This is a genomic window from Micromonospora alfalfae (assembly GCF_022230925.1).
Lineage (GTDB): Bacteria > Actinomycetota > Actinomycetes > Mycobacteriales > Micromonosporaceae > Micromonospora > Micromonospora alfalfae.
Genome location: NZ_JAKKFH010000031.1, coordinates 1 through 56,791, shown reverse-complemented (window position 1 = coordinate 56,791; position 56,791 = coordinate 1). Strand labels below are relative to the sequence as shown.

Genomic DNA, 56,791 nt, shown 5'->3' with positions numbered 1-56,791 from the left:
ACGGCACCGAGAGCATCTGCTCGGCGGAGAACTCCTCGCCGCTGAGTGAGGCCGCCCGCACCTGGGGCAGTTCGGCCAGCGAGTCCGGTTCGGCGACCGCGCGGGCGAAGACGGCCCGACCCTGGGCCATCAGCCAGCCCCGGAAGTGTTCGAAGCCGTCGGCCGAGGCACCACCGTTGATCAGGTACGCCGCGCCCCACAGATCCGCCTTGTGCGAGGCGGCCAGCACCCGCGTCTGGTGTCGCGCGTACCCGATGATGTCCTCCGGGTCGCGCTCGGCGAGCAACGCCACGGCCCGCGCGGCGACCGGGCCGGGCTCACCACCGCCGCCGGCCCGCGCCTCGTCGATTAGCTGCCAGAAGTCCTCGGTCCTCATGGCTTGGCAGTCTGGCAGTGTCGCCGTGCGTCGCGCACGTACCCCGGGGCAGCATGGTGGGATGTCCCCTCCCCCGCTGTCGCCGGTGCCGTACCACGCGAGCGCCCTACGTCCGTCGTGGCCGGCGTTGCCGGCGGCGCTGCGGGCCGCGGTCGCCGAACGGCTCGGCGCGCCGGTGGTCACCGCCCGGGTCGCCGGCGCGGGCTTCACCCGCGGGTTCGCCGCGGTGCTCGACACCGCCGACGGTGGTCGGGCCTTCGTCAAGGCCGCACCCGCCGCCGAGCAACCGCATCTGGTCGACTGGTACGCCCGAGAGGCCGCGATCCTCGACCGGCTGCCGGCCGACCTGCCGGCGCCCCGCCCCCGGTGGACCCTCTCCGCGGCCGGCTGGTTCGTGTTGTGCACCGACGCGGTCGACGGGCAAACCCCGCACCTGCCCTGGGTGCCCGCCGAGTTGGACGCCACGCTCGCCGGGTATGCGCAGGTCGCCGCCGCCCTGGCCGACCCGCCGGCCGAGTTGACAGCGCTCGGCCTGCCGCGCCTGGCCGACCTGGCCCGGTCGGACATCCTCTGGTGGGAGGAGGTCGCCGCCGGTCGGGAGCCGACCCCACCACTGCCCGCGCCGCTGCTCGACCGGCTGCCCGAGCTGGTGGAGTTGGAATCCCTCCTCCCCCGGTACGCAGCCGGCGCGACCGGTCTGATCCACGGCGACCTGCGGGTCGACAACGTGCTGATCGGCCCGGACGGCCGAGCCTGGTTCTGCGACTGGACCTGGGTCTGCTCCGGGCCGGCCTGGTTCGACCTGGCCGGCCTGCTGCTCACCGCGTATGCCAGCGGGCTGGACGCGGACCGGCTCTTCGCCGCGCACCCGGCCACCGCCGGCGCGCCCCCGGACGCGCTGGACGCAACCCTGGCCGCGTTGGCCGGCTACTACCTCACCGGAGCTGCGGCGGCACCGCCGACGGCCTCGCCGCACCTGCCCGCCCATCAGCGGTGGAGCGGCGAGCAGTCGCTCGACTGGCTGGCCCGCCGCCAGGGCTGGCGGTGACGCGGGGTGGGCTGGGGTGACGCGGACCGGGTCTGGGGTGAGCTGACAGTGACGCGGGCTGGCCTGGGGTGAGCTCACGGTGACGCGGGCTGGGCTGGCGGTGCGCCGGACCGGCCTGCCGCCGGGCCGGCGGTGAGCCGCCGCAGTGTTCGAGGGCGTAACCTGGTCCCCGACGGGCCGGGTCCGTCCGCGCGAAGGCCGAGCCGTTTTGGCTCGTCCCCGGCGACCTGGTAACCTGGCTCTTCGCGCAGCGATGACGCACGTTCGTCATCACGCGCAATAAGCTGACCAACCCGAGCTATCAAGACGAGGCTGTCGCGTGGCGAACATCAAGTCCCAGATCAAGCGCAACCGGCAGAACGAGAAGGCCCGGCTGCGCAACAAGTCGGTCAAGTCGTCGCTGAAGACCGCCGTCCGGAAGTTCCACGAGGCTGCCGAGGCCGGTGACGTCGAGAAGGCGACCGCGCTCATGCTGGACGCCTCGCGCAAGCTGGACAAGGCCGTCAGCAAGGGCGTGATCCACTCCAACCAGGCCGCGAACCGCAAGTCCGCGATCGCGAAGCGCGTGGTGTCGCTCTCCGCCTGACGACTTCACCGTCAGACTGATTCGGAAAACCCCGGGCCCCCGGCCCGGGGTTTCCGTGTGTCCAGAGGCCGGCAGTGTTTGTCCGGGCCGGCCGTTCTGTGCGTGGCCCCGACGGGGTCGGTCCTCAGTCTGACGGGTTGGCCCGCCGGGGCGGTGGCACCGGGTCGGCGGTGATCACCACGCCGGGAACGCTGTGCGAGACCCACTCCACCCGGGCTCGGCCGACCACCGGTTCCATCTGCCGGCGAAACCGATCCCGTTCCTGCTCGGGCACGAGCGCGGCGGAGCGGACCACGATCGCGGCCACCATGTCGTTGAGCTTCACCATGGCGGCCACCACGACCGGCAGCACCAGCACCGCCCACCAGCTGACCAACTCGGCGAGGGCGAGCAGCACCGCCAGGGCGATGGCACCCTCGAAGAAGAGGAAGCACAGCACGCCACCGGGGTTGACGAACCGCAGGCCGAGGAGTCGGGCGTAGAGCGGTCGGTAACGCGCCTCGTCCACGGGAATGGTGGCCCACGCTGGGCGGTTCGCCCCCGTCACCTGGTGCTGCCCTGCCGGGCCGCCGCGACCGAGAAGACCGCACGCTCCAGGGCGTACGCCCTGTCGTCGGAGCCGCCCTTGACGGCCGCGTTGCACGCGGCGGCGACCTGCATGGCCCGGACCAGGCCCTCCGGCGTCCAGCCCCGACCCTGCCGCTGTGCCCGCTCGATCTTCCACGCGGGCATTCCGAGGCTGCTGGCGAGCTGGTACGGGCTACCCCGCCCGGCCGACGCCACCCGGGCCACCGTGCGCACCCCGTCGGCCAAGGCGTCGGCGATGGGCACCGGATCGACCCCGACGTGCAGGGCCCAGCGCAGCGCCTCGAGCGCCGCCGGCACGTCGCCGACCATCGTGGCGTCCGCCACCGTGAAACCGGTCACCTCGACCCGGCCCCGGTAGTAACGGGAGACCGTCTCGGCGCTGATCCGCCCATCGGTGTCGGCGACCAGTTGAGAGCAGGCGGCGGCCAGCTCACGCAGGTCGTTGCCGACCGCCGCGATGAGCGCCTCGGCGGCGTCGTCGGTGCACTTTCCGCCGGCCCGGCGGATCTCGTCGCGGACGAAGGCCACCCGGTCGCGGTGCCCCTTGAGCTTGGCGGCCGGGACCACAGTCGCGCCGGCCGCCCGCAGACCGTCGGCGAACGCCTTGCCCTTGGCGCCGCCCAGGTGCAGCACCAGCAGCTGCACCTCCGGGTCGGGATTCTTCGCGTACGCCAACAGCGCGGCGACCAGGTCCTTGCGGGCATCCTGGCCGGAACGCAGGATCAGCAGCCGCCGCCCGCCGAACAGCGAGGGGCTGAGCATCTCGGCGATCTCGCCGACGGTCAGCGCACTGGCCTGGTACTCGCGGACGTCCACCTCGGGGTCCACACTGCGAACCTTCGCGACAGCTTCGGTGACCGCGCGCGTGGCGAGCAGTTCCTCGTCACCGAGGACGAGCAGAATGGGGGCGAGGCTGGCGGGGGTCACGCCGCCCATATTCGCACGGCCTGCGGCGGGATCGTGCCTGCTCATTCGCTGCTTGATCGGCGCAGCCCGCACACAGCGCAAATCCAGACATCCAACTCAATTCCCCGCTTAATCCGCAAGTCGCCCGATTAATCAGAGGCCCGTTCTTGATCCACACGGGATCACGGAAACTGCGGTCTTGGACCGCCGCTGACACCCCGAGGTCAGCGATCCCGAGTCGATCAGCGGCCGGACGGTCAGCGCGGGTCCGGCCGCCGGCCCGCGGTCAGGGCTGCCGGCCCACGGTCAGGGCTGCCGGCCCGGGGGCAGAACCGCCGGCCTGCGGTCAGGGCTGCTGGCCTGCGGGCACACCTCGCCGGGCTACCGCCAGACCGCCGCTCGTTCGGACCGCCGCCACGTCGCCGTCCGTGTCGGTACGCAGCACCCGCACGCCGCCCCGGCCCAGGTGGGCGAGCAGCCCCGGACTCGGGTGCCCGTAGGTGTTGCCGGTGCCCACCGGCACGAGCGCCACCGTCGGCCGCACCGCGTCGAGGAAGCCCTGGTCCTGGTACGCCGACCCGTGGTGCGCGATTTTCAACACGTCAGCCCGTAACTGGCCGGGGGCCGCCCGCGCCACCATCGCGTGCTGCTCCTCGGTCTCCGCGTCGCCGGCCAGCAGGATCCGCACTCCGGCCACCGTGGCGCGCAGCACCAGCGAGTTGTTGTTCGGGTCGGACCTGGTCCCGGCCAGTGGGTACGGAGGGCCGAGCACCAGCAGGTCGACCCCGCCCACGGGGTGCCGAGCGCCGGCAACTGTGGTCAGCAGCGCGGCCCGCCCGCCGGTGGCCGCCGCCCGAACCAGGTCCCGTCCGCTCTCCGGGTCGGCGGATGACGGCGTCAGCACGGCACCCACCCGCCGCCCCCGGAACACCCCGGCCACTCCGCCCACGTGGTCCGCGTGGAAGTGGCTGATCACCAGCAGAGGCACCTCCCGTACGCCGAGCCGACGCAGGCAGCCGTCCACCGCACCCGGCTCCGGCCCGGCGTCCACCACCACGGCCCGGCCGGGGTCCACCGGGAGCACCAGGGCGTCGCCCTGCCCCACCGCGCAGGCCACCACCACCCACCCCGCGGGCGGCCAGCCGGCGGCCAGCAGCCGAACCGGCAGGGCACCCAGCACGGCGGCGACCCCAACCACCGCCACCAGGCGGCGTACGAGTGGCCGGCGCACCGCGATCAGCAGCGCGACGGTCAGCCCGGTCAGCAGCAGGGCACCGGGCACCCCGCCCGGCCACGGAAGGGTGCCACCTGGCAGTCGAGCACCCTGACGGGCGATGACCACCAGCCACCAGGCCGGCCAACTCGCCAGCCACGCGACGAACTCGGCGCCGGCCGGCCAGATCGGCGACACCATGGCGGCCAGCACGCCCAGCACTGTCGCTGGCGCGATGGCCGGCACCGCCAGCAGGTTCGCCGGCACCGCCACCAGGCTCACCGTGCCGGAGATCCCGGCGACGACCGGGCCGCAGGCAAGTTGGGCAGCCGCCGGCACGGCCAGCGCTTCGGCCAGCCCAGGCGGGACGCCTCGCCGGCGCAACCCGTCCCGCCAATGCGGCGCGAGCAGCAGCAGGCCACCGGTGGCCAGCACGGAGAGGGCGAACCCGGGGTCCCCGGCCAACTCGGGGTCGACGAGCACCAGCACGGTCACGGCGGCGGCCAGCGCGGGCAGCGCCGCCCGAGGTCGACCGGCGGCGAGCGCGGCGAGCCCGATCGCTCCCATCGTGGCTGCCCGTACGACGCTCGGCGACGGGCGGACCAGGATGACAAACCCCACCAGCGCCACCCCGCACAGCGCGGCGGCGAGCCACGGGCCAGCTCGCGACCATCGGGCCAGCAACAACACCGCACCCACCACGATCGCGACGTTGGAGCCGGAGACCGCATTGAGGTGGGTCATCCCGGTGGCCTGGAAATCCGCCTCGACGGCGGGTGGCAGCCGGCTGGTGTCGCCCACCACCAGCCCGGGCAGCAGCCCGCCGGGGTCGTCGGGCAGCGGCGCGCAGGCCCGTTGCAGGCCGGTACGCAGTGTCCCGGCGGCGCGCTGCGCCCAGGACGCCGCGCCGTGCCGTTCCGGTGGGTCGTTGGTGCTGAGCACCGCCGCGGTGAGATCGCCGCCGCGCGGAACGCCGAGTCGGCCGTCGACGGTGAGGCGCTGCCCGGGAAGCAGGCCCCGCCACGCCGGGTCGGTTGCCAGGACGAGCAGCCGCACCGACGCGTGGATCCGTCGACCATCCGGGCCGGTGAGCCGGACCATCTCGGACGACACCAGCAGCATCCCCGGCCGCCCGGCGCTCCGGATCGGGCGCGGATCGTCCCGGACGACCAGGTCGGCGGTGACCGGAGCGCGTTGTTCGGCGAGGGCACGGATCAGCGGCGCGTCGCTAACGGCGAGCCGGGCGGCGGTGGCCGCACCGCCGCAGACCACTCCGAGGCCGACCGCCACTGCCACCCAGCCGTAGCGCCGCACCACGGCTCGGGGACGGCCGAGGCGGCCGAGCAGGTGCACAGCACCTGTCGCCGTCAGACCGGCAGCCGTGCCGGCCACCAGCAGCGTGGCACGGCTGCCAAGGTGCAGGCCGGCGAGCGCGGTGAGCCAGGCCGCCACGGCGAGCCCAGCCAGTCGCAGATCCGGCGGCCCGGGCTGAGCCCCGTCGACCGGTGGGTCAGCGGGTACGGAGAACCCGCTCACACCGTCACCAGATCCTTGAGCTGCTCGTAGCGGGCATCGCCGATCCCGTCGACCTGGCGTAGGTCGCCAACGGACTTGAACCCGCCGTGCTGGTCTCGATGGGTGAGGATCCGTTGGGCGAGCACCGGCCCCACTCCGGGCAGCGTGTCGAGCTGCGCCAGCGTCGCGGTGTTGAGGTTCAGCGGCCCGGCGGCGGGAGCCGCACCGCCCGCCGCAGGCCCGGCCGCACCGCCCGGCACCGGCGGTGGCGTCACCCCGACCACGATCAGCTCGCCATCGGTGACCTTGCGGGCGGGGTTGAGCAGCGCCACGTCGACCCCCGGGAGCGCGCCGCCGGCCGCCTGCACCGCGTCCGCGAGACGGGACCCGGCCGGCAGGCGTACCAGACCGGGTTTTCGGACCTTGCCCGCGACCGCCACCACCAACTCGCCGGAGCCGGACACGCTGGGGTCGCCCACCGGCGCGGCCGACGCGGTCTCGCTGGCCAGCGGGGCGACCGGCTCCGACTGCGGCCGGGCCTGCCAGGCCCAACCTGCCGCACCCACGACCACCACCACGGCGACCACCGCCAACGCCCGCACACCCCGCCGCCCGGGGTCGAACGCCCCCGGCCCGGGCAACCGTGCCTCGGGTGGGAGCGCGAGGCCGTCCGATCCCGACTCCGCTACCAACGCGGCGGACCGGGGCAGCACATCCGCGGGCGGCGCGCCGACCAGGGACGACGGGGGTACGCCCACGAGCGGCGCCTCCGGCCAGGGCGGCGGTGCGGCAGCCGCCTCCGTCAGCCGGCGCAGGCGCTGGCGTACCTCTGTCTCCTCGTCGTGCGACACATCGCGACGCTATGGCGACGGCCGGGACGGTGGGAGGTGCCGGCGCCGCCCTGTGGACAACCACCGCCACTGTGGACAACGCCCTGATCATGCGCCGATCTGCTAGGCGCGGGTCGACCTACGACGTGCGGCCTGGGCGGCCGGTCTGGTCGCGGACGCCCCCACGGAGCGGGCAGTACGAAGTAGGGTACGTCTTGTCGATCTTGAAGGGTCCGACCACGGAGGTGGCTCAGATGCGGGCTCGACTACGGCAGATACACATCGACGGGCACACCTTCACGTGGCGCGCGGCGCTGCACAGCGTGCAGGTGAACGGTTTCTACCACCGGGCCGTCTACGTGCGCGCCTGGGGTTCCGGCGGCAGGAACGGCCAGAAACTCGAAGCGGATCTGTTGTCGGCCCCCGGGCCGTACGTTGTCGACAACGGCTACCCCACACCCGCCGACGTGCGGGCGGTGATCATCTGCGGCCTGAAGAGTGGTTGGCGGCCAGAGCAGCGGGGCGGAACGTTAGTGCTGTCCGACCGCGAGCACGGGGCCAACTTCGCGGCGTCGGGGTTCCGGCTGACTGATCCCGTACGCCCGGGCGAGAGCGCGGACCCGACGACCCGCGAGGCTCGACAGCAGGGCTGACGGCCGGTGGGGCAACCGCGCCCGACCGGCCGACGGGCCTGCTACAGGTACGGCCGGGTGATGATCTCGATGGCGTGGCCCGCCGGGTCGAAGAAGTAGAAGCCCCGCCCACCGTGCTCGGTGTTGGTCTCCCCCTCCCGCTTCAACTGCGGGTCGGCCCAGTACGTGATGCCGCGCCCCTCGACGAACGCCAGGCACCGCACGAACAGCTCGTCGTCGACGAGGAACGCGTAGTGCTGCATCTGGATGTCCACCGGTGGTTCGGCGAACTGGAGCAGCACACCCTCGTCCAGCTGCACGTTGGCGAACGGTCCCCACGAAGGCGCCTCCGGCAGCTCGAACAGCTCCCGGTAGAACGCGGCCGAGGCGCTCTTGTCCTTGCTGGCGATGATGGTGTGGTTGAACGTGACTGTCATCCGTACCGTCTTCTTCCCGGTCGATCCGAAGACCCGACCGGAGGCCCACAGCCTTCACCCAGCCACGCAGATGACAAAACCCCGAGGGCACCGACGCCCCGGATCCCGCACGAGAGACGCGTAGATCGCATCGATCTCGGCGTGGTGGCTGAAGTAGCCAGAACCTCCGGGGGGGTAGGCCCATCTGGGGCGCGCACGGAGGCTAACACAGCCGCGCGGGGCAGCGGCGCGACGAGAACGGTCAGCGGGCCTCTGGGTCGAGGCCGAGTACGGCCCGGCCGCCGTCCACCGGCAGCGTCACGCCGTTGACGAAGCTCGCCGCGGGTGACAGCAGGTACGCGACCGCCTCGGCCACCTCCTCGGCCCGCCCGATGCGACCCACCGGGTGCAGCCGGGTCAGCTCGGCGTCGATCCACTGGGCCTGGGTGGGCTCCTGCGTGGCGAGGAATTCGGCGTGCCGTTCGGTGGCGATCGAGCCGAGCGCCACCGCGTTGGCCCGGATGCCGTGCCGCCCGTACTCGACGGCCAATGCCCGGGTCAGCCCTTCCACGGCGGCCTTCGCGGTCGCGTACGGCAGGGCACCGGACACCGGCCGACGGGCCTGGTGCGACGAGACGTTGACGATCGCGCCGCCGGCGGCGCGGGCCAGGAAGCGGCGGACGGCGACCGCGGCACCGACCACGGCTGGGCGCAGGTTCAAGCCGATCAGGTCCAGCACCGTGTCAGCCGACGCGGAGTGCAGTGTGGCGTCGCGGAACACCGCCGCGTTGTTCACCCAGCCGGTCATCGGCGCGGCGCGGTCCGCCAGTTCGGCGGCGCGCTCGGCCACCTGTTCGTCGGCCGCGTCGCCGACCACCGCGACGAGCCGATCGGCGGCCGGATGGTCGGTCAACCAGTCGACCGCGTCGGCGTCGCGTTCCAGTACGACGATGGTGGCGCCGGTCGCCACCAGCCGTTCCACCACGGCCCGGCCGACACCGCGACCGCCTCCGGTCACCACGCACGACGTGTGCACGGGTCAGCCTTCCGGTCGGCGGTGGACGACGACGCAGGCCAGGCCCGGTCCGGCGTGCGCGGCGACGACGGCACCCGCCTCGGAGACGTACGTGTCGTGCAGCCGGTCACCGAACCGCTCGGTCAGCGCGGCGCGCAGCGCCTCGGCTCGTTGCGGCGCGGCAAGGTGGTGCACCCCGAGATCCACGTCGTCGCCGTCGGCCGACTCGACGGCCAGGTCCACGAGACGGGCCACGCCCCGGCTGGCGGTGCGGACCTTCTCTCGCAGCACTATCGCCCCGTCCGGCATATGCATGATCGGCTTGACGGACAGCGCGGTGCCGACCAACGCCTCGGCCGCGTTGATCCGGCCGCCCCGGCGAAGGAACTCCAGCGTGTCGACGTAGAACCAGACTGTGGTGCGGGCGATGGCGGCGAGCGCCGCGTCGCGTACCGCGGCAAGGTCGGCGCCACCCTCGGCGGCGGTGGCGGCGGCGATGGCCGGAAAGCCCAGCCCCATGCCCGCCGAGCGGCTGTCCACGACCTCGACCCGGCCATCCAGGTCGGCGGCGGCGAGCCGGGCGGCCTCCACGGTGCCGGACAGCGCGGCGGAGATGTGCACCGAGACGATCCCGTCGGCGCCGGCGTCGAGCAGTCGACGGTACGTCCGGGCGAACTGCTCGGGTGCCGGGCGGGAGGTGGTCGCGGTGACCCGGCGGGCGCTCAGCGCCACTGTCGCGTCGGCCGGCTGGGTCTCCACCCCCTCCAGCCCTTCCGCGCCGTTGAGCACGACGGTCAACGGCACGACGGTCAGCCGGTGCGCCTGCACCAGCTCGGGCGGAAGGTAGGCGGTGGAGTCGATGACAACCGCGACGGGCATGCCCGGCACGCTAGCCGATCGAGGGCGCGAACGCCGAGGCGCGAGTGCTCAGACCGCGTCGACGGCGACCGGGGCGGTGATCAGGCCGACGTTGTGCGCCCGCAACTGCCAGCCGCTGACGTCCTGGGGACGCCCGATGTCCGGTGCGCGGTCGTCGTGCCGTAGCTCACTCCAGTGGCAGTTGGCCAACGAGCCGATGGAGCGCAGGACACCGGCGTCCCAACCGAGCAGGTGACCGATGCCCTGCCGGGAGCCGCCGCCGTGCGTGGCGATCACCACGGTGCCGCCGGCTGCCGCCTCGGCCGCCTCCCGCAGCGCCGCGCCGACGCGCACGCCGAGGTCGTGCAGGGGCTCCAGATCCGCGCCCGGGTCCGGGTCGCCGGCCCGCCAGCGCGCGTACTCGTCGGGAAATCGCTCGGCGACCTCGGTGAGGTGCAGACCCTGCCACTTGCCGAAGTGTCGCTCGCGCAGCCGGGCGTCGGTGCGGACCGGCAGGCCCGTCAGCGCGGCGAGCGCGGCAGCGGTCTCCGCGGCGCGGCTCAGGTCGCTGGCCACGATGGCGTCGGGCCGCAGCGCCGCGAGCAAGGGCGCGGCGGCGCGGGCCTGGTCGCGCCCCAGCCCATTGAGGGGTACGTCGGTTTGCCCCTGGACACGGTTGGCGGCGTTCCAGTCGGTGTTGCCGTGCCGCCAGACGATCAGTCGGGTCATTCGGCGGCGGCGGACCCGCTGGCGTCGGCCTCGACCAGGTCGCGATCGACGAACGGGATGGTGGGGCAGTCCTTCCAGAGGCGGTCGAGCCCGTAGAACTCGCGCTCCTCGGTGTGCTGGACGTGCACCACGACGTCGACGTAGTCGAGCAGCACCCAACGGCCACCACGCTCGCCCTCGCGCCGCACCGGCTTCGCCTTCTCCGGCAGCTCCAGCAGGCTCTCCTCGATGGCGTCGACGATGGCCAGCACCTGACGCTCGTTGGGGGCGGCGGCGAGCACGAACGCGTCGGTGATGGCGAGCTGGTCGCCGACGTCGATGATCGTGATGTCCTGCGCCTTCTTGTCGGCGGCGGCCTGGGCGGCCGCGATAGCCAGCTCGTGAGCGCGTTCGGAAACTGTCACCGTTCTCCTTCGATCAAGCGTGCGATCCTCCAAGCGTCTCATACCCGCCGGCACTCCGATCGTCCAGTTCTGGTCGGTTAACGCCACGAACCTGGGCATAACGGGTGCACTCAGCGCTGATAGAGGCTCCGCTTGGCGATGTACTGCACCACACCGTCCGGCACCAGGTACCAGACCGGCTCGCCTCGGGCGACCCGAGCGCGACAATCGGTCGACGAGATGGACATCGCGGGCACCTGAATCAGGCTGACGGTGTCCGCCGGGAGGTGCTTGTCGCTCAGCGGGAAACCGGGCCGGGTCACGCCGATGAAATGGGCCAACTCGAAGATCTCGTCCAGGTCCTTCCAGGACAGGATGCGCTGCAGGGCGTCCGCGCCGGTGATGAAGAACAACTGCACCTTCGGGCCGTACTCGGCCTGAAGGTCACGCAGCGTGTCGACGGTGTAGGTCGGCCCACTACGGTCGATGTCGACCCGGCTGACCTGGAAGCGGGGGTTGGAGGCGGTGGCGATCACGGTCATCAGGTACCGGTCCTCGGCCGGGCTGACCGGCTCGTCAGCCTTCTGCCACGGCTGACCGGTGGGGACGAAGACCACCTCGTCCAGGCCGAACCGGTCCGCCACCTCGCTGGCCGCGACGAGGTGCCCGTGGTGGATCGGGTCGAAGGTGCCACCCATGATCCCGATCCGCCGGATATCTTCCTCCACCCAGTGATCGTAGGCCGAGCGTCGTGGCCGACCGTCCCGGCCCGGCACCGCCGTCCGTCACCCCACTCCAGCCCGACTGTCCAGCGAGCCGCGACCACCCCAACGCCCCACCGTGGTCGGCTCGCAGCGGCACGGCGATCAACTCGGCTGCCAGGCCGCGATCAACTCGACTTCCTGAAAGTCGGCCCATCCGGGACACCCGGACACCGCGAGTTCATGAAACCCGAGTCGATCAAGCGAGGGGCACCGCACGCAGGGCACCGCACGGAGGGGTCGCCACGTTCCGCACGTCGGCGTATATTCGTCGACGAGTAACCGTTGACGAGCGAGGGGGTCATCGTGCCGAAGCGGCGCAAGGTCGGCAACCTGCTGGCGCTGGCTGTGCTGTCCGCCCTGGTCCAGCGGCCGATGCACCCCTACGAGATCGCCACCGCACTGCGCGCCTGGGGCAAGGACCAGGACATGGAGTTCAAGTGGGGGTCCTTCTACACGGTGATCGGCAACCTGGACAAACACCACCTCATCGAGGCCGTGGAGAACGTGCGCGAGGGCCGGCGCCCGGAACGCACCGTCTACCGGATCACCGACGCGGGGCGGGCGGAGCTGGTCGACTGGGCCCGCGAGCTGGTCTCCACCCCGATGGCGGAGCATCCCCGTTTCCGGGCCGGGTTGTCGGTGCTCGCCGCGCTGCACCCCGACGAGGCCACCGGCCTGCTGCGGCAACGACTCGACCTGCTGGAGACAGCGATCCGCCAGGACCGCGAGACGCTCGACGCGCACCTGCGGGAGATTCCGCGGCTGTTCCTGGTGGAGTCGGAGTACGACCTCGCCATCCGGGACGCGGAGGCCGCCTGGCTGCGGGCACTGCTCGCGGAGCTGACCTCGGGGAGCTACCCCGGGCTGGACACCTGGCGGGCCTTCCACGAGACCGGCGAGATGCCTGCCGAACTGACCGAGTTGGCCGCGAGAGGCAGCACCCCGAACGCCAGCTCCGACACCCCGACCACCGACAGCCCGGAGGCCCACCCCGACAGCGCCGAACGCCCCGACAGCTTCAGCCGGAGAGCCGACACCACCGGCTGACGAGCGGCCCCGGCGAGGTGCGCCAACACCTCACCGGGGCCCTGACCCCGAACCGACGCCTGGGAAGGCACCCGGCCCGAAGCGGCAACCACGAGGATAACCGGGCTCCCTCCCAGGTCCGCGCGCCCGCGCACGGACGACCACACCAGGGAGAGAGCATGACCACGGTACGAACGGCCATCGTCATCGGCGGTGGCATCGCCGGGCCGGTGACAGCGCTCGCGCTGCGCCGCGCCGGCATCACCGCAACCGTCTACGAGGCGTACCCGACCACGGCCAGCGGCATCGGCGGAACCCTCGCCCTCGCGCCAAACGGCGTCGCGGCTCTGCGTACGGTCGGCGCGCACGAGGCGGTGACGGCGATCGCCACACCGATCGGCAGCAGCGCTCTGGCCGTCGGCCGGCGCCGCATCGCCATGCCCACGCTGACCGGGGTGCCGCCGCTGCACGTGGTGCACCGGGCCGAGCTGTACCAGGTGCTGCACGACCAGGCATTCGCCGAGGGCGTGCCGTTCGCGTACGGCAAGCGGCTGGTCGACGCCGAGCAGACCGGCGACGGCGTGATCGCACGCTTCGAGGACGGCAGCACCGCGACCGCCGACATCCTCGTCGGCGCGGACGGGATCCGCTCCACGGTCCGGGGTCTCATCGACCCGGCCGCGCCCGGTCCCCGGTTCACCGGGCTGCTCGGCTTCGAGGCGGTCGCCCGGCACGAGGTGGACGCCGAACCGGGCACCATGACGTTCGCGTTCGGCCGGCGCGGCTACTACCTGTACTGGCCGGAGCCCGGCGGCGGCACCCGGTGGGGGGCCAACCTGCCGCAGCAGCGGCCGATGAGCCTCGTCGAGGCCCGGGCGGTGCCGTCGGAGCAGTGGCTGGACACGCTGCGCGCCACCTACGGCGACGACGACCCGGGCCGGGAGTTGGTGGCGACCAGCAACGCCGACGACCTCCAGGTCGTCGGGTCGTTGCAGATCATGCCGCCGGTGCCGCACTGGCATCGGGGCCGGATGGTGCTGGTCGGCGACGCGGCGCACGCGCCGTCGAACAGTTCGGGGCAGGGCGCGTCGTTGGCCATCGAGAGCGGGGTGCAACTCGCCCGCTGCCTGCGCGACCTGCCGGACGTCCAGGCGGCGTTCGCCGCGTACGTGCGGCTGCGTCGTAGCCGGGTGGAGAAGGTCGCCGCCCGCGCAGCCCGGATCAACCACGCGAAGGCCCCCGGTGCTGTCGCGCGGACGCTGATGCCGTTGCTGATGCCGCTGATGGTGCGCACGGTGCTGGACCCGGAGAAGACCGTCGCCGACGAGCAGCGCTACGTCATCGACTGGGACGCGCCGGTCACGGCGGAGCCCGCCCTGCGCTGAGCGGTGGCTGCGGGGTGGCCGGCCAGCCACCCCGCAGCGGCCAGCCCGCAGCGGCCACCCCGCGCCGTGAGGCCGCGCTGCTCAGCGCTCAGGCCGAGGCGGCTGCCACCGCCGTCCGGGCGACCAACGCGCGACGCAGGTCGTCGTCGGCGTCGGTCACCACCCGGCGCAGGCCGGGGGTCAGGTCGTCGCGGGCCAGCAACGCCGCGGCCGCCTCCCGGGTGGGCTGCGCCACGGCGTAGCGGGGGAACGCCAGGGCGGCCACCCGGTCGGCCGTCCAGGGGGTACGCCGGTGCGCCGCGGCCGGCATCTCCGCGAAGTACCGATCGACGTACGCGGCGGTCAGGTCGGCCTGCTCGGGTTGCCAGAACCCCTCGGTGATCGCCTCCAGCAGCCGACCGGACAGCTCGGTGCCCCGCACGATGATCTCCCAGGTCGCCTGCTTCGTCGTCGGGTCGGGCACTGCCGCCCGGCAGTAGGCGGCCTGTTCAGCGCCCGTGGAGCTGTTGTCGGCGGCGGCCTCGATGGCGATCTCCGCCTCGCCGGCGGCGCCCAGCACCACCAGGCGACGCAGCACCGCCCAGCGCAGCTCCGCGTCGACAGTCAGACCGGCCGGCACGTCCCGGCCCGCGAGCCAACCGACGAGCAGATCCGCGTCGGTGGTCGCGTCGATCCAACCCCGTGCGGCGGCGAGCTGCAACGACTCCCCGGCCGGTGCGCCGTCGAGCAGCCGCTGGCACGTCCCCGCGACCCTGGCCAGCGCCGTGGAGCGGGTCAGGGGGTCGAGGTAGCGGTCGACCAGGGACCGGCTGAGCGTCAGCACATCCTCCGCGATGATCACCTCTGTCTCGGCGGGCAGCGCGGCGGCCATCAGGTCGACAAGGCCGGTGACCGGCCGCTCGCCGTCGGTCGTCGCGTCCAGTGCCTCGCGCCAGAGCACCGCCCGGGCCAGCGGGTCGGTCAGAGCGGGCAGCACCTGCGGGACGGCGTCCGCCGACGCCGGGTCGAGGCGCACCTTCGCGAAGGTGAGGTCACCGTCGTTGAGCAGCAACAACCGGGCCGCCGGCTCGCCGGTCAACGCACCGAGAACGGTGCGACCTCCGTCGGCGTTCGGGTCGATGTCCGCCTCGTCGCGCCGCCCGGTGCCGTCCAGCGAGTAGCGGCCCACGCCGATCCGGTGTGGGCGCAGCACCGGGTGCGACTCGGGCGCGGTCTGCACCACTGCGACCTCGCTGTAGCGACCGTCCGCGTCCACTGCGACCTCGGCACGCAGCGTGTTGACCTGCGGGCGGCGCAACCACAGCTCGGCCCAGTCGGACAGGTCCCTCCCACTGCTGGCGGAGAGGCTGCCCAGCAGGTCGGCGAGGGTGGCGTTGCCGAAGCGGTGTGCGGCGAAGTGCGCGTTCAGGCCGGCGAGGAATGCCTCGTCGCCGAGCCACGCGACAAGCTGCCGCAGCACACTGGCGCCCTTGGCGTACGAGATGCCGTCGAAGTTGAGCAGGCCCGCCTCGGCGTCGACGACCTCCTGCGGGGCGATCGGGTGGGTGGAGGGCCGCTGATCGGCGGCGTAGCCCCATGCCTTGCGCCGCATGGCGAAGGTGGTCCAGGCCTGATCGAAGCGGGTCGCCTCGGCGGTGACCCGGGTGCCGAGGTACTCGGCGAAGGACTCGTTCAACCACAGGTCATCCCACCAGCGCATGGTGACCAGGTCACCGAACCACATGTGGGCCATCTCGTGGGCGATGGTGCCGGCCCGCTGCCCGCGCTGGGTGTCGGTGACCGCCGAACGGAACACGTAGTCGTCGCGGAAGGTGACGAGACCCGGGTTCTCCATCGCGCCGCTGTTGAACTCGGGCACGAACGCCTGGTCGTACTTGCCGAACGGGTAGCGTTCGGTGAAGAGCTGGTGGAACCGGTCCAGGCACTGCCGGGTGATGGTGAAGATCTCGTCGGCATCGGCGTCCAGGTGCTCGGCGAGCGACCGGCGGCAGTAGATGCCCAGCGGTATGCCGTCGTGCTCGGCCCGCCGGACGTGGTACGGCCCGGCGATCAGCGAGAAGAAGTACGTGGCCAGGGGCTCGCTCGGGGCGAACTCCCAGCGCCCGGGGGCCGGGTTGGCGGCCAGCTCGGCGTTGCCGGCGACGATCCACTGCGGCGGCGCGGTGACCGAGAGGGTGATCGGGGCCTTGAGGTCGGGCTGGTCGAAGGCGGCGAAGATGCGCGGCGCGTTGTCGAGGAAGGACTCGGCGTAGAGGTACGTCTCGCCGTCGGCCGGGTCGACGAAGCGGTGCATCCCCTCCCCCGTCTTGGAGTACGCCATCTCGGCCTCGACGATGAGCGTGTTCTGCTCGGCCAGGTCGTCGAGCGGCAGCCGGTTGTCGGTGAGCAGACCGGGGTCCAGGTCGCTGTCGTTGAGGCGTACACCGCGCAGTTTGGCGGGCTTGACCTCGGCGAAGGTGGCGGTGCCGGCGGTGGCCCGGAACCGGATCTCGACGCGGGAGCGGAACACGTCGCCGTCACCGGTCAGGTCGAGGTCCACCTGATAGGACTCGACAGTAATCGCCGCGCCACGCGCGGTCGCCTCTACACGGGTCAGGCTCGGCATCCGCTTATCCTGCCCGATGGGGATCGGCACCCGGTCACCACACGACCCTCGGCACTGGAGGAAAGAACCATGGCGCAGCACCCCAAGGGCGACTTCGACCTCTCTCGGGCGGTCTGGCAGCGGGCCGAGGGGGACACCTCCGACAGCGCCGTCGAGGTCGCCTTCGTCGACGACCTGATCGGGATGCGCAACTCGGCCGAGCCGAACGGGCCGGTGCTGGTCTTCACCCAGGCCGAGTGGGACGCCTTCGTGGCCGGCGCGCAGGACGGCGAATTCGACCTGGACTGACAGTGCCCGCCGACCCGTCGGTGGTGGATCGCCGTGCCGGTGCCCGAGGTCGGGACACCGGCACCGCCACGCCGGCGGGTTGGCCTGCGCACTCCCGGATCGGCCAACCGGGGCCGGTCGTCAACCATCGCCATCGCCCCAGCCGAGGCCACCCGGACCCGGGGCGTGGTGGAAACCCGGATGGTCGGTCACGTCGACGCAGCGTTCGCCGTCCGGGCCGACCGCGCCGCAGAACAGTCGCTCGGCCCGCTGCCAGGCGTCCGCCGGTGACAGGGCCGCCGCACCGAGTGCCACCTCCGAGCGGAGCAGGCTCAGCGCCTCCGCGTACGCCACGGCCAGCTCGCGCGCCTCGGCCGGGCCGGGCGCGGTGAAGCCCAGGTGCACTGTGAAGAACCGGTGCGGACGAGTGGGCCGCCGCGGCGGCCCGATCAGTGACCGCCCGTCGCGGCCTGCGCCCAGTGCCCCGGCCGCTCGCCGCTGCCGCCAGTGCGGCGATCTGTTGTCGCGCATTCGCCCTCCCCGTGCTCGTCCCACTCGGGCGTGTTTCGGAAGTGTCGGTCGAGCCGAGCCGGAGTCCAGGCCGGCCAGCACTTCCGAAACACGCCCTAGCAGCAAACCAGGTTCCGCCGCCCGTGGGAGGGGCCAGCCGGGCGGGGTTCAGCGGCGAGGACGGGGGTAAGCGCAGCGGCAAACAGCCACCAGCCGCACCTGCGCGTGAGGAGACCCGATGGCGACAATGCCGGCGGACCGCAGCCCGGACAGCACCTTCGCGCTGCTCCGCGCGGGTTACCGGTTCATCGGCGAGCGCTGCGAGCGGTACGGCAGCGACGTCTTCAAGACCCGGATCCTGCTCGCCCCGACCATCTGCCTGCGCGGCCGGCCGGCGGCGGAGCTGTTCTACGACAACGACCGCTTCCAACGCGCCACCGCGATGCCGCTGCGTGTGCAGCGAACACTGACCGGGCGGGGCGGGGTGCAGGGGCTGGACGGGCCCGAGCACTCCGACCGCAAGGCCATGTTCATGTCGATCATGACACCGTCGGCGATCCAGCGACTGGGTCAGCTCTTCGACGACGAGTGGCGGACCCGGGTTGCCGCCTGGGAGAGCGCCGGCCCGGTGTCGCTCTACGACGAGCTGGGCCGAATGCTGACCCGGGTGGTCTTCGCCTGGGCCGGGGTGCCGCTGCCCGCGTCGCAGGTAGAGCGCCGCGCCGTCGAGCTGCACGCCATGATCGAGGCACCGGCCGTGCTGGGCCCCCGGCACTGGCGGGGACGGCTGGCCCGGTACCGCGCCGAACGCTGGCTCGCCGACCTCATCGAGCGGACCCGGGTCGGTTTCGCCCCGGCGCCGACCGGTAGCGCCCTGGCGGTGATCGCCGAACACCGGGACGGGCGCGGCAAGCTCCTCCCCCGGCGGATCGCGGCGGTGGAACTGCTCAACGTGCTACGCCCGGTCGTCGCCGTCGACCAGTACATGACCTTCGCCGCGGTCGCCCTGCACGACCATCCGGCCTGGCGGGACCGGGTCCGTGACGACGACGAGGCCACCGAGCAGTTCGTCCAGGAAGTACGCCGCTACTACCCGTTCTTTCCGATCGCGGCGGCCCGGGTCCGGCGGTCCTTCGACTGGCAGGGCCACCACTTTCCGCGCGGCCGGCGGGTGCTGCTCGACCTCTACGGCACCAACCACCACCCGAGGCTCTGGCCGCAACCGGAGCTGTTTCGCCCGGAGCGGTTCGCCAGCCGCCGGGTCGACCCGTTCGCGCTGATCCCGCAGGGCGGCGGCGACCACTGGGCCGGGCACCGCTGCGCCGGTGAGTGGATCACCATCGACCTGATGAAACGGGCGGTCACCAACCTCGTCACCAGCATGCGCTACGACGTTCCCGTCCAGAACCTGGCCCTGGATCTGCACCGGATGCCCGCGCTGCCGCCCCTCGGGCTGACAATCACCAACGTCCGCCGCACCGGCTGACCCGCCCCGCCGATCGCAGCGACCGGCGAGGCGGGTACGCCCAGCCGTCAGGGATGCAGAACGCTGCGCAGACAGCCGTCCTCCTTCTTCTCGAACAGCTCGTACCCCTGGGCGCCCTGCTCCAGGGAGAGCGGGTGGGTGGCCAGATAACCGGGGTCGATCTCGCCGGCGGCGAGCCGGTCGAGCAACATCGGGATGTAACGCTGCGCGTGCATCTGCCCCATCCGCAGCACCAGGGCCTTGTTCATGGCCGCGCCGAGCGGAAACTTGTCGACCAGGCCGGCGTACACACCGACGATGCTCACCGTGCCGCCCTTGCGGCACGCCATGATCGCCTGGCGGACCGAGGTCGGGCGGTCGGTCTGCAACCGCGCCGCCTGCTTCACCCGGTCGTACGCGTAGGTCGGTCCGACGTCGTGCGACTCCATGCCGACCGCCTCGATGCAGGCGTCCGGCCCGCGCCCGGCGGTCAGTTCACGCAGCGCCTCCAGCACGTCGGTTTCCGCGTAGTTGATCGTCTCGACCCCGATCCGTTCGGTGGCGGTTTTGAGCCGATCCGGGAATCGGTCGATCATGATGACCCGTTCGGCGCCCAGGAGTTGCGCCGAACGGGCCGCCATCTGACCGACGCCACCGGCACCCCAGACGGCCACCACCTCGCCACCGCTGAGCCCGCAGAAGTCCGCCGCCATCCACCCGGTGGGCATCGCGTCGGAGGCGAACACCACCGAGTCGTCCGGCACTCCGTCGGGTACGGCGAAGGCGCCGATGTCGCCGAACGGCACCCGGATGTACTCGGCGTGTGATCCCGAGTAGCCGCCGGCGGCGTGCGAGTAGCCCAGAATGCCGGCCGGTGAGTGCCCCCACAGCTTCTCGGTGAACACCGGTTGCGGATTGGAGTTGTCGCAGAGCGAGTACTGCTCGGTCCGGCAGTACCAACAGCCACCGCAGGCGACCACCGACCCCACCACCACCCGGTCGCCGACCCGGTGCCGCCGTACGCCGGGCCCGGTCTCCATCACCTCGCCCATGAACTCGTGGCCGAGGATGTCCCCCTTTCGCATCGCCGGCAGGTATCCGTTGATCAGGTGCAGGTCGGAGCCGCAGACGCTGCTGGCCCGGACCCGGACGATGATGTCTCCCTCGGCGCGGATCTGGGGCTCCGGCACGTCCCGGACGGTCAGCTTGCCGACGCCTTCCCAGCAGAGCGCCCTCACGCCCGTCCTCCCGTCATCAGCTTCTCCCGCATGTTGTCGGTCGCCTTCTCCTGGGCGGGGCTCCGGCCGGACGGGTCTTCCCGGGTGTCCACCACCTGGCCACACTCGATCAGCGCCTTCACCCGCCGCAACGCGTCCCGCAGCGCCAGGTCCGGCTCGTCACCGCCGACCAGGCCGGCCAACCGACGCACCGGACCGGAGCGGTAGCGCAGCTCGGCCCGGATCTCGGTGCCCCGACCCTGGGGTGCTTCGGCCAGCTCGATCCGCCCCAGCTGCGGCATCGGCCCGTCCTCGACCCGCCACGTCAGGGTGCCCGCCCCCTCGACGGTGATCTCGGCCCGCCACTGCGTCTCACCGCCGGCCCGGTCGCGGGCCACGCACCGCCAACGCCGCTCGTCGAGTTGCTGCAACGTGGCCCACCCCGCCAGCGCGCGGTCCAGCCGTTCGCGGTCGGTCCAGAAGCCGATCACCTCGTCCCGGGACCGGTCCACGGTCACCCCGCGACGCACCACGTACCAACCGTCCTGTCGCTCCGGCTGATGCCGATGCCGACGGCGGGCCACCGCCCGCCCCACGCCGACCGCCGTCGCCGCGGTGACGCCGAGCAGCGCCCACCTGGTTCCGTTGTTGGTCATCACGTCTATCTCCTCCACCCGGACAACCGGGCATGGACAGCTCTTGAGGGCAGCGCTACCCGGGGTCCGCCAGTCGAAACGACCAGCTGTTTGATCGACGGAAATGCGGGCAGATGCTGCTCAACACCGACCACGACCTGTCCGCCACGGAGTTGTCATGTCCTTGTTCAGCCCTACCGGAGACGCCCGGCCCGCCACCCGCCGGTGCGAGGTCGCACCGGCCGGCACCGGCACGTCGCCGGTGCGCCTACCGATGACGTACGTGCTGCCGCTGCGCTGGCACACCGACACCGGCCTGGCCGAGCTGACCGACTACCTGCGCTGGCTCGGTCACCGGGTAGAGGTGCTCGTGGTCGACGGCTCCCCTCCGCCCCTGTTCGCCCGGCACGCCGAGGCGTGGCGAGGGCTGGTCCGGCACCTTTCACCGGATCCGGGCGAGCGTGGGCTCAACGGCAAGGTGCTGGGCGTACACACCGGCGTCCGCGCGGCCGGCCACGAGGACGTGGTGATCGCCGACGACGACGTCCGGTACGACGAGTCCGCGCTGCGCGCGGTACACAGGCTGCTGGACCGGGCCGACCTGGTACGACCGCAGAACTACTTCGACCCGCTGCCCTGGCACGCCTGGTGGGACACCGGCCGCACGCTGCTCAACCGGGCGCTCGGGGCGGACTACCCGGGCACACTCGCCGTGCGGCGCAGCACCTTCCTCGCGATGGGCGGGTACGACCCGGACGTGCTCTTCGAAAACCTGGAGCTGATCCGCACGGTGCGCGGGTACGGCGGCACCGAGGCCGCCCCGGCCTGGCTGTACGTCCGCCGGCTGCCTCCGGACGCCGCGCACTTCCGCGGTCAACGGGTCCGTCAGGCGTACGACGATCTGGCTCAACCGGCCCGCCTGCTGGCCGTGCTCGCGGTGTTGCCGGCACTGGCGGCGGCCGTCGCGTCGCGCCGGCCCAGGCTGGTGCTCGGCGCGGTGGCCGGGGTCGTCGCCCTGGCCGAGGCGGGTCGCCGCCGCGCCGGTGGCACCCGGGTCTTCCCGCCGGCCACGGCGTTGGCGGCCCCACTCTGGCTGCTGGAACGCGGTGTGTGCGGCTGGCTGGCGGTCAGCCAGCGTCTCCTGCTGGGCGGCGTCCGCTACGGCGACACCCGAATCCGCCGAGCCGCCAACCCCGCCCCGCGCAACCCACGGCTCCCCGCGATCTTGCACTTCCGGTTGGGACAAAACCGTCGGTAGACCCACGAAACTCCGGCCGAAACCGCAAGATCGGCGCTGACCTCAACGCGACAGCTCGCGGGCACCGGAGGGTGACCGCGAGCTGTCGTGCTGTTGGGGTGGGTCAGGGGGTTGCGTGGTCCTTGACGTGGTGGGCGGCGGACTTCGTGTCGTCCTTGACCGCGTGCACCGCGTCCTGAGCGGTGGACTTCACCGACTCGGCGGCCTGCTGGGCCGGCTCGCGCAGCTCGCTGGCCACCTCGCCCAGCTTCTCCTTCACGGCCCCGCTGTGCTCGCTGACCTTGGCCTTCACCTGGGTTGCGGCCTGCTGCTCGCGGCGGGAGGCCGGGATCAGCGACGAGGCCAGCCAGCCGACCCCGAAGGCGATCAGGCCGGCGGCGAGAGGGTTGCCCTGGGACTTCTGCCGGATCACCCGCGGCGCGCTGTGCGCGGCGTCGCTGACGGTGCTCGCCGCCGAGTGCGCGGCGTCGCTGACGCTGGAGGCCGCCGACGAGGCGCGGTCACCCACCGAGTGGGCGGCCTGGCCGGTGCCGTGGCCGAGGTCAGACGCGGTTCCCATGACCTTGTCCCTCACATTCTGCAGAGCGGAACGGGCCCGCTGCTTACGGTCGTCGACGATGCGACTCGGGCTGACCTTGTACGCCAGCGCATCCACATCGGAGCTGAGGCTGTTACGGGTGGCTTCGATCTCCCGGCGGATCTGATCGGGATCGGTGCTCATCGGGTGACTCCCTCCGGGTGCGGCTTGAGCGCGTCGGGGATCCGCTGCACGCTGTCGTTGGTCTGCCTGAGCCCGCGTACGTGCTGGGCGTTCTTCTTGGCCATCGAGTAGAGGACCGCGGCGACCACGGCCCAGATCACGGCCACGATCAGCGCGGCCAGGCCGGAGTCCATGACGTTGTCCAGGAACTGCCAGATGGCGATGGACACGAAGAGGGCCACCATGTAGCCGCCGAAGCCGGCACCGCCGAAGAGGCCCGCGGCCTTGCCGGCCTTCTTGCCCTCCTGCCGGATCTCGGCCTTGGCCAGCTCGACCTCCTGACGCATCAGCGTCGACAGGTCGGTGGTGACCTGACGCATCAGGTCACCCAGCGAGCTGCTCTTCACCTCCGACGCGGTGTGCGGGGCACCCGCGTCGGGGTGGTAACCGGAGTCCAGTCCGGACCCCTGCGTCGGCATGCTCATGCCGTCGCCTCCCTTCGGATGACTCGGCGGCTCACGGGCGAGGGCTGCCGCTGGACGGCACGCCCGGCAGCGGGTCGGTCTGGGTCACCGGTGGCAGCGGCTGGCCGGTGCCGGAGTGCTCCGGGTAGTCGCCCCGGCCGGGCTCGACAGAGCCGCCGGGCGCCGGGTCGGCGTAGCCACCGGGCGTCTGGTCGGCGTAGCCACCGGACGTCGGCGGGGTGTGCGTACCGGGGGTCGGGTCGAGGTAGCCGCCCGGCGGAACGGCGTCCGGCACCGCGCGGGGCGCCGGCGGCGGCGTCGGGATCACGGCGGTCTGCTCCGGGTCGTACGCCCCGGCGCCCCGGAAGGTTGAGGAACCGTTGCCGGAGTCGTCGCCCGCGGCCGAGATGCCACGGGTCAGCCGGCCGGCCAGCACACCGAGCACCGCAGCGCCGACCAGGAAGGTGCCCGGGTTACGCCGCGCATAGTCGCGTGCCTCGGTGATCAGGTCGCCGGGCTCACGCTGCTCAAGCCAGCCGGCGACACCCTGCACCCGGTCGGCTGCCTGGCGGGCCAGCTCGGTCACCGGGCCGGCCTGGCCACCCTGCTCGGCCATCGAGCGCATCTCGTCGGCCAGCGAACGCAGCCCACCGGCGGCTCGGCGCTGCTGCTCACCGGTCTGGCTGGCGAGCTGGCTGCGGGCCTCGCCGTACAGGTTGCGGGCCTGCCGGGCCGTCTCACGGCCGACCTCGGTGCCCTGCTCCTTGGCGGTCTGGGCGACCGCGCCACCGGCCTGCGCGGCCTCCGACCCGACCTGGCGCGCCTGGTCGCGGACGCCACCGCCGTTGGTCGACTGCTGCCCGTACGTGGAAGACGTAGGTGAAAGATCGTAAGTCATGATTTCCCTTCCGCTCAGAAAGTCGTAGCGGTTGTGCTGGGGGGATGCGGCGCGTTGCCGCCGCCGCTGACCATTCACCTACCCTGCGTTTCGGCTTCCATACCTCTTCGTGCATTTATCTGCGCGGCCCACCGGTTGGTCTTCAAAATGGAGGATCGTCGGGCTGCGTCACGTCGCCGCTGCGGACAGTGAGGTTCGCGAGGCCGGCAGATCCACGGAGGGGGCAGCGATGGCACAAGGCGCACGAGGCGGCCGAGCGGCCGGTCCCCGACCCCGGGTCCAGCTGGCCGCGCTGGTAGTGGCCGGCGTCTTCCTGCTGATCGGCGTCCTCGGCTTCATCCCCGGCATCACCACCGACTACGGCGAGCTGCGGTTCGCCGGGCACCACTCGGACGCCCGCCTGCTCGGGCTGTTCCAGGTGTCGATCCTGCACAACGCGGTGCACCTGCTCTTCGGGCTGGCCGGCCTGGTGCTGGCCCGCAGCGTCGCCGGCGCCCGCGTCTTCCTGGCCGCCGGTGGCGCGGTCTACCTCGCTCTGTGGCTGTACGGCCTGGGGATCGAGGCGGTCAACCCGGAGGGCGGGGCGAACATCCTGCCGGTCAACGACGCCGACAACTGGCTGCACCTCGCGCTCGGCTTCGGGATGCTCGCGCTCGGGCTGCTGCTGTCGAACCAGGCCGGCACCGGCGGACGCCTGGACAGTCCCGCCGACCGGCACTGAACTGGACTTTTGTGGTTTCGCGGTCACACCCGCAGGGGTAACTGACCGGCGAAGGAGGTGCGACCATGCCTCGTTGGCTGCGTGACAACGCCCTGGCCGTCGCCATGCTGGGGGCGTTCCTGGTCTTTCTGGTGTTGCAGAGCGTCTTCGGCTGGCAGACCCACAATGAGGAGCTGACCGAGTTCGGGGCCGCGCCGCTGAGCTGGCCGGCGTACCTGACCAGTGGGCACTTCGCGGAGTCGGTCTTCGAGAACTGGGAGTCCGAGTTCCTCCAGATGGGCGGGTACGTGCTGCTCACGGCGTACCTGGTGCAGCGGGGCTCGGCCGAGTCGAAGCCGATGGACCAGACCGACCGACCGGAGGACGACGAGCGCCGGGCGACCCCGCAGTCACCCTGGCCGGTACGCGTCGGCGGCCTGCCGCTGGTGATCTACCGCAACAGCCTCTCCCTCGCGCTGCTGCTGATCTTCGCCGGCTCGTTCGTCGGTCACCTGCTCGGCGGCACCGCCGCGTACAACCAGGAGCAGGCGCTCCAGAGCGGGGCGCCGCCGATCGGGGTGTGGGACTTCCTCGGCACCAGCGACTTCTGGTTCCAGTCCATGCAGAACTGGCAGAGCGAGTTCCTCGCGGTCGGCGCGCTGATCCTGCTGAGCATCGTGCTGCGCCAGCACGCCTCGCCGGAGTCGAAGCCGGTGACCGTCGAGCACGCCAGCACCGGCGCCTGAGACGGGGGCGCGACGCCGCCGACCGTCAGGCCGCGACCGGCAACCGCTTGGCGAAACAGACGCTGTACGGGTTGCCCACGTACTCGCCGTAGACCGGGACCTGCTGGTAGCCGCACGAGGTGTACAGCGCGATCGCGGCCGGCAGGTAGGTGCCCGTCTCCAGGCACACCACCGAGTGCCCCTGCCGGAACGCGCACTCCTCCAGCGCGGCGAGCAACTGACGAGCGATCCCCCGCCCCCGGTACGCGGGCCGGACGTACATCCGCTTGACCTCGCCGGTCTCGACATCGAGCGCCTGGAGCCCACCGCAGGCGACCGCCCGACCGTTCACCACCACCGCCAGGTAGCGGACGTCGTCATGGGGGACGAAGACCTGCCCGTCCAACCCACCATCGGCCTCGCGCAGCTCACGCTGCTGCGCGATGATCATGGCGGCGATCTCCGGGTCGGTGCCGGGCCGGGACTCGATCAGCATCACCCCACGCTAGGACGCGTGGATTTCGGGGAGGTTTCCGGAAATCAACCCCACCACGGAGCGCAACGAACTACTCGGCGTCGTCCTCGTCGTCGATGTCGTCGTCGGACGCGTCCGCGCCCAGATCGTCGGCCGAACGCACCCGGCGAGCCTTCCGGGCGGCGAGCCGATCCGCGGCGGAGGCCCGGTTCGACTTCTCCTCCAGGCGGACATCGGTGCCCCGGTTGCCGGGTACGAAGTCCACACCGGCGAAGAGGGTCGGCTGCCAGTCGAACTCGCGCACGCCGATCCGGACCAGGTCACCGGGCTGCGCGCCGGCCTTGGCCAGCTTGTCCTCCACCCCGAGCCGGGCCAGCCGGTCAGCCAGGTAGCCGACCGCCTCGTCGTTGTCGAAGTTGGTCTGCTTGACCCAGCGCTCCGGCCGCACACCGCGCACCGTGAACGAGCCGTCCGCCTCGGCAGTGATGGTGAAACCGTCGTCGTCCACGGCGATCGGGCGGATGACGATCCGGGTCGGCTCGGCGGGCGGGGCGGCCTTACGCTCCGCGTCGACAAGCTCGGCCATCGCGTAGGTCAGCTCCTTGAGCCCTTCCCGGGTGGCCGCAGAGACCTCGAACACCTGGTAACCGCGCTCCTCCAGGTCGGGGCGCACGATCTCGGCGAGGTCCCGGCCGTCCGGCACGTCTACCTTGTTGACGGCGACCAGCCGTGGGCGGTCGGCCAGACCGCCGTACTGGCTCAGCTCGGCCTCGATGGCGTCGATGTCGGCCACCGGGTCACGGCCGGGCTCCAGGGTCGCCGAGTCGATGACGTGCACCAGCACCGCGCAGCGCTCGATGTGCCGCAGGAACTCCAGGCCCAGGCCCTTGCCGGTGGCCGCGCCGGGGATCAGGCCCGGCACGTCCGCCACGGTGAAGGTGTGGTTGTCCATCCGGACCACGCCGAGGTTGGGCACCAGGGTGGTGAACGGGTAGTCGGCGATCTTCGGCTTCGCGGCGGAGATCACCGAGATCAGCGACGACTTGCCGGCGGACGGGAAGCCCACCAGGCCCACATCGGCGACGCTCTTCAGCTCCAGCACGATGTCCAGTTGGTCGCCGGGCTCCCCCAGCTCGGCGAAGCCGGGCGCCTTGCGCTTGGCGTTGGCCAGCGAGGCGTTGCCCCGCCCGCCGCGCCCACCGCGGGCGACCTCGAAGGTGGTGCCGGCGCCGACCATGTCGGCCAGCACTGTGCCATCGGAGGTCTGCACCACTGTGCCGTTGGGCACCTTGAGCACCAGGTTGTGGCCGTTGGCCCCGTCCCGGTTCGAGCCGGCGCCGCCCTTGCCGTTGTCGGCCTTGACGTGCGGGTGGAAGTGGAAGTCGAGCAGCGTGGTCACCTGCGGGTCGACCACCAGGGACACGCTGCCCCCGTGCCCACCGTTGCCGCCGTCCGGTCCACCGAAGGGCTTGAACTTCTCGCGGTGGATCGAGGCACAACCGTGCCCGCCATCGCCGGCCTGCAGATGCAGAACGACCCGGTCAACGAACGTTGCCACGGCGTCAATCCTTCCAGCGAGGTCCAACCTCGCACTTCGCGAAAAAGGCTAAGCGGGCCGGGACCCGGAGGTCCGCGGCCCGCTTAGCCCGAGAACTACTGCTGCGGAACGATGCTGACGGTCTTGCGACCGCGCTTGGTGCCGAACAGGACCGCACCGGCGGACAGCGCGAACAGCGTGTCGTCGCCGCCACGGCCGACCAGGTCACCGGGGTGGAACTTGGTGCCACGCTGCCGGATGATGATCTCACCGGCGCTGACGACCTGACCACCGAAGCGCTTCACGCCGAGTCGCTGGGCCGCGGAGTCACGACCGTTACGCGAGCTGGACGCACCCTTTTTGTGAGCCATTGGAGGACGACCTACTTCCCGCTGGAGATGCCGGTCACCTTGACCTGGGTCAACGGCTGGCGGTGACCCTGGCGCTTGTGGTAGCCAGTCTTGTTCTTGAACTTGTGGATCCGGATCTTCGGGCCCTTGGTGTGCGCGGCGATTTCGCCGGACACCGCGACCTCGGCAAGCTTCGCCGCGTCGGTCACCAGGTCGTCACCGTCGACGAGGAGCACCGCGGTGAGCTTCACCGCGTCACCGGGGGCACCGGTGAGCTTCTCGACCTCGATCACGTCGCCCTCGGCGACCTTGTACTGCTTGCCGCCGGTCTTGACGATCGCGTACATCGGAGGCGGACTCCCTGTCGTTGAGGCTGCTGGCGGTCGTTCCCGCAGCGGCTCGCCGGGTAGCAGTGCACGGCGGCGCGGGCACACGGGAACTCGGCACACCAAAGGTGGGCCGCAGGCAAGAGTACGCCATCGCTGGCCCGGACCCCAAACCGGCCCGCCCTGGTCAGCGCGCGCAGAGCTGGTCGAGGCGCTGCTGGAGCCGGTCGAGTTCGGTCTCGTCGATCGACTCGACGTCGGCACCGAGCGCGGAAATCTCGGTGCCGAGGTCGGTGAGCAGCGTCTTGAGCTGCGGATCGTCGGTCCGCTCCGACTGCTCCCGCAGTACGGTCCGCCAGCCCGCCAGCGCCGCCTCGGCCCGTCCCCGGGCGGCCTCGGCCGTGCGGCTGTCCCCGGCGCCCACCGCCGCGAGCATCTGACCCAGCTCAGCCACGTACGTCCGAACGGCTGTGGTGCTGGCCTCCTGCGCGGCGGCGCAGACCTGGGTGGCGTCGCCGCCCGCCACATGACCGCTGGCCGGCGTTGCGGTCGGGCCGGCAGGGGTGCCGGCTGCCGCCGAGCCAGCGCCCTCGGCGGTCCCACCGGTGGAGCAGCCGGCCGCGACGGAGAGCATGGCGAGCAGCGCGGTGACCGCGAGCAGACGGCGCATCTTCTTCTCCTGACCTGGGACAGCCGATCGAGGACCGGGTGGCCACAACGGCGAGGTCCCTCCCCCGTCACTTTGCCGGGAGAGGGACCTCGTCAAACACGTGGCCGGTCAGGCGCTCAGGGGCGGGTCCGCCGACGGGTGCCACCGCGACGCGACCGGCGACGGCCGCCACCGCCCTCGGTGGTTTCCTCGTCGCCCTCACCGTCAGCGAGCGCGTCCGGGTCGTCCGCCGCGGCCAGCCGAGCCGACTCACCCTGCTGAGCATCGGAGATCGCCGGCGCGGCGGCGGTGTCCGACTCGTAGCGGGACAGGTCGTAGCCCATGGTGTCCTGGTAGTCGGCGTCCGGCTCGGCCGTGGTGTCGGTGTCGACGACCTCGACCGCGGTCCGCTCGGCCGCGGCCGGGGCGTTCTTGCGCGCCCGGCGGCGGGACGAGGTGGCACCCTGCTCGGCTGCCGGAGCGGGAGCCACCGCTGAGGCGACCGCCTTGACCTTCTCCCCCGCACCGGCGGGACGCGGCTTCTCCGGCACCGGCTCGGTGTGGATGATGACGCCCCGGCCCTTGCAGCACTCGCAGGTCTCGCTGAACGCCTCCAGCAGGCCCGCGCCGATCCGCTTACGGGTCATCTGCACCAGGCCGAGCGACGTGATCTCGGTGACCTGGTGCTTGGTGCGGTCCCGGCCCAGGCACTCAGTGAGTCGGCGCAGCACCAGCTCACGGTTCGACTCCAGCACCATGTCGATGAAGTCGATCACCACGATGCCGCCGATGTCCCGCAGCCGGAGCTGACGGACGATCTCCTCCGCCGCCTCCAGGTTGTTGCGGGTGACGGTCTCCTCCAGGTTGCCCCCGGAACCGGTGTACTTGCCGGTGTTGACGTCGACGACAGTCATCGCCTCGGTGCGGTCGATCACCAGCGAGCCGCCGGAGGGCAGGAAGACCTTGCGGTCCAGGCCCTTGATGATCTGCTCGTCGATCCGGTACTCGGCGAAGACGTCGCTCGTGCCGACGTGCCGGCGCATCCGGTCGACCAGGTCCGGGGAGACGTGCGACAGGTACGACTCGACCATGTCGTACGACTGCTCGCCCTCGATCACCAGCTCGCGGAAGTCCTCGTTGAACAGGTCCCGGACCACCCGGATGACCAGGTCGGGCTCCCCGTAGAGCAGCACCGGAGCGCCACCCTCGGCGGCCTTGGCCTGGATGTCCTCCCACTGCGCCTGGAGCCGCTTGACGTCGCGGGCCAACTCGTCCTCGGTGGCGCCCTCGGCGGCCGTCCGGACGATCACGCCCGCGCCGTCCGGGACCAGCTTCTTGAGCACGTCGCGCAGCCGCTTGCGCTCGTTGTCCGGCAGCTTGCGGCTGATCCCGGAGGCGTTGCCGTTGGGCACGTAGACCAGGTGCCGACCCGAGAGCGCGATGTGGCTGGTCAGCCGTGCGCCCTTGTGCCCGATCGGGTCCTTGGTGACCTGGACCAGCACCGAGTCGCCGGAGCGCAGCGCCTGCTCGATCGAGCGGGCCCGCCCCTCCAGCCCGGAGGTGTCCCAGTTGACCTCACCGGCGTACAGCACGGCGTTGCGGCCCCGACCGACGTCGACGAACGCGGCCTCCATGCTCGGCAGCACGTTCTGCACCTTGCCGAGGTACACGTTGCCGGCCATCGTCCCGGAGGAGTTGCGGGTGACGTAGTGCTCGACCAGCACGCCGTCCTCCAGGACGGCGATCTGGGTGCGGTCACCGCGCTGGCGGACCGCCATCACCCGGTCGACGGCCTCCCGGCGCGCCAGGAACTCCGACTCGCTGAGGATCGGCGGGCGGGTACGGCGCTGCTCCCGACCGTCCCGGCGACGCTGGCGCTTGGCCTCCAGCCGGGTCGAGCCGGACACACCCTGCACCTCGTCGACGGTCCGGCGCGGCTCGCGGATCTTCACCACTGTCGGCACGCCGTCGTCCGCCGCGCCCTCCGTGTCACCGGCGCCACGACGGCGACGGCGACGACGGCGACGGGTCAGGCCGTCCCCGCCCTCGGACTCCTCGTCCTCGTCGCCCTCGGCTTCGGCCTCGGCGGTCTCTTCCTCATCGGCCTGCGCCGCCTCCTCGGACTCCTCGTCCTCGGCGTCGTCGGCCCCGCCCTTGCCCCGGCCCCGTCCCCGGCGACCACGTCGGCGGCGGCGGCGCGCGGCGGCGCTGTCCTCGTCGTCCTCATCCGCCTCGGCGGCCTCGTCGGCCTCCTCGGTCGGTTCCTCTTCGGCCTCGATGGCCTCGATCGGCTCCACCGGCTCGACCTCGCGGCGACCACGCCGACGGCGGCGGGACGGCTCGGCGGCTTCCTCGACGGCCGGCTCCTCGGTCGCCGCGGCGGGCTCCACCGGTCGGGTCACCGGCACGGCGTCCGGCTGGGGTGCCATGAACAGCACTGTGGGCGCGGAGAGCGCAGCGCGCCGACGACGGGTACGCGGCTGCTCCGGCTCGATCTCGGCCGGCTCGTTCGGCTCATCCGTCACACCGGAGACGGCCACACCAGGTGGCACCTCGCCGGAGCGCTCCTGCGCACCGCTACTCCAGGCCAGCTCGGCGGCGGACGTGCTCGGGAGGGCCGGGGAGTCGTTCAGCTCGGCCTCGGCCTCGCGCAGGTCGGACTCCGCCGGCGCCTCGGCGACGTCCGGCTCCTCGACGACCGGCTCCTCGACCGCTGGCGGCTCGTCGACGGCGGTCGGCTGTTCGGTGGCGGGCGGCTCCTCGACGGCAGCCGGTGTGGCCTTCTTGCGCCGGGTACGGGTCACCTTGACCGGCGGCACCACCTCGGCCGAGGCCGCCTCCGCAGAGGCGGCGACCAGCGGCTCCTCGGCGGTCGTCTCGACGGGGGTGGCCTTGCGGCGGCGCCGGGGAGTCTTCGGTGCGACGTCCAGGTCGCCGGAGACCGGGGCGAAGACCTCCGCCTGCGGCGACTCGACGTTGCCGGCGCCACCGGTGGGCGCCTCGATCGGGGCGTCGGTCTGCTCCGGCTGGTTGAGCGGGGCGGCCCGACGACGGGTCGCCCGGGTGCGCCGCGCTGGCGCGGCCGGTTCGGCGGCCTCAGCGGGAGCGCTCTCCGCGCCGGCCGGTTCCACCGAGGCCGAACCGACGGCCGTGGTGGAGGTCTCGACGGCGGCACCGTCGGCCGTGGTGCTCTGGTCGGCGGTTGCACCGGCCGGCTGTGAACCGGTCCGTTCGCCGCCCTCGGGCTCGTTCTCGAGCATGGACGTTCTCCAGTTCTGGCTAGCCCGGGCGCGGGTGAGCGCTGCCACGCAGGGTCGCCGCAAAAGTGTTTCCGCCGGGCGCGCGTGGTGCGCGACCGCCGAAGTCTGCCTGCCAGAACACCGACCGTCGGTCAGTGCCCAACGATGGCTGCCCCGTCGCGGTCCGCATCCAACGGATCCACGATCGCACCCTGCGCGGTCAACGTGCCCTGAGCCAGCCGTGTCACCCTCGGCGAAACCGGCGGCTCCAGGTCGGCCACCACGCGGAGGCCGGAAAGGACGTCATCGGGCCGTACGGACGGGGTGACCTGCCGCACGACCAGTTCGAGTATCGCACACGGTACGGCCGGCGCCCCGGAAGGCGTCGGCGTAGGCAGTTGGACATCGATCGATATCACGGCGGCTCGGGCGTCGAAAGTGCGTCGACCCTGCTTGGTCATCCGCTCGACCAGCACCTCCTCGGCCGCCACGAAGGCGTCCACCGCAGCGCGCAGCACCGCCGTGTCGACCTCAGGCAACTCGATGTGCCAGTGCGACGCCTCGATCCGGTCGGGCAGGTTGCCCCCTTCGGCGATCACGGCGTCCAGGACGTCCAGCCCCGGCGAGAGCGCGGCGTCCAACGCGGCGCGCAAGGCCGCCGGGTCGACGGCCGCCTGAAGGGCGATTTCCAGGTACTCCGCCTCGCTCGCCACCCCGGTGGGCGCGGCGCTGGCGTAGGAGATCTTCGGGTGCGGATGGAAACCCTGGGAGAAGGCGACCGGCACGGCGGCCCGGCGTAGCGCGCGCTCGAACGCCCGGGCGAAGTCCCGGTGCGAGGTGAATCGCAGCGGTCCACGCTTGGCGTACCGGATGCGGACGCGCTGGACGACCGGTGCCTGGCCGCCCTCGGGTTGAGGCTTTCTGGCGATCGTGGGCTCCTCGGGTGTACCTGCGTGTCCGCCCATCCTGGCGCAGGGCTCGTGACGGTACGCAGCCGGGGCGGCCGATTGGCCCGACAGACGGGTGCAAAATGGTCGTACGAGTCGTGACCACCGGCCGGAAAAGCCCGATGGCCGGCTGGTGACCCGCAAGAGTCACCAGCCGGCTACCACGATCAGGACCGGTTACCGCTCCTGCGGCGGGGCGGGCGGCGGTCCGCCCGGGGGGCCGTAACCGGGAGGCGGCGCATAACCGGGAGGCGGGCCGTAGCCGGAGGGCGGGCCCTGGCCGGGGGGCGGAGCGGCATACCCGGCGGATGGGGCGTACCCGGGGGCTGGCGGGTAGCCGGACGGCGGGGCGTAACCCGCGCCCGGCGACGGGTAGGCACCAGAGAGCGCCTGGTCCAACGCCTCGTCCGGGATGTCGGCGGCCCGAGCCGCCTCCCGCCGGTACCGCCGGCGGTTCCAGATGAGGAACACCGCCAGCCCCAACAGCAACACCAGCACCACGGCGATGCCGATGCCCACCACCATGACCTGCTGGTCGGTCGGGCCACCGCGATCGCCGTGCTGGGTGACGTCGAACTCCTCGTCCGGACCCGCGGCACGGGCAGTCGAGCCCGGGTCGACCGGCGCCGCGGCCGGGTCGAGCAGCGGGTTGGCGCTGACCGCCGGCACGTTCGCGGTCAGCGCCTTCATCGGGTCGATCACTCCGAAGCCGTACTGCGGATCGCGGCCGGACGGGCCCGCGTCCCGCACGGTCCGGATGATCCGGTTGATCACGCTCGGAGCGTTGAGATCCGGATACTTCGACCGGATCAGCGCGGCCAGACCGGAGACGATCGCACCGGAGTCGGAGGTGCCGTCACCCCAGCCGTAGCCACCCTCGTTCGTGACGTTGTAGACGCTGTCGCCGGGAGCGGCGACCACCGCCTCCGGCCCCTGGACGGAGCCGGACCAGAACGCTCCGCCCTTTGTCGTCCCGGTCACCGCGACCACACCGGGGGTGTTGGCCGGGGTTCCGACCGCGACGTGGCCCTTGGCGGTGTTACCGGCGGAGGCGACCACCACGACGTCACGGTCCAACGCGTACTTGATCGCGTCCCGCTCCACCGGGTTGGCGAGGCCCGGGCCACTAATGGAAATGTTGATCACCTTTGCGCCGCCGTCGACGGCCATCCGGATGCCCCGGGCGATCCCCGCGCCCTTGTAGACCCCGTCGTCCTTGCGCATCTTGATGGGCAGGATCTTCACACCGGGGGCGATGCCGACCACCCCGTCGCCGCTGGATTTCGCCGCGATGATGCCGGCTATGTGCGTGCCGTGTCCGTCGTCGTCGGACCGGCCGTCGCCGGAGGTGCCGTAGCTGCGACCACCGGCAAGCACCTGACCGCGCAGGTCCGGATGGCTGGCATCGACGCCACTGTCGATCACGGCCACGACCACGCCCCGCCCGGTCGAGATCTTGTGCACCTGGTCGATCCGGAACTCGTCCAGATACCACTGCTCGGCCCGCCGGGGCGCGGCTGCCGCCGGCTGAGCGGCCCCCACCACCAGGAGCCCCGCCAGCAGGCAGGCGGTCACAGACCGGAGGCTTCCGACGTTCACCCTCATCCGTCCATCCTCATCGAAGGACACCCGGGGACGCCCCGTCACCAGGACCCCACGGATCGTCATCCTCAGTCAACCACGACGAGTGCTCGGAGCCGGTGCCACCGCCGTGCCCGGCGCCGCCCGCGCCGCCCATCATGCCGCCGCCCATCATTCCGGCGCCGCCGACGCCCGCACCACGCGCGCCGCCCGCCATCCCGGCGCCGCCTGCGGCCTGGGCGGTGCGCAAGGCGTTCGCCGCGCTCGTCATCGGCGGCAGCTTTCCGTTGCCGCCACCCACCATGCCGGGGATGCCGCCCACGCCGATCCCGGCACCGCCGCCCAGGCCACCGCCGGCACCGATCCCGCCGGCCGAGCCGACGCCGGCACCGCCTCCGAACCCACCGCCAGCGCCACCGAGACCGGCGCTGCCGACCCCGCCGCCGCCGATGCCACCACCCAGGCCACCGACGCCGCTCGGGCTGGCGCCAGCCAGACCGCTGCTGTAGCCGGCGTCGCCGTCCGGGTAACCCGGGTAGCTGGAGCCCGTTGACGGGGGTGTGAGCTGACCGGTGCCGCCGGTGGGCGAGCCATCGCCGATCCCACCGGGCTTGGTCGGGGAGAACGCGTCCACTGTGGACGTCGGACCGCCAGTGTCGCCGATGCTCGGCGGCCTGCTGCCGATCGAGGGGCCGCCACCACCGATGTCGGGCTTCCCGCCGAAGTCGCCACCACCGATGTCGGGTCGCCCCGTTGGCGGAACCCGGGTGTCACGAGTGATGTCGTTGACCTCGGCTCCGGCATCCGGGCCGTTGACGGTGAGCTTGGGGCGCTCCGTGTAGACCGCCTGGGGCAGCGGGGCCATCGCGGTGTTCGCCGCGTTCTGATTGTCCCGGTACCAGTTGTCCAGGTGGGCTCCGGTGTCCCACCAGCCGCCCCGCTTCTGGTCACCGGCCTGGCCGTCGACCTTCATCGTCGCTTCCAGGTCGTCGGCCTTGTCACGGAACGCGCCGTCGGCGTACGAGCCGGGGTTGCTCTGGTAGTCCTTGCGCAGCGCGGCGAGGAACCCCGACGAACTCTCGCCGTCGCGGGCATCGTCGAGCTCGGTGCCGTTGGGCAGGCTCCACTCGTTGAACCCGAAGTCGTCCATCAGTGGGATCGGGATCGTGGAGACCGACTTGCGGATGTCGCCCTCGATCCGCGTCAACGCGCCACTGACGTTCGTCGCGTCGGTGATCAGATCCTCGATCTGCTTGCCGATCTTGCCCAGGTGCTCGCGGTACGCGTCACCACCGCTGCCCTTCCAACCGGCGAGCATCCCGGGCAGACCGCCGACGTGCGGGCGTTCCTGGCCCGTCGCGATCGGGCCGACGAACGAGCGCCCGACGAGCGCGTCGCGCAGTTGTTGCAGGCCGCTGGAGAGGTTGCTCCAGCCCGCTCCGACCGATCCGACCGTTTCCGGGTCCGCGGAGAGCGTCACCTCGCGGACGCACCGCTCCCAGGTTCCTCCAGCCATGACGTCCCCCTCAGGCCGTGTACGGGTAGGTGGGTGCGCCGCTGGCGGTGGGCGGCGGCGCCGCCGACTCCAGCAGCCGCTCGATCTCCTTGCCGTTGGCGCCGTTGCGCGCCTCGGTGTCGCGGAACGCCTTGGCGATATCCTCGGTGCCCTCCTTCAGCGCGGCGAGCTTCTGGGAGAGCGTCGTGAGGTGCGCTTCCATGTTCGCCGTGGAGGTTTCCAGGGCCCGCCACTGCATGCGGGCGTCCTCGTACGCGCCGAACGGGGTGCCGTTAGGGACGGTCTGGGCGTTGTTGCTGTCGCCCTTCATCCGCTCCTTGATGCGTTCCATCTCGTACTTGATGGTGTCGTCGATGTACTGCCTGAGCCGCTCGACGTACGTGGCGGCGGCGTCCAGGTCCTCGACGCTGACTTGCAGATCGCCGATACTCGGCGGCGGGATGCTCCCCATGCGATTCCTCCCCCGTCCCCGACCCGCCGGGTCGGTCCATGTCAGACGCAGCGTATCGAGTCTGACCTAGTCGGGGCAGCCCCAGCCACCAGCACGTGGTACAGATGACGGCCGATATCACGGAAGGTCCGGTGTCCGGCCGCAGCGCGGCCGGGCCCCGGACAACGCCAACGGGCCCGCGAGACGCGGACCCGTTGGGTGACATGTCGGATGTGGAGGGTGGTGGGTCACCGCCAGCCGGCGCTGCCCGCAGGCAGCCCGGTCAGGGGTGCGAGTGCGAGTGCGAGTGGCCCGACGGGACCTTCATGCCGTTGCCGCCCAGCGGGGTGAGCGGCAGCAGCTTCTTGCCGGTGGGGCCGATCTGGATCTCGGTGTCCATCGATGGGCAGACGCCGCAGTCGAAGCAGGGCGTCCACCGGCAGTCGTCCTGCTCGAACTCGCTGAACGAGTCCTGCCAGTCCTGCCAGAGCCAGTCCTTGTCCAGGCCCGAGTCGAGGTGGTCCCAGGGCAGGACCTCCAGCTCGTCGCGCTGACGGGTGGTGTACCAGTCGAGGTCCACCCCGAAGGCGGGCAGCGTCTCGGCCGCCGCGTCCACCCAGCGCTGGTACGAGAAGTGCTCGCTCCACCCGTCGAACCGGCCGCCGTTCTCCCAGACCTTGCGGATGACCGAACCGACACGGCGGTCACCCCTGGAGAGCAGCCCTTCGATGAGCGACGGCTCGCCGTCGTGGTACCGGTAGCCGATGGCCCGACCCAGCGAGCGGTCCGCGTTGATGGCCTGCTTGAGGATCTTGAGCCGGTGGTCGATGACCTCCGGACGGTCCATCGCGGCCCACTGGAACGGGGTGTGCGGCTTCGGCACGAACCCGCCGATGGAGACCGTGCAGCGGATGTCCTTGGAGCCGGTCGCGGCCCGGCCGGCCCGGATCACCTCGTGGGCCATCTCGGCGATCTCGAGGACGTCCTCGTCGGTCTCGGTGGGCAGGCCACACATGAAGTAGAGCTTCACCTGCCGCCAACCGTTGGTGTACGCGGTGACGACAGTGCGGATCAGGTCTTCCTTCGACACCATCTTGTTGATGACCTTGCGGATCCGCTCCGACCCGCCCTCCGGGGCGAAGGTCAGACCGGTGCGCCGCCCGTTACGGGACAGCTCCTGCGCGAGGTCGATGTTGAAGGCGTCCACCCGGGTCGAGGGCAACGACAGCGAGACGTTGGTGCCCTCGTACTGCTGGGCGAGGCCCGAGCACATGTCGCCGATCTCGGAGTGGTCCGCCGAGGAGAGCGACAGCAGGCCGACCTCGGAGAAGCCGGAGAACTCCAGGCCCTCACGGACCATCTGCGCGACAGTGGTGATCGACCGTTCCCGCACCGGGCGGGTGATCATCCCGGCCTGGCAGAACCGGCAACCCCGGGTGCAGCCCCGGAAGATCTCCACCGCGTACCGCTCGTGCACCGTCTCGGCCAGCGGAACGAGGGGCTTCTTCGGGTACGGCCAGGCGTCCAGGTCCATCGTCGTGCGCTTGTGCACCCGGAACGGCACGTCCGCCCGGTTCGGTACGACCCGCTGGATCCGGCCGTCCGGCAGGTAGTCGACGTCGTAGAAGCGCGGCACGTAGACGCTCTCGGTGCGGGCCAGCCGCAGCAGCAGCTCGTCGCGGCCGCCCGGGGAGCCCTCGGCCTTCCACTCCCGGACGATCGCGGTGATCTCCAGGACCGCCTCCTCGCCGTCGCCGAGCACAGCGGCGTCGATGAAGTCGGCGATCGGCTCCGGGTTGAACGCGGCGTGCCCACCGGCCACGATCACCGGGTCGGCGTCGGTGCGGTCGGCGGCCAGCATCGGAATGCCGGCCAGGTCGATCGCGGTGAGCATGTTCGTGTAACCCAGCTCGGTGGAGAAGGAGATGCCGAACACGTCGAACCCGCGCACCGCCCGGTGCGCGTCGACGGTGAACTGCGGCACGCCGTGCGTGCGCATCAGCGTCTCCAGGTCCGGCCAGACCGCGTACGTCCGCTCGGCGAGGGTGTCGGGCAGCTCGTTGAGCACCTCGTAGAGGATCTGCACGCCCTGGTTGGGCAGGCCCACCTCGTAGGCGTCGGGGTACATCAGCGCCCAGCGCACGGTCGCCGCGTCCCAGTCCTTCGTGACCGCACCCAACTCGCCGCCGACGTACTGGATGGGCTTGGAGATCTGGGGTAGCAGCGGCTCGAGCTGGGACCACACGGAGTTGGTCGCGGCCGCACGCGGCGTCGTGGACGGGGCACTCATGATGCCCAAGGGTACGCGTTCGTCCGGCGGGCATCGCGCGCACGCCCGATCGGCGATGGTGGCGGCGCGGTATTAACCTCGGTTCGGCGCGAGAGGAGATTGCCGCGATGCCGGAGCCCCAGCCGGGAGCACGGCCGGCCGACGGGAGCACCCCGGGCGCGGAGCCGGAGCGGGACCCGGCGGTCGCCGACGAGCCGACCTCCCCACCCGTACCCTCGGACCAGCCGGAACCCCCGGACCAGCCGGAACCCCCGGACCAGCCGGAGCCTGCCGCGACCGCGGAGGTCCCGGCGCCCAGGTGGAGCGGTTCGGCCCCGGTGCCACCGCCGCTGCCTCGCCGACCCGCCTGGGGCGAGTCGGCCGAGCCAACCCCTCCCCCGCCGGTGGCCGTCGGGCCGCCGGAGCACCAGACTCCGGTCGACCCGTGGGCCGGCGTGGACACCGGCGGCTGGGATCTGCCCTCCGCCGAACTGCCCCCGCTGCCGCCCACGATGTCGTATCCGTCGCCACCGGACACCAGGCAGTGGTCCGGGCCGCCCGCTCCTCCGGCCCCATCGCGGGACACCAGGCAGTGGTCCGGGCCGCCCGCTTCCCCGGCCGGGCCGCACCCGGTGCCGCCGCCGGCCGCCTCGAGCGCACCCCGGGCCATCGGACCCGTGGTGCCGGCCCGGCCGATGTCGCCACCCGCACCACCCGCGCCGCCGAAGGTGCCGAAGCAGCGCCGGGGTCGGCGATCCACCGCGCCACCGCCATCGCCGCCGCCCGGGTGGCAGGCCCCCAAGGGGTACGTGCCGGTACCGGTCCGCCGACGACGCCGCTGGCCGTGGCTGCTGCTGCTCAGCCTGGCCTGCTGTTGTGGCTGCCCCGCCTACTACGGGTTCCCGATCTCGGCCCAGTACCCGGCACGCGCGGCCCTGCCCGTCCAGGTGGACGACCTCAGCCTGCGGCAGGACAGCCGCAGCACCGAGGCCGCGCAGAAGTTGGAGAACGAGGTACGCAAGGAGCACTGGCTGGCCGAGGACACGTTCGCGGGCGTCTACGCCACGACGAGCGGCAAACGGGTGACCGTCTTCGGCGGCACCGGCTTCCGGCTGAGCCCGGAGTCGGACGCGGAGGCCGAGATCAGCCGGCTCACCAAGCGGTACGCGTTGGATGCCCCGGAGAGCGTGGACACCGGTGTGCGGGGCCGGCACGAACGGTGCGCGGTGGGTAGCGCCGACGGCAGTGCCGTTGTCGTCTGCACGTCGGTCGACCACGGCAGCATCGCCACCGGCGTGTTCACCCGACTCTCCGTCGCCGACAGTGCCGACCTGCTGGGCACCCTGCGCGCCCAGATCGTCCAGCCCGAGCGGGGCTGAAGCCGCACCCCGGCCAGGCCGGGGTGCGGTGATCCGCATTCGGGCGTTCGGGCCGCGCGGCCGGGCAGGGTGCGCCCGGCGGGGTCAGGCGTCGCGGGTCGGGTCCGGGTGGGCGCGCGGCGGGGCGTAGCGGGGCACGTACTCCTGGCCGGTGAGCTTCTGGATCTCACTCATCATCTCGTCGGTCATCTGCCGCAGCGAGGTGCGATCGTCCGGTCGGCCGGTGAAGTCCAGCGGCTTGCCGAATCGAACCGTGATCTTGGCAGTGCCCGGCCGGGGCACCCGGGCGCCGATCGGCTGCGCCTTGTCCGTGCCGATCATGCCGACCGGGATGATCGGCACACCGGCCGAGATCGCCAGCCGAGCCGCGCCGGTCCGCCCCCGGTAGAGCTTGCCGTCCGGCGAGCGGGTGCCCTCCGGGTAGACCACCACCAGGTCACCGCCCTTGAGCGCCGGGATCGCCGCGTCGAACGCGGACAGCGCCGCCCGGCCACCGGCCCGCTCGACCGGGATCGCGCCCAGGCCGGTGAGGACGAACTTGGAGATCGCACCCTTCACGCCGGCGCCCTTGAAATATTCCGACTTGGCCCAGAACGCCAGGTGCCGGGGCACGACAGTGCCGAGGAACAACTCGTCGGCCACCGAGAGGTGGTTGCCGGCGAAGACCGCACCACCGGTCTCCGGCACGTGTTCCAGCCCCTCCACGGTCGGGCGGAACGCCAACCGCAGCGTGGGCGCCACGGTGAGCTTGCCGATGGTGTAGAGCAGGGGCACTGGTCCTCCGGCAGATCAGGTGCGAACAGGCGGTGTCACGGTAGCGGACGCCTCCACACCTCCCGGACGGAGGTGGTGAGGCGCCCGCACCCTGGCGATGGTCCGTTATACCCGGCGGACGACCACCGTTACCCGCTCACCATCGCCGACCTCGCCAGCGAAGCCCTCCAGGCCCTCGACGGCAGAGCCGTCCGGACCCTCGACGGCGGAGCCGTCCGGACCCTCGACGAAGTCGACCGAGTCGGCCAGCACCTCTGCGGCGACGAAGTCGACGTACGCGGACACCGCCGCGCGTACCTCGTCGGACGCCGACACCGACACCACGATCCGGTCCGAGACGTCCAGGTCGGCGTCCCGGCGGGCCTGCTGCACCACCCGCACGACGTCGCGGGCCAGCCCCTCGGCGGCCAGCTCCGCTGTGACGTCGGTGTCGAGCACCACCACGCCCTCGCCGCCGGGCAGTGGCGCGGAGTGCTCGGCGTCGGCGGCGACCAGGCGCAACTCGTACTCACCCTCGGCGAGGGTGACGCCGGCGGCCACCGGGGCGCCGTCGACCAGCTCCCACTCGCCGGCCTTGACCGCCTTGATCACCTGCTGCACCTGCTTGCCGACCCGCGGGCCGAGCGCCCGGGGCACCACTGTCAACACCTGCTCGCAGTACGCGGACAGCTCCGCGCTGAACTCCACGGTCTTCACGTTGACCTCGTCGGCGACCAGGTCGGCGAACGGCCGCAGCTGCTCCGCGGCCGGCGAGGCCACCGTCAGCTTCGACAGCGGCAGTCGCACCCGCAACCCCTTGGCCTTGCGCAGCGACAGCGCCGCCGAGGCGACCGCTCGCACGTTGTCCATCGCGGCGACCAGGTCGTGGTCGGCCGGGAACTCGCTCGCCTCCGGCCAGTCGGTCAGGTGCACCGAACGCTCCCCGGTCAGGCCACGCCAGATCTCCTCCGCGGTCAGCGGCGCGAGCGGCGCCACCACCCGGCAGAGGGTCTCCAGCACCGTCGACAGGGTGTCGAAGGCGTTGGCGTCACCCGACCAGAACCGGTCCCGGGACCGGCGCACGTACCAGTTGGTCAACGCGTCCAGGTACGACCGGACAGTGGCGCAGGCACCGGAGATGTCGTACGCGTCCATCTGCGCGCCGACGGTGGACACCAGCTCGTTCGTCTTCGCCAGCACGTACCGGTCGAGCAGGTGGGTGGAGTCGGTACGCCGCCGGGCCTGGTGCCCGTCGGCGTTGGCGTAGAGCGTGAAGAAGTACCACACGTTCCACAGCGGCAGCAGCACCTGCCGGACGGCGTCGCGGATGCCCGCTTCGGTGACCGCCATGTCCCCACCGCGCAGCACCGGCGAGGACATCAGCATCCAGCGCATCGCGTCCGAGCCGTACGCGTCGAAGACGTGGTAGACGTCCGGGTAGTTGCGCAGGCTCTTGGACATCTTGCGCCCGTCCGAGCCGAGCAGGATGCCGTGGCTCAGGCAGTTGCGGAACGCCGGCCTGTCGAACAGCGCGGTGGCCAGCACGTGCATGGTGTAGAACCAGCCGCGGGTCTGCCCGATGTACTCGACGATGAAGTCACCCGGGTAGTGGTGCTCGAACCAGTCGGCGTTCTCGAACGGGTAGTGCACCTGGGCGAACGGCATCGATCCGGACTCGAACCAGCAGTCCAGCACCTCCGGCACCCGACGCATCATCGACTGCCCGGTCGGGTCGTCCGGGTTGGGGCGGACCAGGTCGTCCACCGCCGGCCGGTGCAGGTCGGTCAGGCGTACGCCGAAGTCCCGCTCGATGTCGGCGAGCGAACCGTAGACGTCCAGGCGCGGGTAGTTCGGGTCGTCGGACTTCCACGCCGGGATCGGCGAGCCCCAGAACCGGTTCCGGCTGATCGACCAGTCCCGGGCGTTGGCCAGCCACTTGCCGAACGAGCCGTCCTTGATGTGGCCGGGCGTCCAGTTGATCTCCTGGTTCAGCTCGACCATCCGGTCCCGGAACTGCGTCACCGCGACGAACCAGGACGACACCGCCTTGTAGACCAGCGGGGTGTCGCAACGCCAGCAGTGCGGGTACGAGTGGGTGTAGGTGTCCTGCTTGAGCACCACCCCCCGGTCCTTCAGCTCCCGGATCACCGGCTTGTTGACGTCGAAGACCTGCTCACCCTGGTACGGCGGGACCAGCGCGGTGAACCGGGTGTGGTCGTCCACAGTGACGATGGTGGGGATGCCGGCGGCGTTGCAGACGTTCTGGTCGTCCTCACCGAAGGCCGGGGCCAGGTGCACGATCCCGGTGCCGTCCTCAGTGGTGACGAACTCCGCGCCGAGCACCTGGTAGGCGTTCTCCCCGGCCTGCTCGACGAGGAAGTCGAACAGCGGCGTGTAGCGGCGTCCGACCAGGTCCCGGCCATACACCGTGCCGACCTGCTCGTAGGACTCCAGTTCCTTGGCGTACGCGGCCAGCCGCGCCGCCCCCACCAGGTAGCGGTCGCCGTCGCGTTCGAGCACCGCGTACTCGATGTCGGGCCCGACGGCGAGCGCCAGGTTCGACGGCAGGGTCCACGGCGTGGTGGTCCAGACGCCCAGCTTGACCGGCCCGCGCACCAGCTCCGGCGCGGACTCGTCGGCGGTCAGCTCGAACCACACCGACAGGGTGGGGTCGTGCCGGTCCCGGTAGACGTCGTCCATCCGGGTCTCGGTGTTCGACAGCGGCGTCTCACAGCGCCAGCAGTACGCCAGCACCCGGAAGCCCTCGTAGATCAGACCCTTGTCGTGCAGGGTCTTGAAGGCCCACATGACGCTTTCCATGTAGTCCAGGTCGAGGGTCTTGTAGTCGTTCGTGAAGTCGACCCAGCGGGCCTGCCGGTTGATGTACCGCTCCCAGTCCTGGGTGAACTCCAGCACCGAGGTACGGCAGGCCTCGTTGAACCGGTCCACGCCCAGGTCGATGATCTCCGCCTTGCTGGTGATGCCGAGCTGCTTCTCGGCCACCACCTCGGCGGGCAGGCCGTGGCAGTCCCAGCCGAAGCGCCGCTCCACGTGCCGGCCGCGCATGGTCTGGTAGCGCGGCACCACGTCCTTGACGTAGCCGGTGAAGAGGTGACCGTAGTGCGGCAGGCCGTTGGCGAACGGCGGGCCGTCGTAGAAGACGTACTCGTTCTTGCCGTCCGTGCCGGCCGGGCGGGCCTCGATGCTGGCCTCGAAGGTCTTGTCGGCCGTCCAGTGCTCCAGCACCCGGCGCTCGACCGCGGGCAGGTCCGGGCTCGCCGGTACACCGGCGGCGGTCGGGTCGTGCAATGGATAGGCCATCGGGGGTCGCTCTCCTCGTGCAGCTCACTCAACGTGGGACTGCGAGGACGAACCTTCCGGGGTACGCCAGGAACGGCGCTCCCGGGTGGCCCGCGGTACCACCCCGCTTGGCGGTCAGGATCGACCGCCCGCTCATTGTCGGCTGTGACGGGCCGCACCCGTCCGGTTCTACTGGGCCGGTTGCCCGGCTGTTCTTCCGGAGGCTCACCGGTGATGGCCGGGTCATCGCCTTACGGGGTCCAACGATACTCGACGCGCCGACCGCCGCGCCTTCGAGTGATGACCCACGCCGGCACACCCTAGGCTGGCCGGGTGATCCGGATCGAGTTGGACGAACCGACGCTGTCCCGCACCCGGATCGCCACCAGCCCCCTGTGGGAGGTGCTGACCAGCCTGTTCGTGCTGCACCGCCATCCGGTGGAGGCACCCTGGCCGTACACGGCCTGGGCGCGGCACGCACGGCGGGTGCTCGACGAGGTGCCGGCGGCCGCGCCGGCCCGGCTGCTGACCATCGGCCTACCCGCACCGGACTTCCTCAGCCCGATCCCCACGTCGGCCGCGCCGACCCTTGCCGAACAGCTCGCCGAACTGCGCGCGACGCCGGCTGAGGTGATCGCCGAGCAGATCCCTCACTACTACCACCCGGACGACCTGCCGGAGTGGCTCGGCCCATTCGTCACGGACCGGCGGGCCGCCCTGGACCGGCTCGCCGACGGCATCGAGGCGTACTGGGACGCGGCCATCGCGCCGTGGTGGTCGGCGATGCAGGCGGCGCTGGACGAGGAGGTGCTGCACCGGGCGCGGGCTCTCGCCGCGTACGGTCCGGACGCGCTGCTGACCGACCTGCACGAACGGGTGCGCTGGAAGAAGCCGGTGCTGACGCTGGTGAAGCCGTCGGAGCAGCAGTTCACCGCGGTGAACCAGCGGCTGTTGCTGCTTCCCCTGATCTTCTCGCAGGGAGCGCTCATCTGCGCCACCGACCATCCGGAGATCATCGCCGTCTCCTACCAGGCGCGCGGGGCGGTGGTGCTGGCCGAGGGTGGGCCCGCCTCGGCGCCCCGGACGACACCGGCCACGGATCGCCTGGCGGTGCTTGTCGGCCGTGGTCGTGCCCAGGTGCTGCGGGCGCTGGCGAGGCCGGCCACCACCGCTGGCCTCGCGGCGACCTTGGGGCTCGCCCCGAGCACCGTGTCGGAGCAGCTCTCCGCGCTGCTGGCCGCCGGCGTGGTGCACCGCCGCCGGGTGGGCCGGCGGGTGTTGTACGGCCTGGAACCGGCCGGCCTGGCTCTGGTACAGCTCGTTGGTGACGAGCCGACGAGCGCCTCGGCGTGAGCATTCGGCTCGATCCGAATCCGTTTCCCACCAGTTCCCGGCACTCCTAGCCTGCGGATATCGATCGAACACGCGATCGAGGCGGTCGGGGTGAGCCGCAGGTGCCGCAGCCGCCCCGGGATGGTCACGACCCCAGCGCCGTGAGGTCCGGGCAGTCCGCGGCGTCGACCTGACGGTCGGCAACGGGGAGCTGTTCGGCCTGCCCGGCCCAACCGGCGCTGGCAACACCAACCCCCACCCCCTCGGTTGACCGTGAAGTTCTCGCCTCGCTCGACGGCGTGGCGTGGCCACAACTCCATGATCAACCGAGAGGGAGTCGAGGTGGGATCAGGGAGCGGGGAGGGTGGTGCTCCAGAGGGAGGCGCCGTCGCGGTCACGGAGGTGCACAGTCAGGGCCTCCGACTCGCCATCGATGGACACCTGACCGAAGTGCTGGAAACCCTCCGCCGGCGAGGTGTTGGCCACCGGAGGGGCGTGCACGAAGGCGGCCCGCGGTCCGAACGTGCCGTCCAGCGCGTTCGGGCCGAACGCCCCGGCGTGCGCCGGGCCGGAGACGAACTCCCAGAACGGGGTGAAGTCGCCGACCGCAGCCCGGGACGGGTCGTAATGGTGCGCGGCCGAGTAGTGCACGTCGGCGGTGAGGAAGACCATGCCGGTCACCCCGGCGCGGTGGGTGGCCCGCAGCACCTCGGCGAACTCCAGCTCACGCCCGGCCGGTGCGCCCGGGTCACCCTGCGCGACACCCTCCTGCGCGGTCGGGCCGTCCGGCACCACCACCCCGATCGGCAGGTCGTTGGCGATCACCTTCCAGGTCGCCGTGGACCGCTTCAGCTCCCGGATCAGCCACTCGCGCTGCTCACGGCCGAGTAGACCGCGCTTCGGGTCGGCGTACGTGTTGCCGTCGTTCGGGTCCTTGTGGGTCCGCATGTCCAGCACGAACACGTCCAGCAGCGGCCCGTGCGAGATCCGCCGGTACAGCGGCCCGTTGTCCGGCACCGGCAGCCACTCGCCGAACGCCTGGCGGGCCCTGGCGGCGAGCACGTCCACCCGCCGCTCGGTGTAGCGCGGGTCGTCCAGGACCTCGCCGGGGTACCAGTTGTTGAGGACCTCGTGGTCGTCCCACTGGTTGATCTGCGGGACCGCCGCGTTGAACGCCCGCAGATGCTCGTCGATCAGGTTGTACGCGTACTGCCCCCGGTACTCGGTGAGCGTCTCGGCGACCTTGCTCTTCTCCGGCGTCACCACGTTGCGCCAGATCCGCCCGTCGGGCAGGGTCACCGACTCGACAAGCGGGCCGTCGGCGTACACCGTGTCACCGCTGCACAGATAGAAGTCGGGACGGGCCTCCCGCATCGCCCGGAAGATCGACATCCCACCGAAGTTCGGGTCGATCCCCCAGCCCTGCCCGACGATGTCGCCGGTCCAGACGAACGTCACGTCGCTGCGCCGGTGCCGGCCCGGCGCCGTGGTCAACGTCCCGGTCAGCGGCTCGCTGACCACTCCGTGCCGCTCCAGGCTCTCCACCCGGACCCGGTAGTGCAGACGCTCGGCGTCCGGCAACCCCCGCAGCCGGACCTTGCCGGTGAAGTCGCCGTTCGGGGTGAGCACCGGGCCGCGCAGCTCGCGCGCCCCCCGGAAGTCCGGCCGGCGGCTCACCTCGACCAGCATCCGGCCCGGCCGGTCGGCCCGGGTCCAGACCAGCGCGGAGTCCGCTGTCACGTCACCGCTCTGCACGCCGTGGGTGAGCACCGGGCGGGCGGCCGGGCGCCAGGCCGGGGCTGCGTTCGCGCCAGCGCCGCCCAGCAGGGTGCCGCCGGCGACTCCGGCGCCGACCACCAGGCCGGCCCGCAGCAGGGTACGTCGATCAAGCTCGGTCATTCTTCCTCCCGGTCATGGGTTGACCCCGTCGGTCTACCGGGCGGAGATGACCGCGATCGGCGGCCCGGGTGACCGGCGCCCGAACGCCTGTTGTCCGGCCGGAACGCCGGCGGCCGGCCCACCACGCGTGACCGGGGTCACCACGACGGTTGTCACGGCCGGCCCCGGTCGGACCGTCGTAGCGGTGTCGGATCGAACAGGGAGTTGGTCATGCAACGAATGAGGCTCTTCGAGGTCGCGCCGCAGGGATACCAGGCCGTGTCGGGCCTGGAGAAGTACGTCCAGGCGAACGTCGACCACACAGTGCTGGAGCTGGTCAAGCTGCGGGCGTCGATGCTGAACGGCTGCGCGTACTGCGTCGACATGCACAGCCGCGACGCCCTCGCCGCCGGCGAGTCGAGCCGGCGGCTGTTCGCGGTGGCCGCCTGGCGGGAGGCGCTGTCGTTCTTCGACGAGCGGGAACAAACCGCGCTGGCGCTCACCGACGCGGTCACCCGGCTCGGCGAGCACGGAGTGTCGGACGAGGTGTGGGACGCCGCCGCGAAGGTCTGGTCGGAGAAGGAACTGGCCGATCTGGTCCTCGCGATCGCCACAATCAACGTGTGGAATCGTATCGCCGTGACGACGCACACGGAGCCCCCGGCGCAGGTGTGACGACCGAGGCAGCAGAGGCGGCCGATGCGCTCCAGGCGCATCGGCCGATGCTGCTTGGGCTCGCCTACCGCCTGCTCGGCAGCCGACACGACGCGGAGGACGTGCTCCAGGAGGCGTACCTGCGCTGGCTCGGCGTGGACCGGTCGGCGGTGGAGGAACCACGCCGGTACCTGTCCCGGGTGGTCACCCGGCTGGCGATGGACCGGCTGCGAGCCCGGCAGGCGGCCCGCGAGACGTACGTCGGGACGTGGCTGCCCGAGCCGGTGCCAACCGCGCCCTCGCCGTTCGGACCGTTGGACCGCGCGGAGTTGCGCGACTCGCTCTCCACCGCGTTGCTGCACGTCCTGGAGCGGCTCACCCCGCCGGAACGGGCGGTGTACGTCCTGCACACGGCCTTCGACCTGCCGTACGCGGAAATCGCCGAGATCCTGGACCGGTCCGTCGCCGACTGTCGGCAGCTGTACCACCGGGCGACCGCGCGGGTACGGCAGGAGCAGCGTCGGTTCACCGCCAGCCGCCCGGAGCGGGAGCGGCTGCTGGACGCGTTCCTCGCCGCCGCCCGCGACGGTGACCTGGCGAGGCTCACCGACCTGGTGGCCGCCGACGTCACAGCGTGGAACGACGGCGGCGGTCGGGTGCGGGCCGCCCTCAACCCGGTCACCGGCGCGGACCGGATCGCCCGGTTCTACGCCGGGGTCTACGGCCCGCGTCACCGGGTCGCGATGGATCCGGTCGAGCTCAACGGGGAACCGGCGATGCTGATCACCCGCGCGGACGGCAGTCGGTACACGCTGACCATCTCCGCGGCCGACGGACGGATCACCGGGATCTACGTGGTCGGCAACCCGGCGAAGGTGCCGGCGGTCGGCTGAACCCGGGCGACGTCGGTCGACCCCGGGCCGGTGGACGTCAGCCCAGCTCGGGGAACCAGAGCGCGATCTCGCGCTTGGCGCTGTCCGTCGAGTCGGAGGCGTGCACCAGGTTCTCCCGGTTGGACAGCGACAGGTCACCCCGGATGGTGCCGGCGGCGGCCTTGCGTCCGTCGGTGGCGCCGACCAGCCCGCGGACCACGTCGATGACCTGGTCGCCGGAGAGCACCAGAGCGACCAGCGGACCGCCGGTCATGAAGTCCTTCAGCGGCGGGTAGAACGCCTTGTCGACGTGCTCGGCGTAGTGCTCGTCGGCGAGCGCGGCATCCATCGTCCGGTGCGCCATCGCGTCGATCCGCAGCCCCTTGCGCTCGAAGCGGGAGAGGACCTCGCCGACCAGGCCGCGGCGGACCGCGTCAGGCTTGATCAGAACGAGGCTGCGCTCATCCGGGCTGTTGCTGGACACGCTGGGTTCCTCCTGTACGCGCTGAACGCTCGGGATCGGTACGGTCAGCCTAGCGACCCGGTCCCGGCGCCGGCGCGGCGGCCGGTCTTTCCCCCGGTGGCCGATTCGGCCTAGCCTGGTCCTGACCCCGGGAGGTCCACTGTGGCGAATGGCGGGAACCGACCCATCGCGCCGGTACGCAAGCTGATCGGCGCGGTGCTGGGCACCGTGGCCACGTTCGTCGTCCTGTTCGGCCTCGGCATGACGAGTTGGGCCATCGTGGCTCTCGGGGTCGCCCTGCTGGTGCTGGCGATCGCGCTGGCGACCGTACGCGGCGGCGGTCGCACGTGGGTCGTCGGCGTGGGGCACGTGCACAGCGCCTCCGAACCACCCACCCAGTACGCGTTCGGCCGCTGCGAACTGCAACTGGTGATTGACGCCCCTGGTCTGCCGCCGCGGTCCAAGAAGATCATTGAGCCGAGGGTGCCGGTCTCCAAGTGGCCGTCGCTGGGCCAGACCCTGCCGATCCGGGTCGCACTGGACGACCAGCGGCACGTCAAGGTCCTCTGGGACGAGGTGCTCACCCATGCCGAGACCGCCGCTGCCGTCGCCGATATTCCGCCGGAGTTCGCCGACGCGGAGGCGATGGACGAGCTGTTGATCCAGCAGGACGCGCCGCCGTGGGCCGACCGCGCACCCGACGACGACCTCCGCGACGACTTCCGCGACCCGGTTGGTGACCCCTTCCGGGACCCGGTCGGTGACCCGTTCCGCGACCCGGCCGGTGACCCGCTGCGCACCGACCCTTCGCGCATCGACGTCCGGCGCGACGACCCGAGCGTCGCGCCCGAGGAGCGCGAGCCCGTGGTGATGCACCAGAGCCCGGGCGGCCCGGTGGTGTTGGAGGGTGTCGTCGTCGAGCCGCAGGCCGGTGGGCTGCCCCGACGGGCGACCACTCCGGCACCCCGCCCGCCTGCCGAGGAGCGCTTCGACGAGCCCGCCGCCGACCGGTTCGACGCTTCGGAGGAGGGCGGCAGCACCGCCCCACCCGCCGAGGACCCCGTCGACCCTCCCAGCGCCCAGCGCTTCGAGCAGCCCGACGCGCAGCGCTTCGACCCACCGCCCGCGCAGCGGTCCGGCCCGGGCGCGACCGACCCGCTGGACCCACTCGATCTTCCGCTGGACGATCCCGCCCCGGCCGGGGCGGCACGCACGACAGTGACCGACGAGGAACTGGACCAGGCGATCTTCGGGTTGGACGCCGGCTCGGCCGCGGATCCGGCCGCGCCGATCAGCGGGGTGGGCCTCACCCTGCTGGTCACCGACCTGCCCCGGTCGCTCGGTTTCTACCGCGACGTGCTCGGCTTCAGCGAGGTCGACCAGGGTGCCCACAACGCCGTCCTGGCCTCCGGGTCGACCCGGATCGTCCTGCGCGAGGTGACCGGGGCCGCCCCCATCAGCCGCCGACTCGTGCACGTCAACCTTGAGGTGAGCGACATCGAGGCGGCGTACGAGCGGTTGCGCGAGTCGGGCGTCCGTTTCACGTACGCGCCCCGGGTGGTCAACAGGGGCACCAAGCTGGAGGGGTGGGCGGCTGCCTTCCGCGACCCGGATGGCCACGGCGTCGCGCTCACCCAGTGGCGCGAACGCGCCGACGCCTGACCCGGCCCACCTTCGGACGGCGCCGGCCGGGTCCGGCGTCAGCCGAGAATGACGCGGCGAACGTGCAGCGCGTACGCCCAGACCAGGGCGAAGATGATGCCCAGCCCGAGCAGCGACCAGTGCAGCAGGCCACCCAGCAACAGCAGGCCCTGGAGCACTGTGCCGGCGTTCCAGGCCCAGGGCCGACGCATCATGCCGGCGAGCACCACGGCAGCCACCGCCAGTGCCACCACCGCACCGATCGCGGCGCCGCCGAGGTCACCGCCGACCACCCGGATCGGCTGGATCGCCAGCAACAGCACCAGTGCCTCCAGGCTGAGCGTGCCAGCACCGAGACCGCGTACCGCCCGCTCCGGGTTGCGCAACCCGGAGCGTCGCGGCTGCCCTGCCGCGGGCTCCTCCCCCGCCGGCTGCTCGACCGGCGGGGCGGTCGGGTCCTCGGTGGGGTGCGGGTCCCGCTCCGGGCTGGTCATCGCTTCAGCAGCCGGCGCGCGTCGGCGACCGTCACCACGGACCCCGTGATCAGCACCCCGACCCCGCTCAGCTCACCGGGAACGTCCTCCTCGGCCAACGCCACAGCCAACTCGATGGCATCCGGCATCTCCTCGGCCGAGTCCACCCGCTCATCGCCGAAGATCTCGGCGGCCAGCGCGGCGAGTTCCTCCGTCGGCATCGCCCGTGGCGAGCTGTTGCGGGTGACCACCACCTGGTCGACCACCGGCTCCAGCAGCTCCAGCAGCGCTTCCGCGTCCTTGTCGGCCAGTACGCCGATCACGGCCACCAGCTTGCTGAACGCGAACTCCTCCTGGAGGGCGGTGACTGTGGCCTTCATGCCGTGCGGGTTGTGCGCGCCGTCCAGCAGGATGGTCGGCGCGTTACGGACCCGCTCCAGCCGACCCGGGGAACTGGTCGAGGCGAAGCCCTCCCGGACCGCCTCGATGTCCAGTTGACGACGAGCCCCCGCGCCCAGGAACGCCTCCACGGCGGCGAGCGCCATTGCCGCGTTCTGCGCCTGGTGGGCACCGTGCAGCGGAATGAACACGTCGTCGTACACGCCACCCAGCCCCTGGAGGGTGAGCACCTGGCCGCCGACAGCGACCGCCCGACCCAGCACGCCGAATTCGCCGCCCTCCCGGGCGATGGTGGCCCCGACCTCGGCGCAGCGTTCGAGGAGGGGGCCGGCGGCCTCCTCCTCCTGGGCCGCCGAGATCACCGTGGCCCCCGGGTGGATGATGCCGGCCTTGGCCAGCGCGATGTCCTGGAGCGTGTCACCGAGCCACTCGGTGTGGTCCAGCCCGATCGGGGTGATCACACAGACCCCGGCCTGGAGGACGTTGGTGGCGTCCTCGGCACCGCCGAGGCCCACCTCGACGACAGCGATGTCGACCGGCGCGTCGGCGAAGGTGGCGAACGCCAGCGCGGTGGTCATGTCGAAGTACGTCAACGGCTCGTCCGACCGCGCGTCGACCAGCTCGGCCAGCGGTTTGATCTCCCGGTACACCGACGCGAACCGTTCCTCGCTGACCGGCTCCCCGTCCAGACTGATCCGCTCCCGGACGGTCTCCAGGTGCGGGCTGGTGTACCGCCCGGTGTGCAGCCCGTGCGCCCGCAACAGCGAGTCGATCATCCGCGCGGTGGAGGTCTTGCCGTTGGTGCCGGTCAGGTGGATCGCCGGGTACGCCCGCTGCGGGCTGCCGAGCAGGTCGAGCAGCGACTCGATCCGGTCCAGCTCGAAGACCATGCGGGTGAAGCCGCGGGCGTTCAGCTCGGCCTCGACGGCGGCGAATTCGGTACGGTCGGTCACGAGGGCAGTGTCTCCAGAGCAGCGTCGATCCGGACCAGGTCGGCCTCGGCGGTGGCGAGCCGGTCGCGGATCTTCGCGACCACCGGCTCGGGGGCCTTGCCGATGAAGGCAGGGTTGTCGAGCTTCGCCCGGGCCTGCGCGACCTCCTTCTCGGCTGCCGCGCGGTCCTTCGTCAGCCGGGCCCGCTCGGCGGCCACGTCGATCGACCCCCGGGTGTCCAACGCGACACCGACGGCGCCGGGCATGGCCAACGTGGCACTGGCCTGGAAGTCGTCACCGGCCGGATCCAACCGGACCAGCGAGCGGATCAGCGGCTCGTGCGCAGCGATACCCGCGCCGGACAGCCCGTCCAGGCGGGCGGCCACCCGCTGCGTGGGCCGCAGCCCCTGGTCGGAACGGAACCGGCGGATCTCGGTGACCACCCGCTGCACGCCGACCAGCTCGGCCTCGGCGGCGTCGTCGATCAGCGACCGGTCGGCCACCGGCCAGGCGGCGGCCTGCACCGTCTCGCCGCCGGTCAACGCGAGCCACAGCTCCTCGGTGACGAACGGGATGACCGGGTGCAGCAGCCGCAGCAGCTGGTCGAGCACGTGCCCGAGCACCCGACGGCTGGCCTCCGCGCGCTCACCGCCCTCGGCGAGCACCGGCTTACTCAGCTCGACGTACCAGTCACAGACGTCGTCCCAGGCGAAGTGGTACAGCAGGTCGCACACCTTGGCGAACTCGTACGCCTCGAACTGCTCGTCGACCTCGGCGGTGACGTGCGCCAACCGGGACAGGATCCACCTGTCGACGGTGGAGAGCTGCTCGACCGGCGGCAGGTCGCCAGTGGTGTGCGCGCCGTTCATCAGCGCGAACCGGGTGGCGTTCCAGAGCTTGTTGCAGAAGTTGCGGGAACCCTGGCACCACTCCTCGCTGACCGGGACGTCCTGGCCGGGGTTCGCGCCCCGAGCCAGGGTGAACCGGGTGGCGTCAGCGCCGTACCTGTCGATCCAGTCCAACGGGTCGACCACGTTGCCGAACGACTTCGACATCTTCTTGCCGAACTGGTCACGGACCATGCCGTGCAGCGCGACCACGTCGAAGGGCGGCCGGCCGTCCATCGCGTAGAGACCGAACATCATCATCCGGGCGACCCAGAAGAACAGGATGTCGTACCCGGTGACCAGCACGCTGGTCGGGTAGAACTTCGCCAGGTCCGGGGTCTGCTCGGGCCAGCCCAGGGTGGAGAACGGCCACAGGCCGCTGGAGAACCAGGTGTCCAGGACGTCCTCGTCCTGGTGCCAGCCCTCGCCGGTCGGCGGCGCCTCGTCGGGGCCGACGCAGACGATCTCGCCCGCCGGGCCGTACCAGACCGGGATGCGGTGCCCCCACCACAGCTGGCGGGAGATGCACCAGTCGTGCATGTTGTCGACCCAGGCGAAGTAGCGCTTGGCCAGCTCGGCCGGCTCGATGCGCACCCGGCCGTCGCGCACCGCGTCACCCGCGGCCTGGGCCAGCGGGGCGGTGTTGACGAACCACTGCAGCGACAGCCGCGGCTCGACTGTGGTCTTGCACCGCGAGCAGTGCCCGACCGCGTGCACGTACGGGCGCTTCTCGGCGACGATAAGGCCCTGCTCCCGCAGCGCCGCCACGATCGCCGGCCGCGCCTCGAACCGGTCCAACCCCTCGAACGGGCCGGGCACGGTGATCACGCCGCGCTCGTCCATCACTGTCAGCGCGGGCAGGTCGTGCCGCTGGCCGATCTCGAAGTCGTTCGGGTCGTGCGCCGGCGTCACCTTGACCATGCCGGTGCCGAAGGACGGGTCGACGTGCGCGTCGGCGACGATCGGGATCCGGCGGCCGGTCAACGGCAGCTCGACCTCGGTGCCGATCAGGTGCTGGTAGCGCTCGTCGTCGGGGTGCACCGCCACTGCGGTGTCGCCGAGCATCGTCTCGGCCCGGGTGGTGGCCACCACGACCTCGTCGCTGTAGCGGATCGAGATCAGCTCGCCGTCGTCGTCGGTGTGCTCGACCTCGATGTCGGAGAGCGCGGTGAGGCAGCGCGGACACCAGTTGATGATCCGGTTGGCCCGGTAGATCAGGCCGTCGTCGAACAGCTTCTTGAAGATCGTCTGGACGGCGCGGGTCAACCCCTCGTCCATGGTGAAGCGCTCGCGGTCCCAGTCGACGGAGTCTCCGAGGCGGCGCATCTGGCCGAGGATGGCGCCACCGGACTCGGCCTTCCACTGCCAGACCCGCTCGACGAACTTCTCCCGGCCGAGATCGTGCCGGGACAGCCCTTCGGCGGCGAGCTGACGCTCGACCAGGTTCTGGGTGGCGATGCCGGCGTGGTCCATGCCCGGCAGCCACAGCGCCTCGAAGCCCTGCATCCGCTTACGCCGGGTCAACGCGTCCATCAGCGTGTGCTCGAACGCGTGGCCCATGTGCAGCGAACCGGTGACGTTCGGTGGCGGGATGACGATGGTGAAGGGGGGCTTGTCGCTGTCGGCGGAGGCCCGGAAGTGCCCGCCGGCTACCCACTGCTCGTACCGTCGCTGCTCTACCTCACCGGGCTGGTACTGGCCGGCAAGGGTCGGGGCGTCGGGGCGTCGGGCATCCAGTCTCTCGGTCACCGGACAAGTCTACGGAGGGCTTCCGCAGACCTGACGTGCGCCACCTGCCGTTCGCGTACGGTGTCGGCTATGTCCGACGCACATCTCACCGAGCGGTCGCGCGACGGCGGCCGCGAGCCGGTAGAGCTGACCGAAGAGCCGATCCAGCTGAGCACCCGGGACTCTGGAGGCGACCCCGACGAGCGGTCCAGCGGCTGGTCACGCCGCCGCAAGATCGGTTGGACGGTCGCCCTGGTGGTAGGTCTCGCCGGAGCCGGCGTGCTGGGTGTCGCTGGGTGGCGGGTGGCGCAGCAGAAGGACACCCAACTGGCGTCACCCGATCGGGTGGCTGGTCTGACCCGCGACGACAGCGAGCGGGCGAAGAGCACTGCCGACTATCTACGCAGCGGTCTGGCGGCGAACATCGAACTGGACCGCAGTTTCGGCACTGTCTACCGCGACCCGGCCGACGACAAGCGCTCCGTGCTCATCTTCGGGGGCACCACACTGCTCTGGCAGCCGGAACGGGACCTGGACAGCCTCTTCCGCCTGATGTCTGACGAGACCGGTGCGGTGAACGGTCTGCGGGAGCTGCCCGCAGGTGACCTCGGCGGGGTGCTGAAGTGTGGCAGCACCAGCGGCGAGGGCGGGGACTTCGCGGTGTGCGGCTGGGCCGACCACGGCAGCGTGGTGATGGCAATGTTCCCGGGCCGGTCGGTCAGCGACGCTGGCGGCCTGCTGCGCAACCTCCGCGACGGTATGCAGACCCGAGACTGACCGGGCACTGCGGCTCCCCCGCACTGGACCACCGACCCGCGGGTCCGCTGCCTGGCTCTGCAGCAAGATCGCGCAACATCCTGGATGTAGTGGCCTCACGAGGCGCGGACACCACTACAACCAGGATCCAGCGCGACCTTGCCGGATTCGGGCACGTCGGGCACGCTGTTCCCGGCCTCGCCGGCCGTCCTGCCGGGATGTCAGGGGAACGGAGGCGATCATGCAAGGAAAAAGGGAAATGCAGAAAGGGCCACCCCCTGTTGGGGGCGGCCCTTTCTGAAAGATTGTCC

52 protein-coding genes (1 of these 52 cut by a window edge) are annotated in these 56,791 nt (G+C 71.8%); 16 read left to right on the top strand and 36 right to left on the bottom strand.

From position 1 onward, the window contains the following. Window positions 1-376 carry the 5' portion of a DUF4240 domain-containing protein gene (locus MED01_RS24520; protein WP_238670909.1) on the bottom strand. 161 nt of this gene lie to the left of the window's left edge, so the window shows 376 of its 537 coding nt (coding positions 1-376); its start codon is at window positions 374-376; the stop codon falls past the left edge of the window. 61 nt (window positions 377-437) lie between these two features. Here MED01_RS24520 and MED01_RS24515 point away from each other — a divergent pair, with 61 nt between their 5' ends. Next, complete coding sequence (locus MED01_RS24515) at window positions 438-1,424, top strand: phosphotransferase (protein WP_238670908.1); 987 nt, start codon at window positions 438-440, stop codon at window positions 1,422-1,424. 319 nt (window positions 1,425-1,743) lie between these two features. Further along, window positions 1,744-2,010: a 30S ribosomal protein S20 gene (rpsT, locus tag MED01_RS24510; protein WP_030491765.1), complete on the top strand. Its 267-nt coding sequence runs from the start codon at window positions 1,744-1,746 to the stop codon at window positions 2,008-2,010. 124 nt (window positions 2,011-2,134) lie between these two features. On the opposite strand, the gene MED01_RS24505 is transcribed toward rpsT, so the two are convergent. The 4 genes from MED01_RS24505 to MED01_RS24490 all read right to left on the bottom strand — a co-directional run bounded on the left by MED01_RS24505 (window position 2,135) and on the right by MED01_RS24490 (window position 7,083). Beyond that, window positions 2,135-2,557, bottom strand: coding sequence for a hypothetical protein (locus tag MED01_RS24505; RefSeq protein ID WP_238670907.1), 423 nt, complete (start codon window positions 2,555-2,557; stop codon window positions 2,135-2,137). Further along, entirely contained in the window at window positions 2,554-3,534 is a 981-nt protein-coding gene (gene holA, locus MED01_RS24500; RefSeq protein WP_238670906.1) for a DNA polymerase III subunit delta, read from the bottom strand. Before holA ends, MED01_RS24505 begins: the two co-directional genes overlap by 4 nt. Window positions 3,535-3,850: 316 nt before the next feature. Next, a complete protein-coding gene (locus MED01_RS24495) occupies window positions 3,851-6,253 on the bottom strand; it encodes a ComEC/Rec2 family competence protein (protein ID WP_238670905.1) in 2,403 nt (800 codons plus the stop codon). Next, the gene (locus tag MED01_RS24490; protein ID WP_238670904.1) at window positions 6,250-7,083 is read right to left on the bottom strand and encodes a ComEA family DNA-binding protein; all 834 of its coding nucleotides are present in this window, start codon (window positions 7,081-7,083) and stop codon (window positions 6,250-6,252) included. The genes MED01_RS24495 and MED01_RS24490 overlap by 4 nt, the downstream gene beginning before the upstream one ends. A gap of 233 nt (window positions 7,084-7,316) precedes the next feature. Between MED01_RS24490 and MED01_RS24485 the strand changes: the two genes are divergently transcribed. Further along, on the top strand, window positions 7,317-7,715 hold the full coding sequence (locus tag MED01_RS24485; RefSeq protein WP_238670903.1) for an integrase: 399 nt from the start codon (window positions 7,317-7,319) through the stop codon (window positions 7,713-7,715). A gap of 41 nt (window positions 7,716-7,756) precedes the next feature. On the opposite strand, the gene MED01_RS24480 is transcribed toward MED01_RS24485, so the two are convergent. The 6 genes from MED01_RS24480 to nadD all read right to left on the bottom strand — a co-directional run bounded on the left by MED01_RS24480 (window position 7,757) and on the right by nadD (window position 11,823). After that, on the bottom strand, window positions 7,757-8,131 hold the full coding sequence (locus MED01_RS24480; protein ID WP_112604312.1) for a VOC family protein: 375 nt from the start codon (window positions 8,129-8,131) through the stop codon (window positions 7,757-7,759). A 241-nt stretch (window positions 8,132-8,372) separates the two neighbouring features. Further along, window positions 8,373-9,146, bottom strand: a complete 774-nt coding sequence (locus tag MED01_RS24475; RefSeq protein WP_238670902.1) for an SDR family NAD(P)-dependent oxidoreductase — start codon at window positions 9,144-9,146, stop codon at window positions 8,373-8,375. 3 nt (window positions 9,147-9,149) lie between these two features. After that, window positions 9,150-10,004, bottom strand: a complete 855-nt coding sequence (locus MED01_RS24470; RefSeq protein ID WP_238670901.1) for a DegV family protein — start codon at window positions 10,002-10,004, stop codon at window positions 9,150-9,152. Between the two features lie 48 nt (window positions 10,005-10,052). Further along, a complete protein-coding gene (locus MED01_RS24465) occupies window positions 10,053-10,712 on the bottom strand; it encodes a histidine phosphatase family protein (protein ID WP_238670900.1) in 660 nt (219 codons plus the stop codon). Beyond that, window positions 10,709-11,116 (bottom strand): ribosome silencing factor, encoded by a 408-nt coding sequence (gene rsfS, locus MED01_RS24460; protein ID WP_238670899.1) that lies wholly within the window; start codon window positions 11,114-11,116, stop codon window positions 10,709-10,711. The genes MED01_RS24465 and rsfS overlap by 4 nt, the downstream gene beginning before the upstream one ends. A 110-nt stretch (window positions 11,117-11,226) precedes the next feature. Then, window positions 11,227-11,823: a nicotinate-nucleotide adenylyltransferase gene (nadD, locus tag MED01_RS24455; RefSeq protein ID WP_030336528.1), complete on the bottom strand. Its 597-nt coding sequence runs from the start codon at window positions 11,821-11,823 to the stop codon at window positions 11,227-11,229. Window positions 11,824-12,141: 318 nt separating this feature from the next. Here nadD and MED01_RS24450 point away from each other — a divergent pair, with 318 nt between their 5' ends. Together MED01_RS24450 and MED01_RS24445 are read left to right on the top strand one after the other, a co-directional pair. Beyond that, window positions 12,142-12,906: a PadR family transcriptional regulator gene (locus tag MED01_RS24450; RefSeq protein WP_238670898.1), complete on the top strand. Its 765-nt coding sequence runs from the start codon at window positions 12,142-12,144 to the stop codon at window positions 12,904-12,906. Window positions 12,907-13,064: 158 nt separating this feature from the next. Next, window positions 13,065-14,270, top strand: coding sequence for an FAD-dependent monooxygenase (locus MED01_RS24445; protein ID WP_238670897.1), 1,206 nt, complete (start codon window positions 13,065-13,067; stop codon window positions 14,268-14,270). A gap of 88 nt (window positions 14,271-14,358) precedes the next feature. Here MED01_RS24445 and pepN read toward each other — a convergent pair whose 3' ends face one another. After that, entirely contained in the window at window positions 14,359-16,875 is a 2,517-nt protein-coding gene (gene pepN, locus MED01_RS24440; RefSeq protein WP_238670896.1) for an aminopeptidase N, read from the bottom strand. A gap of 69 nt (window positions 16,876-16,944) precedes the next feature. Between pepN and MED01_RS24435 the strand changes: the two genes are divergently transcribed. Further along, window positions 16,945-17,163, top strand: coding sequence for a DUF397 domain-containing protein (locus tag MED01_RS24435; RefSeq protein WP_124817462.1), 219 nt, complete (start codon window positions 16,945-16,947; stop codon window positions 17,161-17,163). A 120-nt stretch (window positions 17,164-17,283) separates the two neighbouring features. On the opposite strand, the gene MED01_RS24430 is transcribed toward MED01_RS24435, so the two are convergent. Beyond that, window positions 17,284-17,673, bottom strand: a complete 390-nt coding sequence (locus MED01_RS24430) for a hypothetical protein (protein WP_238670895.1) — start codon at window positions 17,671-17,673, stop codon at window positions 17,284-17,286. A 217-nt stretch (window positions 17,674-17,890) separates the two neighbouring features. On the opposite strand from MED01_RS24430, the gene MED01_RS24425 reads away from it, so the two are divergent. Next, window positions 17,891-19,138: a cytochrome P450 gene (locus tag MED01_RS24425; RefSeq protein ID WP_238670894.1), complete on the top strand. Its 1,248-nt coding sequence runs from the start codon at window positions 17,891-17,893 to the stop codon at window positions 19,136-19,138. Window positions 19,139-19,185: 47 nt separating this feature from the next. Here the strand turns inward: MED01_RS24425 and MED01_RS24420 are convergent, their stop codons facing one another. Both MED01_RS24420 and MED01_RS24415 read right to left on the bottom strand, forming a co-directional pair. Further along, window positions 19,186-20,355: a zinc-dependent alcohol dehydrogenase gene (locus tag MED01_RS24420; protein WP_238670893.1), complete on the bottom strand. Its 1,170-nt coding sequence runs from the start codon at window positions 20,353-20,355 to the stop codon at window positions 19,186-19,188. Continuing rightward, complete coding sequence (locus MED01_RS24415) at window positions 20,352-20,990, bottom strand: SRPBCC family protein (protein ID WP_238670892.1); 639 nt, start codon at window positions 20,988-20,990, stop codon at window positions 20,352-20,354. The genes MED01_RS24420 and MED01_RS24415 overlap by 4 nt, the downstream gene beginning before the upstream one ends. 157 nt (window positions 20,991-21,147) lie before the next feature. Between MED01_RS24415 and MED01_RS24410 the strand changes: the two genes are divergently transcribed. Then, the gene (locus MED01_RS24410; protein ID WP_238670891.1) at window positions 21,148-22,227 is read left to right on the top strand and encodes a glycosyltransferase family 2 protein; all 1,080 of its coding nucleotides are present in this window, start codon (window positions 21,148-21,150) and stop codon (window positions 22,225-22,227) included. Between the two features lie 103 nt (window positions 22,228-22,330). On the opposite strand, the gene MED01_RS24405 is transcribed toward MED01_RS24410, so the two are convergent. The 3 genes from MED01_RS24405 to MED01_RS24395 are packed head-to-tail and all read right to left on the bottom strand — an operon-like array spanning window position 22,331 to window position 24,289. Beyond that, the gene (locus MED01_RS24405; RefSeq protein ID WP_238670890.1) at window positions 22,331-22,948 is read right to left on the bottom strand and encodes a DUF3618 domain-containing protein; all 618 of its coding nucleotides are present in this window, start codon (window positions 22,946-22,948) and stop codon (window positions 22,331-22,333) included. Further along, complete coding sequence (locus MED01_RS24400) at window positions 22,945-23,412, bottom strand: phage holin family protein (RefSeq protein WP_238670889.1); 468 nt, start codon at window positions 23,410-23,412, stop codon at window positions 22,945-22,947. The genes MED01_RS24405 and MED01_RS24400 overlap by 4 nt, the downstream gene beginning before the upstream one ends. Window positions 23,413-23,443: 31 nt before the next feature. Then, entirely contained in the window at window positions 23,444-24,289 is an 846-nt protein-coding gene (locus MED01_RS24395) for a hypothetical protein (RefSeq protein ID WP_238670888.1), read from the bottom strand. Window positions 24,290-24,518: 229 nt separating this feature from the next. Between MED01_RS24395 and MED01_RS24390 the strand changes: the two genes are divergently transcribed. Together MED01_RS24390 and MED01_RS24385 are read left to right on the top strand one after the other, a co-directional pair. Then, on the top strand, window positions 24,519-25,010 hold the full coding sequence (locus MED01_RS24390) for a DUF4383 domain-containing protein (RefSeq protein WP_238670887.1): 492 nt from the start codon (window positions 24,519-24,521) through the stop codon (window positions 25,008-25,010). 65 nt (window positions 25,011-25,075) lie between these two features. Continuing rightward, the gene (locus MED01_RS24385) at window positions 25,076-25,735 is read left to right on the top strand and encodes a DUF6766 family protein (protein ID WP_238670886.1); all 660 of its coding nucleotides are present in this window, start codon (window positions 25,076-25,078) and stop codon (window positions 25,733-25,735) included. A gap of 25 nt (window positions 25,736-25,760) precedes the next feature. Here MED01_RS24385 and MED01_RS24380 read toward each other — a convergent pair whose 3' ends face one another. The 11 genes from MED01_RS24380 to MED01_RS24330 all read right to left on the bottom strand — a co-directional run bounded on the left by MED01_RS24380 (window position 25,761) and on the right by MED01_RS24330 (window position 39,054). Further along, window positions 25,761-26,210, bottom strand: a complete 450-nt coding sequence (locus MED01_RS24380) for a GNAT family N-acetyltransferase (RefSeq protein ID WP_238670885.1) — start codon at window positions 26,208-26,210, stop codon at window positions 25,761-25,763. Window positions 26,211-26,280: 70 nt separating this feature from the next. Next, a complete protein-coding gene (gene obgE, locus MED01_RS24375; RefSeq protein WP_238670884.1) occupies window positions 26,281-27,747 on the bottom strand; it encodes a GTPase ObgE in 1,467 nt (488 codons plus the stop codon). A gap of 95 nt (window positions 27,748-27,842) precedes the next feature. Beyond that, window positions 27,843-28,097, bottom strand: coding sequence for a 50S ribosomal protein L27 (gene rpmA / locus MED01_RS24370; protein ID WP_007464062.1), 255 nt, complete (start codon window positions 28,095-28,097; stop codon window positions 27,843-27,845). An 11-nt stretch (window positions 28,098-28,108) separates the two neighbouring features. Next, window positions 28,109-28,423 (bottom strand): 50S ribosomal protein L21, encoded by a 315-nt coding sequence (gene rplU, locus MED01_RS24365; RefSeq protein WP_007464063.1) that lies wholly within the window; start codon window positions 28,421-28,423, stop codon window positions 28,109-28,111. Between the two features lie 166 nt (window positions 28,424-28,589). After that, window positions 28,590-29,072 carry a hypothetical protein gene (locus tag MED01_RS24360; RefSeq protein WP_238670883.1) on the bottom strand — a complete coding sequence of 161 codons (483 nt, stop codon included), beginning with the start codon at window positions 29,070-29,072 and terminating at the stop codon, window positions 28,590-28,592. A gap of 116 nt (window positions 29,073-29,188) precedes the next feature. Next, window positions 29,189-32,311, bottom strand: coding sequence for an Rne/Rng family ribonuclease (locus MED01_RS24355; protein WP_238670882.1), 3,123 nt, complete (start codon window positions 32,309-32,311; stop codon window positions 29,189-29,191). Between the two features lie 131 nt (window positions 32,312-32,442). Then, a complete protein-coding gene (locus MED01_RS24350) occupies window positions 32,443-33,255 on the bottom strand; it encodes a TIGR03936 family radical SAM-associated protein (RefSeq protein ID WP_274526189.1) in 813 nt (270 codons plus the stop codon). A gap of 159 nt (window positions 33,256-33,414) precedes the next feature. Beyond that, entirely contained in the window at window positions 33,415-34,842 is a 1,428-nt protein-coding gene (gene mycP / locus MED01_RS24345) for a type VII secretion-associated serine protease mycosin (protein WP_238670881.1), read from the bottom strand. Window positions 34,843-34,852: 10 nt separating this feature from the next. Continuing rightward, window positions 34,853-36,334, bottom strand: a complete 1,482-nt coding sequence (locus tag MED01_RS24340; RefSeq protein ID WP_238670880.1) for a WXG100 family type VII secretion target — start codon at window positions 36,332-36,334, stop codon at window positions 34,853-34,855. A gap of 10 nt (window positions 36,335-36,344) precedes the next feature. After that, complete coding sequence (locus MED01_RS24335; protein ID WP_238670879.1) at window positions 36,345-36,785, bottom strand: hypothetical protein; 441 nt, start codon at window positions 36,783-36,785, stop codon at window positions 36,345-36,347. 262 nt (window positions 36,786-37,047) lie between these two features. After that, complete coding sequence (locus MED01_RS24330) at window positions 37,048-39,054, bottom strand: TIGR03960 family B12-binding radical SAM protein (RefSeq protein ID WP_238670878.1); 2,007 nt, start codon at window positions 39,052-39,054, stop codon at window positions 37,048-37,050. 107 nt (window positions 39,055-39,161) lie between these two features. On the opposite strand from MED01_RS24330, the gene MED01_RS24325 reads away from it, so the two are divergent. After that, window positions 39,162-40,412: a hypothetical protein gene (locus tag MED01_RS24325; protein WP_238670877.1), complete on the top strand. Its 1,251-nt coding sequence runs from the start codon at window positions 39,162-39,164 to the stop codon at window positions 40,410-40,412. An 84-nt stretch (window positions 40,413-40,496) separates the two neighbouring features. On the opposite strand, the gene MED01_RS24320 is transcribed toward MED01_RS24325, so the two are convergent. Together MED01_RS24320 and ileS are read right to left on the bottom strand one after the other, a co-directional pair. Continuing rightward, window positions 40,497-41,186, bottom strand: a complete 690-nt coding sequence (locus tag MED01_RS24320) for a lysophospholipid acyltransferase family protein (RefSeq protein ID WP_238670876.1) — start codon at window positions 41,184-41,186, stop codon at window positions 40,497-40,499. A 105-nt stretch (window positions 41,187-41,291) separates the two neighbouring features. Continuing rightward, the gene (gene ileS / locus MED01_RS24315; protein WP_238670875.1) at window positions 41,292-44,486 is read right to left on the bottom strand and encodes an isoleucine--tRNA ligase; all 3,195 of its coding nucleotides are present in this window, start codon (window positions 44,484-44,486) and stop codon (window positions 41,292-41,294) included. A gap of 312 nt (window positions 44,487-44,798) precedes the next feature. Between ileS and MED01_RS36175 the strand changes: the two genes are divergently transcribed. Then, a complete protein-coding gene (locus MED01_RS36175) occupies window positions 44,799-45,818 on the top strand; it encodes an ArsR family transcriptional regulator (protein WP_238670874.1) in 1,020 nt (339 codons plus the stop codon). A gap of 327 nt (window positions 45,819-46,145) precedes the next feature. On the opposite strand, the gene MED01_RS24305 is transcribed toward MED01_RS36175, so the two are convergent. Continuing rightward, the gene (locus MED01_RS24305) at window positions 46,146-47,696 is read right to left on the bottom strand and encodes an alkaline phosphatase D family protein (protein ID WP_238670873.1); all 1,551 of its coding nucleotides are present in this window, start codon (window positions 47,694-47,696) and stop codon (window positions 46,146-46,148) included. A 210-nt stretch (window positions 47,697-47,906) separates the two neighbouring features. On the opposite strand from MED01_RS24305, the gene MED01_RS24300 reads away from it, so the two are divergent. Next, complete coding sequence (locus MED01_RS24300; protein ID WP_238670872.1) at window positions 47,907-48,350, top strand: carboxymuconolactone decarboxylase family protein; 444 nt, start codon at window positions 47,907-47,909, stop codon at window positions 48,348-48,350. Then, the gene (gene sigJ / locus MED01_RS24295; RefSeq protein ID WP_308193547.1) at window positions 48,299-49,222 is read left to right on the top strand and encodes an RNA polymerase sigma factor SigJ; all 924 of its coding nucleotides are present in this window, start codon (window positions 48,299-48,301) and stop codon (window positions 49,220-49,222) included. Before MED01_RS24300 ends, sigJ begins: the two co-directional genes overlap by 52 nt. Window positions 49,223-49,259: 37 nt before the next feature. On the opposite strand, the gene ndk is transcribed toward sigJ, so the two are convergent. Then, window positions 49,260-49,685, bottom strand: coding sequence for a nucleoside-diphosphate kinase (ndk, locus tag MED01_RS24290; RefSeq protein WP_088949743.1), 426 nt, complete (start codon window positions 49,683-49,685; stop codon window positions 49,260-49,262). A 141-nt stretch (window positions 49,686-49,826) separates the two neighbouring features. Between ndk and MED01_RS24285 the strand changes: the two genes are divergently transcribed. Further along, on the top strand, window positions 49,827-51,326 hold the full coding sequence (locus tag MED01_RS24285) for a VOC family protein (protein ID WP_238670870.1): 1,500 nt from the start codon (window positions 49,827-49,829) through the stop codon (window positions 51,324-51,326). A 38-nt stretch (window positions 51,327-51,364) separates the two neighbouring features. On the opposite strand, the gene MED01_RS24280 is transcribed toward MED01_RS24285, so the two are convergent. From MED01_RS24280 to MED01_RS24270, 3 genes are read right to left on the bottom strand one after another with little or no spacing between them, the layout of a single operon-like run. Then, window positions 51,365-51,799, bottom strand: coding sequence for a DUF4233 domain-containing protein (locus MED01_RS24280; protein ID WP_238670869.1), 435 nt, complete (start codon window positions 51,797-51,799; stop codon window positions 51,365-51,367). Then, on the bottom strand, window positions 51,796-53,130 hold the full coding sequence (locus MED01_RS24275) for a bifunctional folylpolyglutamate synthase/dihydrofolate synthase (protein ID WP_238670868.1): 1,335 nt from the start codon (window positions 53,128-53,130) through the stop codon (window positions 51,796-51,798). The genes MED01_RS24280 and MED01_RS24275 overlap by 4 nt, the downstream gene beginning before the upstream one ends. Continuing rightward, the gene (locus tag MED01_RS24270) at window positions 53,127-55,745 is read right to left on the bottom strand and encodes a valine--tRNA ligase (protein ID WP_238670867.1); all 2,619 of its coding nucleotides are present in this window, start codon (window positions 55,743-55,745) and stop codon (window positions 53,127-53,129) included. Before MED01_RS24270 ends, MED01_RS24275 begins: the two co-directional genes overlap by 4 nt. 69 nt (window positions 55,746-55,814) lie before the next feature. Between MED01_RS24270 and MED01_RS24265 the strand changes: the two genes are divergently transcribed. Beyond that, window positions 55,815-56,501, top strand: coding sequence for a hypothetical protein (locus tag MED01_RS24265; RefSeq protein ID WP_238670866.1), 687 nt, complete (start codon window positions 55,815-55,817; stop codon window positions 56,499-56,501). Window positions 56,502-56,791 lie beyond the last annotated feature (290 nt).

Bases quoted from the DNA above. Each gene is read 5' to 3' on its own strand.
- MED01_RS24515 (WP_238670908.1), top strand. From the start codon at position 438: ATGTCCCCTCCCCCGCTGTCGCCGGTGCCGTACCACGCGAGCGCCCTA.
- holA (WP_238670906.1), bottom strand. From the start codon at position 3,534: ATGGGCGGCGTGACCCCCGCCAGCCTCGCCCCCATTCTGCTCGTCCTC.
- MED01_RS24485 (WP_238670903.1), top strand. From the start codon at position 7,317: ATGCGGGCTCGACTACGGCAGATACACATCGACGGGCACACCTTCACG.
- MED01_RS24480 (WP_112604312.1), bottom strand. From the start codon at position 8,131: ATGACAGTCACGTTCAACCACACCATCATCGCCAGCAAGGACAAGAGC.
- MED01_RS24470 (WP_238670901.1), bottom strand. From the start codon at position 10,004: ATGCCCGTCGCGGTTGTCATCGACTCCACCGCCTACCTTCCGCCCGAG.
- MED01_RS24465 (WP_238670900.1), bottom strand. From the start codon at position 10,712: ATGACCCGACTGATCGTCTGGCGGCACGGCAACACCGACTGGAACGCC.
- MED01_RS24445 (WP_238670897.1), top strand. From the start codon at position 13,065: ATGACCACGGTACGAACGGCCATCGTCATCGGCGGTGGCATCGCCGGG.
- pepN (WP_238670896.1), bottom strand. From the start codon at position 16,875: ATGCCGAGCCTGACCCGTGTAGAGGCGACCGCGCGTGGCGCGGCGATT.
- MED01_RS24435 (WP_124817462.1), top strand. From the start codon at position 16,945: ATGGCGCAGCACCCCAAGGGCGACTTCGACCTCTCTCGGGCGGTCTGG.
- MED01_RS24430 (WP_238670895.1), bottom strand. From the start codon at position 17,673: ATGCGCGACAACAGATCGCCGCACTGGCGGCAGCGGCGAGCGGCCGGG.
- MED01_RS24425 (WP_238670894.1), top strand. From the start codon at position 17,891: ATGGCGACAATGCCGGCGGACCGCAGCCCGGACAGCACCTTCGCGCTG.
- MED01_RS24415 (WP_238670892.1), bottom strand. From the start codon at position 20,990: ATGACCAACAACGGAACCAGGTGGGCGCTGCTCGGCGTCACCGCGGCG.
- MED01_RS24410 (WP_238670891.1), top strand. From the start codon at position 21,148: ATGTCCTTGTTCAGCCCTACCGGAGACGCCCGGCCCGCCACCCGCCGG.
- MED01_RS24405 (WP_238670890.1), bottom strand. From the start codon at position 22,948: ATGAGCACCGATCCCGATCAGATCCGCCGGGAGATCGAAGCCACCCGT.
- MED01_RS24400 (WP_238670889.1), bottom strand. From the start codon at position 23,412: ATGAGCATGCCGACGCAGGGGTCCGGACTGGACTCCGGTTACCACCCC.
- MED01_RS24395 (WP_238670888.1), bottom strand. From the start codon at position 24,289: ATGACTTACGATCTTTCACCTACGTCTTCCACGTACGGGCAGCAGTCG.
- MED01_RS24390 (WP_238670887.1), top strand. From the start codon at position 24,519: ATGGCACAAGGCGCACGAGGCGGCCGAGCGGCCGGTCCCCGACCCCGG.
- MED01_RS24385 (WP_238670886.1), top strand. From the start codon at position 25,076: ATGCCTCGTTGGCTGCGTGACAACGCCCTGGCCGTCGCCATGCTGGGG.
- MED01_RS24380 (WP_238670885.1), bottom strand. From the start codon at position 26,210: ATGCTGATCGAGTCCCGGCCCGGCACCGACCCGGAGATCGCCGCCATG.
- rpmA (WP_007464062.1), bottom strand. From the start codon at position 28,097: ATGGCTCACAAAAAGGGTGCGTCCAGCTCGCGTAACGGTCGTGACTCC.
- rplU (WP_007464063.1), bottom strand. From the start codon at position 28,423: ATGTACGCGATCGTCAAGACCGGCGGCAAGCAGTACAAGGTCGCCGAG.
- MED01_RS24360 (WP_238670883.1), bottom strand. From the start codon at position 29,072: ATGCGCCGTCTGCTCGCGGTCACCGCGCTGCTCGCCATGCTCTCCGTC.
- MED01_RS24355 (WP_238670882.1), bottom strand. From the start codon at position 32,311: ATGCTCGAGAACGAGCCCGAGGGCGGCGAACGGACCGGTTCACAGCCG.
- MED01_RS24350 (WP_274526189.1), bottom strand. From the start codon at position 33,255: ATGGGCGGACACGCAGGTACACCCGAGGAGCCCACGATCGCCAGAAAG.
- mycP (WP_238670881.1), bottom strand. From the start codon at position 34,842: ATGAGGGTGAACGTCGGAAGCCTCCGGTCTGTGACCGCCTGCCTGCTG.
- MED01_RS24340 (WP_238670880.1), bottom strand. From the start codon at position 36,334: ATGGCTGGAGGAACCTGGGAGCGGTGCGTCCGCGAGGTGACGCTCTCC.
- MED01_RS24335 (WP_238670879.1), bottom strand. From the start codon at position 36,785: ATGGGGAGCATCCCGCCGCCGAGTATCGGCGATCTGCAAGTCAGCGTC.
- MED01_RS24330 (WP_238670878.1), bottom strand. From the start codon at position 39,054: ATGAGTGCCCCGTCCACGACGCCGCGTGCGGCCGCGACCAACTCCGTG.
- MED01_RS24325 (WP_238670877.1), top strand. From the start codon at position 39,162: ATGCCGGAGCCCCAGCCGGGAGCACGGCCGGCCGACGGGAGCACCCCG.
- ileS (WP_238670875.1), bottom strand. From the start codon at position 44,486: ATGGCCTATCCATTGCACGACCCGACCGCCGCCGGTGTACCGGCGAGC.
- MED01_RS24305 (WP_238670873.1), bottom strand. From the start codon at position 47,696: ATGACCGAGCTTGATCGACGTACCCTGCTGCGGGCCGGCCTGGTGGTC.
- MED01_RS24300 (WP_238670872.1), top strand. From the start codon at position 47,907: ATGCAACGAATGAGGCTCTTCGAGGTCGCGCCGCAGGGATACCAGGCC.
- MED01_RS24280 (WP_238670869.1), bottom strand. From the start codon at position 51,799: ATGACCAGCCCGGAGCGGGACCCGCACCCCACCGAGGACCCGACCGCC.
- MED01_RS24265 (WP_238670866.1), top strand. From the start codon at position 55,815: ATGTCCGACGCACATCTCACCGAGCGGTCGCGCGACGGCGGCCGCGAG.